This is a genomic window from Clostridium niameyense (assembly GCF_001243045.1).
In the GTDB taxonomy this organism is placed as follows: domain Bacteria; phylum Bacillota; class Clostridia; order Clostridiales; family Clostridiaceae; genus Clostridium_F; species Clostridium_F niameyense.
On record NZ_LN849007.1, the window covers coordinates 1,603,431 to 1,661,101 of the forward strand.

Sequence of the window (57,671 nt, forward strand, 5' to 3'; positions counted from 1 at the left end):
TTGAAATTAAAGGGTTACGTAGGTAACCCTTTTTAATTCCTTCTAATTACCAAAACGTTAAACTTCTTACCACTACCATATAAATTATCAAAACAACAAAACTTTTTAACTTCACTATATTATAAAGCAATTATTGTGCCAATGATTAAATATTATATATTGGTTGAAAAAATAATAAAATTCTCAAAATGCTATAGATTCACGGTATCATTTTGAGAATTTATACTTTTAGTATCATTTTGATAAGGATCTATAGGTTTTTTAAATATTTGCTATATTTTTTATCATTTAATCTTCTATTTTATTTGTTTTTTAAGTTTTCAAATTTATATATAATTTTATTAAAATATTATTTATTTTTATATCTCAATTTTAAATTAATACTCTCTTCTTTTTTATAATTGCATTTAAATTATAACATAAAATACCATAATGTGTCTAATTACAATTTCCTATATATTTCAATATAATCTATTAATTATAAAAATAGACATATTAAGTCTAGCATTATTATTTGTTAAATAAGTATAATTTAACTATTGTGATGAGATAATAGATAATATCAATATAAAAAAGTGGAGGTATTATATATGACTGTTATAAGTAAATTAAATGAAACTATGGAGATGCTAAAGAGTACGGAATCAAACTGTAGAACATTTTCTTTAGATACAGATGATCCTAATGCTAAACAACTTTTCAGTCAAATAGCTGAAAGCGTAAAAGTATGTGAAAATATGCTTCAAAGCAGAATTAATTTTGTTATGAGCGAAGAACCTCAATATCAACCACAACAACAACAACAACAAATTCAACAACAAATTCAAATGCAACAACAACAGCAGCAACAACAATAATATAATATTAAGGGATTATGGGGGCATTCATATGAATGACTACATAATCCCTTAATTATTTTATATTTGGAATGTTATATGCTTTCCTACTATACTGTCTATCTTCTGTTTGTTTTCATAATCACTATAAATAGTTAACATATAATATCCAGGTTTTATTTTTGCTATTGGTTTAAATAACATGATAATACCTGTAAAAGTTCCAAATATCACTCCTAACATTATTGACAGCAACAAGGTAGATACAACTAATCCTCCAGAAGATACTGAATTCAAAAATGGTAAGGATATATATCCCATACCATGAATTATCCCTAAAATAAATCCTATCGCTGTAGCATATATTGCTGATTTTAATACACTTTTACCCTCCTTTTTAAAAAATATACACATTTCATATATTTCTTCTATATAATTATCTGTAAGTTTTCTACTACTTAAATTAGGTATACCATTATTATTTAAATCATCAATAACCTTTTGTAAATCACTTTCATGTTCAAAAAATTTAGTTACTCTATAAGTAAAACGAGGCAAATTCTCTAATCTTTGCTTCATTTGATTTTGTATTTGTTCTTGCATATCTGTATTATTAGATGCCATTATTATTCACCTCTTTATATTCTAAAATTCTATCTATCTCTACTTGCGTTGAATCACTAATTGAATTACTGTCTCCAACTATAAATCCGTGATTATTCAAATGCTCTTGAGGGCAATTATAAGTTGGTCTTATATTTTTAAGGTAACTCTCCACTGCATAAGGTATATTATTTTTATTTACAAATAATATAGATGAGTATTTCCCCTTATGACATAATGCTGTGGAAGCTACTGCTACTTGCCAATCCTTAGGATTTACAAATATAAAACTATTTCCTGGCTTTGTAATACCAAAACCAAATTCCCTTTGTTGTTTTGAAAACCACCATGAAAAATTCTTACCTAAATCTTTATATCTATTAAATCCCACAACCTGATTATATATATCTTCTCCTTGCGGTATTTTCTCTACATGACCATACTTTGAAAGTTCACCTTGAACCTTTGAAGATACATGCAAATCATTTCCCAATATATAAATATAAGCCCCACCCTGTCTTGCCTTTAAAGCTTTTTTTACAGCTTCAGGAATTTTATCTTTTTCTATAAAAAAGAATCCATCACCTTTATATGAACTCCAAGAAAGCTGCTGCAATGCATATTCTGGCTTTTCTATTGGTGCTATTATGACATTATCTTTGTGATTTCCATTCAAAGCAGATAGATAGTTATCAATATTAAAGCTTAATTCATATATATCTTCTCCTTGTATATTAGTATATCTTAATCCTTTATCATTTAATATTCTCTCTACACCTTCTCCAATATCCCCCAATAAAATCACCTTTGTGTTTTTATCTTCACTTATTCCCCTAGGTTTTAATCTTTCTATTTCTTTTAATGTAGATTCTGGAATGTTTTCTTTTTTAGTAAATAATATAGGGGCATCTATAGGATCATTGCACATCCTTGCAGCTAGTATACCCTCTGTTATTTTATCATCTCTAACTAATATAACTGCATTAGGTCTATTATAATCTAAAGTAGAAGGATATGATGTTTCACTTATAGCTCTACAGGTGTCATATAGATTTTTTCCTTCTATCCTTAAAGTATTAGATGTAATTTTAGAATCTATAGTATTTTTAGATATATAACTTTTTATATTATAATTATAGTTATTGTGTTTATAAAATAAAATTAAATATAAAAATAATATTAAAAATATGCTGGAACAAACTATAACTATTTTGTATCTTTTATTTAACATATCACCTTTAATCATTTTTTACCTCCTGCTACATAATACCCATTTTTTTCCCTTTTTTAACAAGAATCCAATTTGGAATATAAGCTGTCAAAAATCCAATAAAAGTAGAAAGTGCCATAAATCCAAACCATAATATGTTGGTTTCTTTAACCCTTACAGGAGAATATACCATGTTTAAATACCATATACTCAATAACATTCCAATTGAAGTAAAAGTTATAGAAATAAAAGCTACAGGTAATGCCTCCTTTACAGCATCCTTATATTCTATTCTCTTTAACTGTATTAACATAGTAGGCATAAACAAATATGCATTTAAGAAAAAAGCTACAAAATAAGATACTATAAATTTTATTATCATAGGATTTCCTAACAGAAATATACCATACCTTCCATAGAAGGGAATTAAAGGAGATCCTATAAAACTCCATAAATAATTTAATACTATTATAGTGGATGCCCCAAAAGATAATGTAGATATAGTAGCTACTGAAGTTTGTTTCCATAAAGACCTTAGCCAAACCACATTATTATTAATTTTTATCCAAGGAGAATTTATATAACACATTATATATAACCATAATCCTATAGGTCCTAGAACAAGCACTGTAAGTATCCACATAATTCTTATAAATAAAGTTAGATTAGGCATTCTATAAAAAGCATGAAGTCCAGTCCATAATGCCCCCAATAAAGATATCAAACTAAATATTATAGATAAAGCCTCTATGCCACTGACACCTCTTACTCCCATTGTAGTATACGGTGCGATTTCTTGAGTATAATCTGCTGTAGCTTGAATTGAGAAAGGTATTATATTCTCATTTCCAATTATCCATATATTATTAAATGGTCCTTCCTTTGGACTTTCAAAATAATTAGGTTTTATCCTCCATAGATAATTTTCTGTTAAAGGAGATAAATTTTTATTGTCAGTCCAAAGCATAGGGCCCACTTTTCCCTTTAAAGCTAATTCACATCCAATTAAAGCCAACATGGGTTCACTCTTTGAACAAAGTATAAAGTTGTGATTACTATTTGTTCTAGATCTATTATTATGCCATCCAATCCCTTCTTCTTTGTCATAAAATTTAGCAAAGTTAATAGCAAAATTCTCATCATTATATCCTGAAATAATCTTAAATGGTACCTTTAAGGACTTTACAAAATCTTCTTTTGCATTATCTTTTTTACCTAGTATATATACTTTATCTAATTTGTCTAAAACAGATTTTGAAGAATTATATAGTTTCTTTTCATTATTTATATATAGAGGTATACCACCATTTTTAATTATCCAGGTAGCAAGTGGAATAGATCTTAAAGGTTCCGCATCTGATATTACAAAACCATAATTTTTATCTTTATTAAAATTACTAATTTTATAAACCTCACCTAAAAGACCATCCGTATTTTTATATGTTAAATCTCTTACTTTAAATCCATTAAATTCAAGCTTATCTTTAAACGTTTTAGTATTTGTTCCACAAAGAATAATTTTACAATTATCCAACTTAGAAATACCATTAGGATTTATCTTTTTTATGTAATTTAAAATTTCTCTTTCATTATTATTTTTTAAAAGAATAATAGGACTTTTATATTCTTTTACTAAAGGCATTAGACTTAACACCTGCTGCCATTTATCAGATTTAATTACTATCAATCCATCTGGTTTACTTTTATAATTTACTGATGGATATAAAATATCTGCAATTTTTGTTGACATATTATCTTCTGTATTTGCCATAACTCTAATTGTATTTCCTGTATTTAAATGAATTTTTTCATTTTCATTATTAGACATTTTAGGATAAATAGTATTTATTAGAATTCTAACTTGCCCTAAAACCAATACTACGCACAGAAATACAGCTATCACTATAGATGACTTTTTCATAAAATCCCTCCTACATAGTTAAAGATAAAAATAACTATATATATTAATATTTCCTTTTTTTTTAAAAAAATGTACCAAACTTTTAATAAGTTTTAAAAGTTTGGTACATTTTACAATATTAATTTTTAACAATTACTTTCTTGAACTACGTTCACTTTTGAATTTTTTAATTCCAATATTTTATCACATATAGCTGTAGTTCATTTCCTATGAGATATTAGTATTATACTCTTGTCTTTACAATTTTGTTTTATGGATTTTAAAATCCTAACTTCATTACTTTCCAACTTTGCTGGTGTTAATTTTCTTAAAGCAATGAACACCTTATGTCTTAAAATAGCTAATATTTTAAAAACTATAAAATGTCCTGATAATTGTTTTATATCTAAATAATTCTCTAAATACTGCCGCTGCTATTATTATTTTTAACGCTTTATAAAAAGGTACTATCATTTTTAATCCTAGTACATCCCCATATAGCTACAGAACTAAAAACTTCAATAGAAATTGCTAACAAAAGGCCTAATACTCCATAGATATAGTAATTAACATAACTGGTATTAATGGCTTGACTTCTAAAATAAGCCTTTTTATTACACCAAATCCTGATTTTATTTCCAGTTTATACACCTCCTAACGCTTCTAATTCTTCTTGTTTTGTAAACATATCATAATAATGTTCTTTTCTTGTATATAATTCATTATGCGTTCCTTCTTCTACTATGGTTCCTTTATTTATATCATAAGTCTTTAAAATAAGAGAGGCTATAGTACTTTCCCCCCTACCACTTTCATCACCTATATCAACAAAATCCTTTTAACCTATAGATAAATTTGAATCTTTTAATATATTTCTTTCCCCATTATAAGTAAAATCTACATTTCCTAATTTTGTATCCATATCCCTGCCTCTAAATTCTGATTTGTTTAGTTTAAATGTTTTTCATAAATATTAGTTTTTTCAAACCATTCATTTATTTTTTTGAACTTTTTATGAAACAACAAGATGACATAAAAAAAGGTATTGTTAATTTTTTTACAAAAAACCTTTAAATATTATTAACAATTACTATATTTTTGGTGATATAATTTTATTAAGCTTATATTTATACTTAAAAACTTTGGAGGTATCATCATGGAAAAACTTAAAAATAACAAAACAAAGGGTTTTATTCTAGTTATAATAGCCGCATTATTTTGGGGGTATATGGGAGTACCTACTAAAAATCTAGGAGATTTGAATTTTGATGCATTCTCTGTATCATTTTTTAGAACTTTTATGGCTGGCATTTTTTATTTTTTATATTGTTTAAAAAAAGATTTAAACTTACTTAAAGTAGATAAAAAAGGTCTATTATTTTTCATAATTTATGGCATAATAGCTTTTGGTGGAACCTTTATATGCTATAACCTATCTGTAAATTATATTTCCATAGCCTTAGCTACTATGTTTATGTTTACAAGTCAAGTCTGGGTGGTAATACTTTCTTATTTTATATTTAAAGAAAAATTTACTCCCAAAAAAATAATAGCCATAGTGTTAACACTAATAGGCTGCTTTATGATGTGTAAAATATATGATACCCAAAATATTTCTTTAAACCCAAAAGGAGTTATATTTGGACTTATATCTGGTTTTACCTTTGCACTACAGATTATTTTAGCAAAAATAAACTCTAGTAAGTACAATCAAAATACATTACTTGCTTATTCATTTATATTTGCATCATTATCTTTAATTCCTTTTATGAATTTTAAAAATACTATACATATATTTCAAACTTCTAACAATATAAGCTTTATAATAAAAAATATTATAATTATTGGCTTTTTTAATACTGTTATAGCTAACGGTGCCTATATAAACTCAGTAAAATACATAGAAGTTGGTATTGCAAGTATTATAGCTTCTTCAGAAATAGTTTTGGCTTCTATAATAGCTTACCTAGTATTTTATCAAACTTTAGACTGTATTCAAATTATAGGAATGACTTTAATTATTTTATCCATAATTTTATTACAAACTAAAGATAAAAAACAAACTATAAATTAAACATAAAACGGAGGAAAAATGGAAAAAATTATTAAAACAAAAGATGATAAAACGATTGGTTTTTTACTTGTTTTTTTAGCTTCAATATGCTGGGGCTGTACTGGAATTCCTACTAAGAATTTGGCAAACTTGGGATTTGATAATTACACTATTTCTTTTTTTAGAAGTGCACCTGCTGCAATCTTTTATTTATTATATTGTTTAATCAAAAATCCTAATTGGCTTAAGGTAGATTTTAAAGGAATATTATTCTTTATATTTTATGGAGTATTTGTTTTATCCGGTTGCCTTTTATCCTTTAACATAGCTATAAATTCCCTATCTATAGCTTTAGGTACTATGTTTTTATATACTGCTCAAATTTGGGTGGTTATACTTTCTTATTTTATGTTCAAAGAAAAATTTACTTTTAATAAAGTATTTGCCATGATATTAATTTTTATTGGCTCTTCCATGATGTGTGGAATATTTAGTGGTACTAATTTTTCTTTAAACACTAAAGGCGTTATTTGGGGAATTATATCGGGTTTTACCTTTGCCCTTCAGATTATTTTAGCTAAAGTTTCTAACGATAAATATCATCCTAATACTTTACTTACTTATTCTTTTATATTTGGTACATTAGTTTTAATTCCTTTTATGAATATGCAAAATAATATAGTTATACTTTCTAAGACTTATAATATATCTTTCATATTAAAAAATATAGCTTTTGGATTTGTAACTACAATTATAGCCAATAGTTCTTATGTTAAATCAGTGCAATACATAGAAGCTAGCATTGCAAGCATGGTATCTTCATCTGAACTTATTATAGCTTCTGTAGTTGGATTTATAATTTTTGGTGAAACTTTAAGTAAAACACAAATTTTTGGTATGATTTTTATACTTTTTTCTATAGTATTATTACAATTAAAAAAATACAACAAAAAACTAGAGTAAGGATTTTAGTCTTTACTCTAGTTTTAATTTTGTTCATTTATTTCTGGCATATTTTTTCACTTTTGCAAGATATATCTTCTAATTTTTCTTTTATTGCATTGATATGTTCATCTAAATCTGATAAATCATATTTTGAAACATTGTAATGAAGATATATATTTTCAAAAGATTTAACTATATCATCGAATTCCTTACTTGTATCTATAAATCTAGTAAACTTGTTACTATTTTTAGCATTTTTAAATTTAGCTATATCGACTTTTATAACCTTTATTACATCTTCTTCATTATCAAATTTATCAATAGCCACATTATATGGTGAAATTCTTTCTAAGAAATACTTATTATTTTTATCTATATGATACATATACTTTACCACAGTAGAATCTATATCAAAATCTACATAACATATAATATCTGATACTCTGTGAATTTTAGCTCCCAATTGTTCCAAACGAAAAATAAGCATAGAATTTTGAACCTTCATAAAATTATCCATACTATATCCCTCCTTACATAGTACTTATTGTTAATTATTCATAAATTTATTATATCATTAATTGTTTATATATTTAACACATATTTAATATATTATAAAAGAGCCCTAAGGCTCTTTTATAATAATGAATTTCTATATAATTTTAATATAAGTAAAACTCATAAAAATTAAGTTTCTTTACTATTCTATTATTTCTTCATCTTCTTCCATTTCATTTATATATTCTATATCTTCATCCACCATATCCTCTATAGGTTCTACCCCTCTCATCATTGAGTACATATCTTCCATTTCCATTCTAGAATTCATTGGATGCATACCATACATTGGATTCATACCACACATTCCCATCATAGAATGCATAGGATGCATACCTTCTATTCCCATCATGCAACCCATTGAATTCATTTCCATTCCCATCATAGGATGCATATGATGCATTGGATGCATTGGATACATTCCATCCATACCCATCATACAGCCCATTGGATTCATCCCCATCATAGGGCACATCATTGGACAATAAGGCATTCTACCTTGCATTGCCATCATAGGATTCATACCACACATATCATCCATATCATACATTTTATTCATCATATCCATATCCATTGAAGATTTAGATTGGCACATAGGAGATATTTTTTTATTCATATAAGATTTATCCATAATCACACCTCATTAATAATTTTTTAATTTATATTTATGGTAACTACCACATTATACTTCTCATTTCATTACAATCTAGTCTATCGCACATATCCTTCTTCTTGTCCTTTTTAGATAAGTTTAAATTGAGAATATAATTATATTTTATAGCATGTTTTATTTCATCAGTTAAAATTTCAAAAACTACATCCCTATAACATCTACTTGGAAGACCTTGTCTTATAATTCTATATTTTTCCATAGCCTTTAATTCATTAAATAAAGCTCTCTTTATTCCATCAATATAAGACTTAGGTTTTTGAAATTTTTCTTCTGAAACTTCTCCTACGTCCATTCCTGTAAAGGCTTTATATATTTGCCTAAATAATTTTCTATGCTTTATCTCATCATTTCTTATACTGGTTATTATATCTTTCTGTTCCTTAGTAGGGGCTTTACTTATTAAATAGTCATAAAAAAGCTCATCCTCTCTTTCTCCTGCTATAGCTTCTTTTACAAGTTTTAAAGACCTTTCTAGTGCAGACTTTGTAAAATCCATTCCATAACTACTACAGCAACATGGATTTTGATACATCATATAAGGCATATTATACATTAAAAATTCTCCTTTTAAATATTCCCATTTACATTATATTCCTATTAAGTTTTTATGTACCTTGTCCACACCATTAAATCTTATTTTAAGAAATTACCCCCCTAAAGTAATATCTTGAGTATCATACCATTTTAAAGCTTCATATATATGTTCAGGTTTGAAATCTGGCCAATAATCTTTAACTATATAAAAATCCGCATAAACAGATTGTACAGGCAAAAATCCACTAAGCCTTCTTCTTCCTCCCCATCTTATAATTAAATCTATTCTAGATATATCTGTAGAATTGATATTTTCATTTATTTTTTTTCTACTACTTAAATTATTATTTTCTAATGAAGATAAATCCCACTCCCAACCATAATTCACTAAAAAATTAACTTTAATAATTCCATTACCAAAAATTCTTCTCTTTTTTGTATAAGGTATTAATTCCTTGGGAAACATTGGAGATTTAGTATTTCCAACTACAAGCAAAGCCGCATCTTCTTTCGATAATATTTCAACCGCTTTTATACAAGCCTTTGTAAAAGCTTCTCTTTGTACTTTAGGTCGTTTAGTATTATCTGTAGTAAAACCATAATATGTAATTTCTTTCACGCCTAATTTTTTACAAAATCTAAATAAATTAAGACCTGGATTTAACCCATAATCATAACCCATTTCCTTTTCCAATCCGTTATTTTTTGCCCATCTTCTATTACCATCTGGAATTATTCCAATATGTTTTGGTATTCTCATAGTATATTCCTCCTCGGGTAATAATTGTATTTTTAACATTATTATTTACATATATATTTTTTTTAATCACAGTTATAACGTTTAATACTTAACCAATAATTTAAATATTTGTATATAACTTTCATATGTTTTTGTATTCTATAAGTTTTATTAATAAATTTTTAAAAATATATTGAAATAAAAAAAAATGTATGATATATTTTAAACATTAATAAAGCATTATAAATTTTACGTGTTACTGACTAGATTAGGCATGAGTAAATTTTATAAGATCATTAGGGATTTTATACCCTAAATTATCTTATTTATAAAATTTACTCATGCCTTTTTGTATTTTAGTAAACACTATAGATTATATAAACCATTTTGAAAGGAGAACTCATATGTTTAAAAATTCATTCGGAGGATTGCAAAAAATAGGTAAAGCCTTAATGCTTCCAGTAGCATTACTACCAGCAGCTGGAATCTTATTGGCTTTCGGTAATTTATTTCAAAATAAAGCGTTTTTAAAAATTGCCCCTGCACTGAATGTGCATTGGTTCCAAGGTTTTGCAAGAATTATAGAGCAATCTGGTAACGTAGTTTTTACTAATCTAGCATTATTATTTGCTGTAGGTGTAGCTGTAGGACTATCTGATGGAGATGGCGTTGCAGGACTTGCTGCTATAGTAGGTTTCTTTATTATGAATACTACTATGGGAGTTGTAACTGGTATTACTCCAGGTATGATAGGAAAATCTCATCCTGAGTTTGCAAGTATTTTAGGAATTCCAACACTTCAAACTGGTGTATTTGGTGGTATTATAATTGGTGTTATAGCAGCTAGACTATATAAGAAGTACTATAATATAGAATTACCTCAATACTTAGGTTTTTTTGCAGGTAAAAGATTCGTTCCAATAATAACTGCAACAGTTTCTATTTTAGTTGGTTTAATACTAGTATTTATTTGGCCTCCAATACAGACTGGATTAAATACTTTCTCTCACAATATGATAGATACTAATAGAACATTAGCAGCTTTCGTATTTGGCGTTATTGAGAGAGCTTTAATTCCATTTGGTTTACATCATATATTCTATAACCCATTTTGGTACCAATTTGGTGAATATGTAAACAAAGCAGGTCAAATAGTTAATGGTGACCAAAGTATATTCTTCGCTCAATTAAAAGATGCGGTTCCTTTTACAGCAGGTACATTTATGACTGGTAAATTTCCATTCATGATGTTTGGACTTCCAGCAGCAGCTTTAGCTATTTATCAAGAAGCTAAACCAGAAAAGAAAAAACTTGTAGCAGGTATAATGGGATCAGCTGCATTAACAGCATTCTTAACAGGTATTACAGAACCTATAGAATTCTCATTCTTATTTGTGGCACCAGTATTATTTGCAATACACTGTGTATTTGCAGGATTATCTTTTATGATAATGAATATATTAAATATTAAAATAGGTATGACTTTCTCAGGTGGCGTTATTGACTTCCTATTATTTGGTGTTGTTCCTAACAGAACTAAATGGTGGCTTGTAATTCCAGTAGGATTATGTTTTTCTTTAATTTACTACTTTGGGTTTAGATTTGCTATAAGAAAATGGAACTTAAAAACTCCAGGTCGTGAAGATGATATAGGTTCAGAAGAAGTTAATTATGCCTCTTCTGGTTCTTTAGCTGCTAATGTGCTTGAAGCTTTAGGTGGTAGGGAAAACTTAGCTAACTTAGATGCCTGTATCACTCGTCTTCGTGTAAGTGTTAATGACATAAAAAAAGTAGATAAAGATAGACTAAAAAAATTAGGCGCTTCTGGTGTTATGGAAGTTGGAAACAACATTCAAGCTATATTTGGACCAAAATCTGACCAATTAAAAGAGCAAATAAAAGATGTTATATCTGGAAAGCTTGTAACTGAAGATGTTAATTTAGAAGAACCAAGAAAAGAGCCTATTAAAGTTAAGTCTTCAAGTAATGATAAATTTGTAGCTCCTATAGATGGAGAATTACTTCCTATAACTGATGTACCAGATGAAGTATTCTCACAAAAAATGATGGGTGATGGATTTGCAATAAATCCATCAAATGGTGAAGTTGTATCTCCTGTAGATGGCGTTATAACAACTGTATTCCCAACTAAACATGCTATAGGAATCACAGCAGATAATGGACTTGAATTATTAATACACTTTGGAATTGATACAGTAAATCTTAAAGGTGAAGGCTTAGAAGCTTTAGTAGAACAAGGAGCTAAAGTTAAAGCTAATGACCCTATATTAAAAGTTGATATAGAAAAAATTAAAGATAAAGTTCCTTCAATTATAACTCCAGTAATATTTACTAACTTAACTGAAAATCAAAGCTTAGAAGTACTTAAAATTGGTTCAGAGGTTAAACGTGGAGAAGAAGGCATTATTAAAATAAACTAGTCAATAAAGAGTTTCAAATCTAAATTTGAAACTCTTTATTTAATTTAACTTTTTATTATCATATTTTTACTATATTTCACCGTTATTAAATAAAATATTCCATAAGCTATATAATACACAATTAATGTAATTACTACTGGTATCGTTATTGACTCTCTAAGAGATCTTTTTAATATCTCCATAGCAAATAAATTATGAAAAGTTCCTAATACTACAGGCAGTAAAAATATTATACTTGTTTGTTTTAATAAAATTTTTTCTATATGCTTATTGTTAGCACCTATTTTCTTTAAGGCAATATATCTTGCCTTATTATCATAAATATTGGATATTTGTTTAAATAATATTAAGCTACCTGTTGCAATGATAAATAGTATAGATAGTATAATACCTATGAAAAATAGCAATCCAAAAACCTTATAAGCTTGTTTATAATTATATGCATAAGATGAAAAATCTGCTTTATTAGATTTGGCTATTTTATTTATGTCATTACTCAACTCAAAAGAATTTCTCTTATCCTTAACATCTATACATCTTATCTTTTTAATTCTATCAACTTTATTTAATGAAGCATAAACACTATCTTTAACTACAATAATACTTTCATTAATTTTTTCATTAGTTATCATTTCTTTGTAAGAAGCTTTTATATTAAATTTTTGATCCCTATCTTTAAAAATAAATGGCTCTTTTAAATCTGTGTTAAACACATCAATCATAGTAGAATCTTCAATTAAATATACATCTTTATTTGAGTTTAACCTTGTATACTTTCTTTTTTCATAATTCATAAGTTTTTTATAACTACTCTCGGATAAAACCTCCACCGAAATTTCACTACGATATTTTTTATTTATACTTAAAAATTCACTAACATAAGAACCCTGTACTACTTTAAATTCAATTACATCGTTAAATAAAATTTTATCATCATATTTCTTTAACACATTATCTACTTGCTTTTTTAGACCATCGGAATTTTCTTCTATTGCACAAGCAAACTTTATCCTATTATTTATATTCTTTTGAAGATCATAATAAAAAGTTGTTGTTGTTCCTAATGCTGTAACACAAACTGCTATTAATATAGTTACAGTAGATAATATATTAGCATTACTTTTAATCTTATAAGAAGTTTCGGCTATAGATACCATATTTGTTCCTCTAAAATAAAAATTTTGAAATTTTTTTAACCTTTTAAGCAATATACTAAGTCCTGCTTTATAAAATAATTGAGTTCCTATTATAACTATTATTAATATAAAAGTTAGACGCCCTAGACTTCCTACAGTGGTTTTGTGGCTTAATGCTAAAGCATATCCCATAGCTATTAGAACCATACCTAATATGCCTTTAATCTTAGAAGTTTTCCCCATATCTTCTACTTGTTTTTCTTCTCTAAATAAGTTTACTAAGGGTATTTTTTTAATAACATGAAAATTTTCTACTGCAAGAATCAAAATTATTAAAGTAAACACTAACAAAGTTTCACTAATAGCTATTAAACTAAAATTCATATGAATTATTACATCTAATTCCATTAGTCTAACTAGAAGCATCATGATAATTTTAGAAAACATAAATCCTAAAAGTACCCCAACTAATACTCCAAATATCCCTAAAATAAAGCCCTCATATATAAACATTAAGCCTATCTTTTTCTTAGTTATTCCTAATAAATTATATAATCCTATTTCTTTTTTTCTTTTTTCTCTAAAAAACACATTAGCATTATATATAAATATAAAAGAGAAAAATAATACTACTATAGAAGATAAATTTAATCCCAAAGCTACACTACCTATAGATTTTAAAACATCTCTATTATACTTAATAGAATTGAATGAGAAAAAAATAAAAGAGCTAAAAACTATAGATATAAAATATAATAAATAATTCTTAGGATTTTTCTTTATATTATTGTAAGAAATTTTATAGATACTCATATTTTATACACCTCCAATTACTGATAAGGTGTCTAATATTTTTTTATGAAATTCTTCTCTTGTACCACCTTTTCTTAATTCTGAAAATATAACTCCATCCTTAATAAATATAATTCTATTACAATAACTTGCACTAAAAGAATCATGAGTTACCATCATTAAAGTAACTTTTAAATCTTCATTAATCTTCTTAAAATTTTCTAAAAGCACTCTGGCAGACTTTGAATCTAATGCCCCAGTAGGCTCATCTGCAAGAATTAAAGAAGGATTAGTTATCATAGCCCTACACACTGCTGCTCTTTGTTTTTGTCCTCCTGAAGTTTCATAAGGATATTTATCTAAGGTTTCATAGATTCCTAAAAGTTGTCCTAATTCCTCTGCACCCTTATTCATATCCTTAGCTTTTGAATTTCCTAAAGATAGTGGCAATACTATATTTTCTCTTATAGTCAAAGTATCTAAAAGATTACTATCTTGAAATACAAAACCTAAATTTTCCCTTCTAAAATCACACATTTTTTCATCACTTAATTTATTAACTTCTCTTCCATCTATAAGAACTTTTCCAGAAGTTTGACTATCAATAGTAGCTATTATATTTAAAAGGGTGGTTTTTCCGGATCCAGAAGCCCCCATAATTCCTACAAACTCTCCCTTATCTATATTAAAGCTTATACCTTTTAAAGCTTCTACCCTACTATTACCTTTTCCATATACCTTTTTAAGGTTTTTAACCATTAATGTATTACTCATGTTTCTACCTCCTACGCATCTTATACTCCAATTATAGCTTGTATGTTTAAGTTTCACCTTTCACTAATGTAACAATTCCTTAAAGAAATATAACAAAATTGTTAGGTTTCTTTTAAATATGTAAATCATGTTATAATAACTTTAGTATAAAATAAAACGTAATATAAATAAAACAATAAATACATTATAGAAAATACTTTAAAAAGGCGGGCTATTTATTATGAATATCGAAAAACTTGTTGAAGAACTAGCCAAATCACTAGCAAAAACTGCTTTAAATAAAAAAGATGATAGTAGTAAAACTATAGCCATTGATAAAATGGACTCAGGTGATGTATTCAAAATAGTTTTTAATAAATTATTTTATGCCGGTAACTATAACGAAGCGGAAAACTTACTTTTTCACGAATTAGAAAAGAATTATTCTGAAGAAACATATGAAATTGGAGTTAAATTCTATAATTACTTGCTGGAAAAAAGTGATGATGAACTACATACACATAATTTTTCAAAAAAAGAGGTTTTTCAAGGATTAGATGATATAAAAAGATTTAAAACTGATTTTTAGCTTTAAAGGGGTGACTTTATGTTTAAAATTATGGTAATTGAAGATGATGAAAATTTAAAAGAACAAATATGTTCAAGAATTAATCAATGGGGATATGAAGCTATTTCTAATAAAACTTTTGATAATATAATAGATGAATTTAACTTTTACTGTCCTCACTTATTATTACTGGATATTAATCTACCAAACAAAAGTGGATTTACTCTATGTGAGGAAATTAGAAAGATATCCGAAATTCCTATTATATTTATTTCCTCTAGAAACTCCAATATGGATATAATTACAGGCATAAATCTAGGAGCGGATGATTATATTCAAAAACCCTTTTCCCTAGATGTTCTAATTGCTAAAATAGAAGGACTATTAAGAAGGGCATATAAATTTACAGACTCTTCTTCTACTTTAATAACTCATAAAGGTGCCATGTTAGATTTATCAAAATGCTGTATCACATATAAAAACAATACTGTATCTCTTACAAGTAACGAATTAAAAATCATACATGAGCTTATAAAAAATAAGGGCCATGTAATTTCAAGAGATAGACTTATGGAAAAGTTATGGAATGTATCTTGGTTTGTAGATGACAGTACTCTTACAGTTAATATTAATAGAATAAGGAAAAAACTTAACAAAATAGGACTAGTAGATTTTATAGAAACAAAACGTGGACAAGGATATTTAATTGGTGATTAATATGAGTTTTTTTAATTTATTAAAAGATAAAGTTTCTTTTTTTATATATAATTTAGTTGTTTTCTTATTCATGTCATCTGTAATATACCTAAGTCCTTATAAAGCAATATCCTTAGATTGTATAATTTATATAGGAATTTTTCAGCTTATTAGCATGTGCTTTTATATAAGTATTAGTGTACTTCATAAAAAGAACTTTATAGATAAAATAGAAAATGGAATAAGTAACCTAGATTTTACTGAAGTAACCTTTTTTAATAAAAATAAAGAACAAAAATATTATTATAAAATAATAAAAAAGTATTATGAAAAGCTTAATAAGTTTATGGAAGAAAAAGAAGAAGAGTATACTGAAAACATTGATTTAATAACAATATGGGGACATGATATAAAAACCCCTATTTCTGTTATAAAACTCCTATGTGAAAACTATGAATCAAACCAGAATCCTGAACTTATAGAATCTATTCCTAAGGAACTTTTAAAGATAGAGGATGGCGTTAATAAAATGCTTAATCTTACTAGAATAAATAATTTTGAAAAAGACCTTTTTATAGAGAAAATTGATGTAGAAAATATAGTTTTTGATATTATAAAAAAACACTCTAAATATTTTATCTCTAAGAAAATAAAACTAGAAGTTAATATAGAAAAAGTAAACTTGCTTTCTGATATAAAATGGCTTTCTTTTATATTAGAACAGATTATAAATAATGCACTTAAATATACCTCTAATAAGGGTACAATATCTATAAAAGGTTTTAGTGAAAGCTCTTATTATGTATTGAAAATTAAAGATAATGGTACTGGAATAAAACCTGAAGATATACCAAGAGTTTTTGATAAAGGATTTACTGGAACTAATGGGCGTGAAAATTTAAACTCTACAGGTATTGGACTATATTTAAGTAACCAAGTAATAAAGAAGCTTGGACACAATATTTATATTAACTCTGAATATGGAAAGTATACTGAATTAATATTAAAATTTAATAAAGAAGATTTAATTTAAAAAATTAATAACACAAAGTTCATAATAAATCCTAAAAGGTTGTATTATAAACTTTGATAAATTTGGAGGGCAAAATGAAAAACAAATCCAATTTATTACCATATACCATAATAATTTTACTAATGTTTAGTTTTATATTTTGTAGTTGCAATAATAAAAAAGTACTAAATAAAGCTATAAAAAACTCTTCTGAAATTAAAGTAGATGAATTACTTAAATATAAAAATTCTTATGTAGGTGATAATAGTAAAGTACTAAATATAATCTCTCTATTACCTGGAAATAATTATAGAAACGAGGTTAATTTACAAACAAATAATAAACCTTATGTTATAAATATTACCTATATGAAAAACAAAAACCTAGAAGAAGATTATAAAAACTTTTGGGAAAATAAAAATATAGATAAATTCTTACAAAGAAATGCTGTAGTATTGTTGTCCCTTATACCCAATGCTGACATTGTAGAATTCAATGTAGAAGGTATTAATAATAATCCTTATAAATACACTAGGCATAATTTAGAATCAAAGTATGGTGGAAACTTAAAAAATCTAACTAGGGACAAAACTTCATTTGAAAACTTTCTAAATAAATATTAAATATTTATCCTTAAACCTTTAAATTTTTAATATAATGTTAATTACATATATTAATTACCTTCTTTATGTAATTAATATAATTGGAGGATTAAAAATAATGAAAATAGATTTAAATTATAATATAAATTTTCAACAACTAAAAAAAGTTCAAAATAAAACATTTAAAATTGATGATAAAACTGTATTATTCATTATTGATATGAATAATGGATTTGCCAAAAAAGGTGCTTTATATAGTGATAGAGTTCAACATATAATTCCTTTTGTTGTAGATACAGTAAAAGACTTTATTAAACTTAAAGCACCAATAATTGCCTTTACTGATTGCCACACAAAAAATTCCATAGAATTTAAATATTATCCTGAACATTGTTTATCTGACACATGGGAATCAGAATTAGTAGATGAATTAAAAGAATTTAAAGATAATATAAAAGTTATTAAGAAAAGCTCAACTAATGGATTTTTAGAAGATGAAACCCAAAAAAACATTAAAAAATTAATAGATAAAGGTTATAAAAACTGGGTAATTTCAGGATGTTGCACAGATATCTGCGTTAAGCAGTTTGCTGAAAGCCTTAAAGCTTATTTTAATAAAGAAAATCTAGATTTAGAAGTTATTATTCCACTAAATGCAGTTGAAACCTATGATGCGCTATGGCATAATGGAAATGCTATGAATTTATTTTCATTAATGGAAATGGAGATGAGCGGAATAAAACTAGTGAGTACAGTAACTTATTAAATGATTAATATATTTATGTTTATTTCAACTATAAGGGGGATTAATTTTGCAAAAAAGAGTGTCTAAATTTTATTTAATTCTAAGTGTTTGTTGTTTATTAGTATCTACTATTTATTTTATTAAAAGAAAGTATACAGCAGGAATTATTTATCTTTGTTCAGCTTCAAGTCTTTTTCTCTTAAACTCACCAATATATAAAAATAATAAGAATAAATAACTATTGTTATACATAATAAAATATATTTTTCAAAAAAATCAAGGGAAATCTAAATTAAAGACTTCCCTTGATTTCTTTATCCATTCTATTCTGTATATATTCTTAAACAAATTAAGATGCACATAAACTATTTAAATATGTACATCTTATGTAATGTTCAACGAGTAGCGAAACAACAGCATTAAGTAATCTATCTTAGTTTAAATACAACTCATGTTAATGTTCAACCACTGAAAACAAGCCATTTCTTAATTTATAGTTTACTCTTAAAGCTAGATTTGTCAAGGGTTTTGAAGATTTTTTACCAAGCAATTATTTATTTTTTGTTAAACATTTAAAATTCTATCCTAAGTTAATGAAATCAACATATGGAGACTTTCTTTATAAAAATTCACTTGGTAAAATTTTAATACAACTAAATCTAAATACATACTTCTTAAAGTGTAAAATATTCAACTAATTTAATGGTGATGGAATACATCTGTCATTTTTATATTTAATATGTTAATTTTTAACCGAATATTAATTTAATTAGATAATTTATTTTTATGTATTAATATTGAAGAAAATTTTTAACTATTCGATTATAAAATTAGGGTTTTGTAAATTTATTCTTTTATATACTATATTTACATATTAAACCTTAATTTATTAACTAGGAGGGATACTATGATACAAAATATTAGTAGTTCTAAATTATACTCAAGTACTAATAAGCTAATAGACAAAAGTATTACCAAACAAAATAATAAACCTAAATTTAAAAAATATCTTTCTGATTATGTACCTGAATATACTGGTAATGAAGGCTTTGCAAGGAAATATAACTATAAAGAAATGACAATCTTTGAAAAACGTTTATTTGATACCTATATGCAAACAAACTTTTATGGAGTTTCCTATGACGATTTTAAAAAGCATCTCATTGGGTTTCCACCTGTGGATGCTCCAACTGATAAAGTGGATATGGAAACTATATTAAATAATGCTATAGAACATTGCACATTAGTTGAAATCTTAATAGGTCAAAGTCAAGAGCCTAGAAAAAACTTATATAAAACTTTTTTACATGAATTAGAAAAAGTTAGAAGTATAGATACATAGACCTATGCCCTCTAATAAAAACTCTAGGTATCAATAATACACTTAGAGCTTTTATTGTTTATTTTCATTTATTATTATGTTATCAATCTTTCCTATATCCTTTAAATCATTATATATTTCTTACAAAAATTAAGGAAAGCCTTAAATTAAAGACTTCCCTTAACCTTATCTATTTTATTCTATCTATTTGTTCTTTCAATTAATAATTTCTCTATTAAATCTTTATCTGATGTATTTAGTATTTTTTCTTTGAATTCATCATCCATTAAACTAACTGCTAATATTTGAAGGATTTTAAGATGTTCATCTCCACCTTTTTCTGGTACTGCTATTAAGAATACCAAATTTACAGGTTCATCATCTAAGCTTTCCCATTCTATTCCTTTAGAGCTTTTTCCTACAACTACTGTTGGTTCTTTAACCCAAGCTGATTTTGCATGTGGTATTGCCACGCCATCTCCTATACCTGTAGTAGATAAACCTTCTCTTTTCTTAACATCTTCTATGTATTTATCTACATCTATTAATCTTTCATCAATTAAATTCGCTAAATGTGATACTACTTCAAATTTTTCAGTTCCTTGTAAATCTAAATCCATAAATTTTGCATTAAATAATTTATTCATTTTTATATCCCCTTTATCATTTATTAAGCTACTTTATTCTTCTTTATGTTCATTTTTTTTAAAAGATTAACCATTAAAGCTGTTACTATTGATCCTACAATTATTGCTATAAAGAACATTACTACACCTTTTATTCCGCCCATTAATGCAACTATTGGTCCTCCATGTGGAACTATATCTTCTACCTTACCAAGTATTGCAATATTAGCTCCAACTATTGAACCTACCATTAAAGAAGGTATAACTCTTAGAGGATCTATAGATGCGAAAGGAATAGCTCCCTCTGTTATTCCGCAAAGTCCCATAGCAAAGGCTGCTTTACCTGCATCAATTTCATCTTCACTATAATATTGTTTTCCTATAAATGTTGCAATACCCATTCCTATTGGAGGAATTGCTACTGATGCAGCTATAGGTCCCATTATATGAGGGTTTCCTGCCGTAATCATTGAAACACCAAATAAAAATGCTGTTTTATTAACAGGGCCTCCCATATCAAAAGCAATCATTGCTCCTAATATAGTTGCTAATACTATTGAACTTGTACCTGATAGTCCTGCCAAAAATCCTGTTAATCCTTCAAATATTGCAGTTATTGGTCCACCTAAAACTAGTATAAATATTAATCCTGTTGCTAATGTTGACACTATAGGAATTATAATTATTGGCATTATAGGCTTAATAATTTTAGGAACTTTAATGTTTCTTAATGTTTTAGCTATGTATCCTGCCAAAAATCCTGTTATTATACCACCTAAAAATCCTGCATTTGCTTTTGATCCATAAAATGACCCATTTGCTGCTATATAACCACCAATTAATCCTGGTGTTAGTCCTGGTCTATCAGCTATTGAGTAAGCAATAAATCCTGAAAGTACTGGTACCATAAATGCAAATCCAGCTCCACCAATCATTTCTACCTTTTTCCAAAAGGAGCCTTCTGGTACTACAAGTCCTTTAGCTGTTGGTTGTCCACCAAAGGCTAAAGCCAAGGCTATTAATAAACCTGCAACAACAATTACTGGAATCATATAAGAAACTCCACCCATTAAGTGCTTATAAAAAGCCGGTTGCTTAGTTTTTAATTCTTTCTTGCCTTCATCTACACTATTCATAGTTTTATTTTCTTTAACTTGTTTACTTTCTTTCTTTTTAACTTTTCCATCTAAAAACATTTGAATCAAAACATCTGGTTCTTTTATAGCCCTAATTATTGGACATTCTATCATTGCCATGCCTTGAAATCTTTCTAAACTTACAGCTTTATCTGCCGCTATAATTATTCCATCTGCTTGTTTAATATCTTCTTCTGTTATTACATTTTCCGCTCCTGTTGAACCTTGGGTTTCAACTTTAATTTCCACTCCCATTTTTTTTGCCATTTTATTTAGCTTTTCTGCAGCTATATAAGTATGAGCAATACCTACAGGGCATGATGTTACTGCTAATAGTTTCATTACCTCATCTCCTTAAAAATATAAATTATGAATAATTGCGTTTAATTTATATTCTTATTATACGTTTACTGAAAACATATTCAAAGTCAAGCTTTTTCCTATTATAGTGGAAATGAAGTATCCTTTAAAACCTATCAATAACTCTTTTTAATTCTCGAAAATTTTTCGATTTTATTAATTCTAATACTACTTGTTCATCTATAATATTTTTATATAATTGCTCTAAGTATATCTTCCAGTTATATTTGTCCTCATCTGCTATTACTATAAGAAACACTAACTGAACCTTGTCCTTATCCCAATCTATAGGCTTTTTTAATATAGCCACAGAAATACAAGATTCTTTTATTTCTTTATGCATAGAATGGGGAATAGCAACTAAATTACCTATTTGTGTTCCAGACAACTTTTCTCTTTTAAATATATCTTCCTTCACATTTTGCGTAATATAATTAAGATTAATTAACCTATTAGTAATATAATCTAATATTTCTTCCCTACTATCCACTTTTACATCACAAAAGAATATATTTTCTTTAAATTTAGTTGCTAATTTATCTAAATTGGAGTAATTATTATACAATTTATTTTCTATCAAATTAATTTCTTCTTCATCAATCAATCTCTTAATATGAATAATTTTATCACATTGGATTCCCAAGTTTACAGTAGCTATTACTAAATCTACCTTATCTATTATATCTTTATTAAATTCATAGCAAGATATAGTATCTATTATTTTTAGCCTACTTTTAAAATGAGCTTCTAACTTTACCTTAAGCAATAAAGAAGTACCTACTCCTGTGGTGCAAACTATTATTGCTTTTTTTATATTAGAAGTATTTTTGTGTTTCTTTCTTTCAATAGCTGCTGCAAAATGTAATGCTATAAACCCAATATCATCCTCCGTTAGGTTGACACCTTCTTCTCTTTTAATAATGCTATTTGTTAATACTGCAAGCTCTAAAGCAAAAGGATAATTATTTTTTATTAACCCTAGCATGGAATTCTCTATTTTTATATCATATTTAGCTCTACTAATAGACGCTTTAAGATGTGTTCCCAAAAAGTTTATAAGAATATCATCTTTAGTAAAATCTATATCAAATATGTTATTAATAGCCTGTAAAATATTTACTAACAATTTATTTTCATCTTGAAATTTATATTTATTATTTAGTTTATTAAATTGAATTAAATTACTTCCCATCATATACTTGGTTAAATAAATAACTTCGTTTTCTAATATTTCAAATCCCATTTTTTCTTTAATATCTATACAAATACTATTAGCAACTTTAAATTTGGGTTCCTGTTTAAAATTTTTTATAACATTATTACTATAATTTACAGTCTTATCTTTGTAATTTCTTATTAAAATTATTTTTATATAAGCTAATATGTGTCTATATGCTAAATCAGACAATCTACACTTAAATTTAAATATATTTTCCTTCAATATATCATCTACTAAAAATTCTCCTGATTCACCTAAAAAATTTTTAAATAAAGAATCTAAAGCTTCTTTTAATAAATTATTATTGGAAAACATATATGTATTTATGCAGCGTCTTATATTCTCCTCACTACCACTAATTTTTATTCCCTTATTACTTACTTTTTTAATTTTTAGTTTAAAGTCTAATAACATATCTTTAGCTAACTTTATATCATTTTTTATTGAGGATAAACTTACATATAATTCATCAGCTAATTCTATTTGAGTAATACCCTCTATACCTTTTATATCATTAATTAATAATTTTACTATTATATATTCTGCTCTTCCATCTGAAATCAAATTACTATCACTTTCAGTTTTCTCAATTGCTTTTAGAAAAGTTTGAAACTTATTTTCTTCAAAAATCTCTATTTTATAGCCTCTTGATTTCTCTGAATGAATTATTGCTCCATTATTTTGTAATATAGAATTTAATTCTTTTATATCACTCCTAATAGTTCTAGAAGATACCCCTAACATATTACAAAGTTGCTTTCCTGTAGTTACTTTATCAGCATCCTTTAGTATTTCTATAATTTTTTCTAATCTTACATTGCCTATCATTTTTTAATCACCTTTGTATTGTTTTATATCGTTATATCTAATAACTACCTAATAAAAATATTACTTAAAATAAAGTTACTTTGCATAAGTTTTAATGATTTCAACTTGTCCAGTTATAGAGTATTCCCCTAAAGTAGCAGGAATTAAATAACTATCTCCTTTTTTTATATTATCCATCCTATTATTACACTTAATCTTGCCTTCACCATCTACACAAGTTATAACATAAAACATTTTTTCATTACTAATATCGATAAAATTTTTATATATATTATACTTTTCCATTCTAAAATATTTATTATCGCATAACAAAATTTTAGAATATCCATCTAACTCCTCTATAGAATTTGTAGAACAATTTATTGCTTTTAAATCGAAATCAATTACATCTAATGCCTTGTTAACGTGGAGTTCCCTTCCTCTATTATAGTCATATACTCTGTATGTAACATCTGAATTTTGTTGTATTTCCGCAATAATTAACCCTTCACCTATTGCATGAACTAGTCCACTATTTATAAGATAACAATCTCCCTTTTTAACTTTAATATTATTTAAATATTTTTCTGTAGTTCCTTCTTCAATAGCTTTTTCAAATTCCTTTTTGGTACAATTCTTTGTTCCTACAATTAATTCCGCTCCTGGCTTTGCATCTATTACATACCACGCTTCTGTTTTTCCATATTCTCCTTCATATTTATTAGCATATTCATCATTAGGATGTACTTGAACAGATAAATTTGAATTTGAATTTATCAATTTAATTAACAAAGGAAACTTTTCTTTATTGATTTCTGTTCCTAATAATTTTTCACCATATTCCTCTATAATTTCTTTAAAACTTTTTCCTTTTAACTCTCCATTATCTACAATACTCATTCCATTTTTATGACACGCAACATCCCAGCTCTCACCAATGTTTTCTTTTGGTACATTACATCTAAATTTTTTAAAATCCTTTCCCCCCCAAATCTTATCATAATATAAATTTTCAAATCTTATTGCATACATATCTTTCACCTCATAAACATTAATATTTTTGTTTATACTCCATTATTACTAACTTTGATTTCATCATATCTTTACTGTAAACATAATCAAAGGTACATTTTTTCCTCTATAATAGGAAAAAATGTACCTCTATTTATTTATGCTTAATAAGTTTTCTAAAATTTTAGAAGGTTGTTATTAAAAATTGAAAAAGTACTGTAAATTCTTTTGCCTAGAACTTCAGTACTTTCTTATTTTAAAAAATATTAATTATTTTTATAGTTAAGGTTATCTTTCTTTTTTGAAATTAATATAGGAATAATCTTAATATAAATACAGATTAATATGGTGCCTAATATTAGTCCTGGATAGTTCATTTTTCCTAATTTTGTAGTTAAGAATTTTTTAAATAACTCTACAGAAAATCCTAATATTATTAATATTATAGTTAAAGTCACTTTAAAATACTTATTTTTTTCTATTTTACCTTTTATCTTCTTAGGTATTTCCATAATATCAATTACCATATCTAAAGCTATGTAAACAACCATAACAATTATAAAACTTATCAAATATTTCATAATATCCCCCTTAAATAAATCCTTCAATTGTTTCTGCTCTTTTGTATGCTTTTTCTGTAACTTCTTTTGGATAGCCTATATATTCCAAGAGCCTTATAGCATTTCTAGTTTGGGTAACTCCCGGTTTTAATTTATAATCAAAGCTTAAACCTTTTTTGTCATCTACATTTTCACTAAAATAATAAAATTCATAACTATCTTTTAAAATATTTACTAACTCCCTATCATGAGTTGCTACTATAGAAATAGCTTTTTTATTATTTAGATAAGATAGTATTTCTGCAGACATAGCTATTCTTTCTATAGGGTTTGTCCCTCTAAATATTTCATCTATTGGGCAAAACACAGGTAATTCTTTATCTAATGCTTTAACTATCCTAAGTATTCCCTCTGCCTCAGCCATATAATAACTCTTTCCTTTTGATAAATCATCATTAGGACTAATGGAAGATACTATATTAAAAAATGATGCTTTATATTCTTTAGCTAAAGTAAAATTAAAGGTTTGTGATAACAATATATTTATACCTAGCATTCTTAAAAATGTTGATTTTCCTGACATATTTGTACCTGTAAGTACTATACCTTTCTCCTTAATATAAATAGAATTGGCTACAGGATTATCTAAAAGAGGATGAACTCCATCTGTAATATTTAAAGAAACCTCTTTAGTAAAAATAGGCTTTACATAAGGATGTTTTAAGTTTTGCTCATAACCTGCTATAGATATTATAGATTCTAACTCTCCTAATGTATAAAATATGTTCATTATGTATTCTTTTTTTTCTTTTAAAATTCCAGATATTTTATAATAAGCACATTCCTCCACAAGAAATATTATAGAAATAAACTCAAATAATCCTTGCCACATGTTAATTATACCTATTAGTAAAGTGGTTCTATCAATATCTTTAACTTGTTTATAGTTTTCATTTATTTTATCTTTATATTCTTTTATATCTTGATTCTTTATATTACATACTTTTTTAGCTGCTATTAAAATATCTCTTAAATATATTATTCCACGAGACTTAACTGTGTTTCTTTCTTTGTAGTTTATAATCATATTTAAAGATGCAGATGCTATCATAAATATTGCATATTTTTCACCTAAAAATATAGTTAATATAAAAGCTATTATAGGAAATATTTTTCCAATTAATGTGTATAAATAATATTTAGTTTTATTCACTACAAGTTCATCTTCCATCATATCTAAAAAGGTATTCTTTGTATCCCTTCCTAGTTGTAGAAATATACATAAAAGTTTTTCTCTTAAATCTACATTTTCTTTAAACAAATCAATTAAACTTCCTCTATGTTTTAATTTTTCTTCATCTTTTAAAGGGTTTCTTAACATATAATATAATACTGATTCTCCTAATGTACTATAGTTTCTATCTAGTTTACTATATACCCTATCCATATCCATATCGTTCCAAGTATCATCATCAATGGTATATTCATCCTTTTTACTAATATCAAGGAATCTTCTTATATGTTTAAACTTTCTATCTTTATCTATGTTTTGTTTGTATTCTTTTCTTACGATGCTTAAAGCTACATTTTTATTCAATTTCAGTCTCCTTTCATGTAAATAAATATTTTATCTATAATATTTTACCATAGAAGTCTAAAAATCTCTTCACGTATTTAAGTTTTAATTTTCCATCTGCAAAAAATATACAAAGATTTGTTATAAATCTTTGCACTAATACTTCCACCCATTTTTTCTATAAGATCTTTGGCAATAGCTAATCCTAACCCCGTACTATTGCCATTACAATTTCTAGATTTATCTTTTTTATAGAATCTATTGAAAATATAATTAACATCATTATTCGTAAGATCCTTAGCAGTATTAATAGTAGTTAGTAATGCTTCATTTTTATCTATTTCTAAGTTTATACAAACATCACCTTTAGAATGTTTTATTATGTTACCAACTAGATTTTCAATTACTCGCTGAATTGCTTTATCATTACCTAATACAATAATATTTTCTTTAGGTAATCTAATATCTGGAGTTATATTCTTTTCTGTAAAATCGTAATACATAGAAGTAATAACTTCACATAAAATCCTATTCAAATTTATATAACTAATTTCTAGTTCATATTCTAGTGACTCTATAACAGATAGTTGAAAAAAATCACTTAATAAATTTTGTAGAGATTTTGCTCTAGCTTCAGCAATATCTAAATACTCCTTTTGTTTTTCCTCTGATATTTTTTTTGATTTTATCATTTGTATATATCCGATTATGGAAGTAAGAGGTGTACGTAAATCGTGGGATATATTTGCTATTAAACTTTTTAATTCTTCCTCTTTATGTCTTTGTTCTATTTCACCTTTTATATCCATTTCTATTTTATTATTAATATGATAAGCTAAATTCTCTATATCCTTATTTAATAGACATACATCTATTTTTTTATAAGATTTTAAATCATTATAATCCTTAAGTTGTATTGTAATATTTCTAATTTCTCTTTTAATAGAATAATTATTTATAAGTAAAACTATAATTATCATCAATAATATACAAATAATCCAAATCAAACTTCCACCCCATTACCTTATAAATCTAATATTATTTTATATCTTGTCTTTCAAATACAGCTATACCTATTATGGAAGTAATTAAAATTATAACGATTGAATTACTAGCTAATAACTTTATAGCTGATGAATTTGAATATATATTGAGGATATCTAGTAGCATATATGTAGGAATATATTTATAATAGTTATTTAATAAATTGCATATAAATTTTATATAAATTAAACATAAAAACATGCTTAGTATACCTAAGGATATAACCACAGATTTATTTCTTATAATTACAGAAAACAATATATAAATGCTACTCATAGCTGTAAAAACCAACCATATAGTTATTAACATTTTAATCATTTTTATAATCTCATAACTATTAACACTACATTTTGTAAAAATTATACCAATAGCTACTTGTCCAAATGTTAGTATAAATAATATAATAAATATACTTAAAGATGAAACTATTAATTTAGACATATAAATATATATTCTTTTATGACCATATGATACTATATTCTTTATAGTGCCATTATAATATTCATTTATTACAAAAACTACTACTAAAGATATTATTACTATCTGAACAACAGGAATAAATCCTATTGCAGTATTAAAAAACTCCATAACCTTAGGATTATTTCTATTAATAAAATTATTTATAGTAAACCCTACTTCTTTATTACCCAGGAAATCATGAAATATATATATTTTATTGGACTTAGTAAAATATAATTTCATATTCCAAGCAATTATAAAAATTATAATTATAAGGGAATTTTTAAAAGCTCTACTGTGCCTTAACTTATAAAAATCAGACTTTATTAAATTATACATTTTTATCTACTCCCCCTATTAAATTAATGAAGTATTCTTCTAGGCTATCTCCTTTACATATAAGTTCTTCAATTATTACATTTGACTTAGTAAGAGTAGACGAAACTAATTTAGCATTTTCAATATAATCATATAGTCTTATTGTTTCATCTGATAAAACCTTATAATTTTTTGTATTTAACTTTTCTTCTAAAATCACTACAGCTTTTGCTACATTATCTACTTTAATATTTAAACTCTGTTTACACTTTTCATCTAATTCAGCAGCTGTAATTTCTTGTAAAAGCTTTCCCTTATGTATGATACCATAGCAAGTAGCTAAGTTATTTAGCTCTTCTAATATATGACTTGAAATAAGTATAGTAGTATCTCTATCTTTATTTAATTTTTTTAAGATATCTCTTACTTCTATAATCCCTATAGGATCCAATCCATTTATAGGTTCATCTAATATTAAAAATTCCGGATCTCCTAAAAGAGCTGTTGCTAATCCTAATTTTTGTTTCATTCCAAGAGAAAAATTCTTTACTTTTTTATCCTTGTTATTATATAAATTTAAAGCCTTTAGAATTTTTTCTGTACACTCTATACCTGGAATACCTTTTTGTATTCTACAAGCTTCTAAATTTTGAAAAGCTGTCATATCTGGATAAAAAGCAGGTGTTTCTATTAATGCTCCTATTCTCTTTCTTACACTAAGATTTTTCTCGGCGTTAACCCCAAAAATTTCTATTTCTCCATCATTAGGCTTTATTAATCCTGTTACCATACGAATAAATGTAGTTTTTCCTGCGCCATTTTCACCTATAAAACCATAGATTTCTCCCTTTTTTATATTTAAGTTTACATTATCTACAGCACATTCTTTTTTAAACTTTTTACTTAAATTTATACTTTGTAATGCATAATCTATCACATATATCAACCCTTTCTTTATGTTTCATATTAATTATAAATTCTTATTAATAAATAAGCATAAAGAAATTCTAAAAAAAGTCTTAAGATTAATCAACTAACTTATAACCTATTCCCCAAACTGTTTGTATATATTCACCATTTATACCTGCTTTAATTAACTTAGTTCTTAAATTACTCATATGAACATTAATGGTATTATCATCACCTAAATACCCATTTTGCCACACACTTTCAAATAAATTAGCTTTTGTAAAAACTTTTTTAGGATAAGTCATAAAGAGCTTTAAAATATCAAATTTTCTATGAGTCAAGTCTACTAAATTTTCTTTTACAAATACTTCTCTAGTATCTTTATTAAGATAAATTTCCCTATGAGTTAATATATTATGTTGTGATATTGGAGAAAATTGTTTATATCTTCTAAGATGAGAATCTATTCTGGCTGATACTTCCTCTATATCGAAAGGTTTACTTATAAAATCATCTGCTCCAACTCTTAAGGTTTCTACTTTTATATCTGTTCCCTCTCTAGCTGAAATTATTATAACTGGCATAGATTTAGTTTTTCTTATTTCTTCTAATACCCTCTCACCACTCATACCTGGTAACATTAAATCAAGTAAAACCATATCCCATACTTCTTTTTCTAAATAAATAAGACCTTCTGTGCCAGAATATGCTGATTTAGTATCATATCCACTACAATTTAACATATCACATAATAATTTATTTATATAACTATCATCTTCTATAACTAATATTTTAGTATAGTTTTCATACATTTTACCATGCCCCCCATACTTAGTATTATAATCCTATTTATTGGTTTTACAAATACTTGTAAAATGCAATCTTTTATAAAAAAATCACCTTAAAGAGTCCCTTTAAGGTGTTAATTTAAATATATAAATAAAGTATTTAGAATGTAGGATTACCAAAAGTAACTTCATCAATCGCAAGTTCAAGGTTATAATTTTTATTATTAGATTCTTCTTTATCTTTTCTATCTTCTTTGTAGTTTTTTATTTCTTTAATTTTATTCTCTTCCATTTTATCAGCTCCTTTACGTTACAAATATACTGTTATTATTAGATATTAAATAACAATTTATCCTAAAACACAAAAGTTGTAACTTATAAGAGTTAATAATAAATGTAACTATTATATAGTTATAAAATTAAATATTTAATACAAATTTTTTATCTTATTAGCTTAAAAGTGTTTTGATATATCATGATAAATTCTTTTTATATCTTTTTCTCTTAAGTTAGTTTCTCTTCTAACCTTTTCAAAACTATCTCCATCTATAAGCATTTTTCTTACCCTTTCTTTAGCTTCTACCTTATTGATATCCAAAATAATCCACTCCCTAATCTAAATCTTCTATTTTAGGTCTACCGAAAACTGCCCTAGCACTTTCGGCTTGAGGATCATGTTTTATAGTCTTTTTTCTAAACTTTCCATCATGCTTCCTATTATTTTTAGTTTCTCTCATTCTATTGTTATTCAAAATATCAGCTCCTTTTTAATTAAAGCTATATTATTATTATTTCATAATATAAATCTATATATGCCAAGAAATAAAAACTATAATCTACTTTAAATTCCCGTATTATATTTTCATTAAATGGTTTTAATTTCAAACCTTTATAAAAATAACAAATTCTAAATAACAACTCTAACTATTGCCCCTATATCTTTCCCATTATCCAATATTAGTTTGCCGTTGTGTAATTTTATTATAGTATCTGAAATATAAAGTCCTAATCCATAATGGCCATTTCGTTGCCTTGCATCATCACCACGATAAAATTGGCTTTTACAATATTTGACATCTTTATTTGAAAAGCCTTTTCCTGTATCTTTTACTATAAAATTAAATTTATTATTTTCACAAAAAACATCTATTCTTATCTCCCCATATTCAGGTGTATATTCTACTGCATTTTTTATTATATTAAGTATTGCTCTTTCCATTAAATTCTCATCTAAAAATAATTTTTCCAAAATATTCGTATCTTTATTAAAGCAAAATTTTATGTTTTTAAAATCACATAGATCTTTTCCTTGATTTTCTATTTTATTTAAAAACTTTTCTGAATTTACATATGTACACTTTGCTTTTAGCTTACTTTCAGCTCTACAACACTGCAACATAGCTTCTATAAGATTTTCTATTTGATAATTAGCTTTTAAAATGGAATTTATATGTTTTTTTTCACTGTCTGAAATTTTCTCATGTTCTAAAAGTAAATCAGCATGGCCAGATATAAGCATAAGAGGAGTCTTTATATCATGAGTAATAGCAGAAATCTGAGTTTTTCTTTCTTCCTCTAATATCCATTGTTTTTTTAAAGAATTTTCTAAGGCCTTTGTCATATCCTCAAAAGCATTATTTAATAAATCAATTTCCTTAATTGAGCTTTTAGTAATATCAAAAGATAAATCCTGTGCTTTTATTCTATTAGAAGCTTTAATTAAATTTTCTACACTAAACTTTAATCTATTAGATATTCTCTGAGCTACTATATAAAAAATTATAGCTATATTAATAAAAGGAAGACTTATTATTATAACCTCCATATTAGGTAAAAACCTGTTTAAAAAGGGATATTTGTAACTGCTTGTTAAAGTATATCCTAAAGCTATTTTTTTGTCTTTATAATCCATTATTCTAATTTGTAGAATTCCTTTATGTAAACTAGTACTGTATTGATTTTTATTTATGGCTTCATGTATTTTAATTTTTTCCTTTTCATTTATACTTCCCTCTATAAAGCTTCCTTTTTTATCATATATAGCATAAACATAGCCTGGTGAAATTACATTTTTATTAAATCCCTTTTCTTGTATTTCCTTTGTAACTTCAGGCAACTTTTTTTCAAAATAATTAGATGGTCTTATTAATCCTATATTCATAAGCTTATTAAAAGTAATTACTCCAAATATAGTTAAACACCCACATAGTAATAGACCTATAACAAAGCCTTTTATCACCATATTTTTTATAGAAGTAGATTTTTCTACCATTTATATCCAATCCCCCATACTGTTTCTATAGACTTTTCTGCTCCTGCACTTTTAAACTTTTTCCTTAAATTTCTTATATGTTCCGTTACCGTATTTGTAAAACCCTCTCCTTCATAACCCCAAATTTTTTCATAAATTTGTTCTTTTGAAAAAACTTGTTTGGGGTTAGTAATTAAAAGCTCTGCTATTTTATATTCACTAGGTGTTAAACTTAGTTCTTTTTCATCTACATAAACAATACGGCCACTAAGATCTAACGATATATTCCCTGAAACTATTTTATGGGTTTTTTCTCTATTTTCTCTTCTTAAATGAGCATATACTCTAGCTCTAAGCTCTGCTATACGAAAAGGCTTCACAATATAATCATCCCCACCTAATCCTAACCCTTTAACTAAATCTTCTGTATCTGATTTGGCTGTAATAAATAAGATAGGACAATCAACCCTACTTCTAATTTCCCTACATACCTGAAATCCATTAATTTCTGGCATCATTACATCTAAAAGAATTAAATCTGGCTGCTTTAAACTTATTTGTTTGGCCTCCATTCCATCTTTTGCCGTGTATATAACATGTCCTTCTTTTTCTAAACTCTCTTCTAATAAACTTAATAATTCTAAATCATCATCAGCTATAAGTATTTTTGCCATAAAACTCACCTACTTTTTAATCCACAAAGTCTAATCTATCCCATACTTTTTTTAAAAATATTACTAATATTGCGGTAATAAATAGCATAATAGCTATTATTAAATATGATGTCTTCCCTCCTAATATATCATAAATATAAGTTACAGGACATACTATGAAATTCGCTAAAAATTTAGATAAATAACAACCCGATATAAGAAGTGCTATGTTTAACATAATAGCCACTACTGTATTTTTCACAAAGGTGGCTACAATAGAAAAAATAACAGACATCATAGTCATTTGTATAAAAAATATACAGTAAAACTTAATATTAAATAAAAAACTTCCCATAGGATCAATCTTTGAACTTTGCAATAAAATATTAGTATAATTTATTGCGGGTAGCATTCTTTTACCACAAATAAAACTAGTTATAAATATTAATGTTATAGTAATAAAATTAAATAATATTATAGCTATTAATTTACTTAAAAATACTTCTCCCTTAAAATAACTTCTAGTTAAAACCATACGAATACTTCCATTACTTCTCTCTTCGTTTATCATACTACATATTAGTATAGGTAATACAATAAAAATTAAGAGTAAACTAATATTGCTTAAAACTGCATGAGGGTTGTTTAAAGCATTAGAATTTCTTAAAATAGGTCCCTTCGTTGATTGATAATTAATAGCAGAAATCACGCAATTTGTAAGAGCTTCATCCCCATATTTTGCACCTGGAATAAACATTAAAGTATATGCAATACTTATTAAAATACTTAAAAATAATATAATCCAGCTGCTTTTCCTATTAATTAATCTATAAAGTTCACTTTTTACAAGATTTATCATACTATCTCTCCTTATTTTAATCCAAATAATCTTTAATTTTTCCGTATACTAAACTTAAAACTGTAAAAATTATTATATATAAAAATATAACTAACAATAATATATTCTTAATATGGGTACTTCCTTCTAATATAATAGCAGCACCTCTAAACTGTAATTCAGTTATAACAAAGAATGGTATTAAGCTTTTACTACTTATAAATCCATTCAACATTAAAAAGTCTATAATCTTCATTGTTAACATGCCTGTTATAATAATAACAAGTCCTATTCCTACCATTATTCCTCTAGATTTAGAAATAACCCCTATAAATATCATTAAGGATGCCATCGCTAAAGTTATTAAATAAGATAATATATAAAATTTCACCCCATACATAATAGTGCTAACTGTACTCATTTTTTCCTTTCTGAAAAACGTATAAGCACAGTTTGCTTTAGGCATAAATATATTTCCAACTATTGTAGATAAGACAAAGCATCCTAAAAATAATAATGAAAACACTATCGTTATTAGAATAATTTTGCTCAAAATTACTTGTGTCAAAGTATAGCCCTTAGTCAATGTGATTCTAATAGCACCATTTTTAAATTCTTCCGTTATAATAGTAGCTACATAGAATATAGTAAGAATAGAAAAAATCAATATCAATTGTTCCTGTACTACTAAGTAAGGAAAAGTTATATTAGTTGAAAAATTTGATGCCTTCATTCCTATAGAACTCTTTAAAAGATCAATATTTTCCTGGTTTAAATATATATAAGAAAGCCCTATTAAAAAAGGTACAGATAAAAAAGACAATAACATTATTTTTCTATGGGAAAATTTATACCATTCTGCTTTGATCAAATTTTTCAATCTATTTTCCTCCTGTCATTATATTTATAAAAGTTTCTTCTAAATTATCTTTTAAGCCATAATTTAGAAATTCTTCTTTTGTCCCTTGTTTTATTATCTTTCCGTTATTAATTACAATAAAATCTGTACAAATCTTTTGAAGTTCATCTAATAAATGGCTAGATATAAATACAGTTATACCCTTTTCCTTATTTAATTTTAAAATAAGATCTCTAAGTTCTTTTATACCTATAGGATCTAATCCATTAGTAGGCTCATCTAAAATTAATAACTTAGGATTATTTAAAAGAGCTTGTGCAATTCCTAAACGTTGTTTCATACCTAAAGAATAGTTTTTTACTTTATCCTTTTCTCTACCTTTAAGCCCTACTATGTTTATAACCTCTTCAATTCTTTTATTTATACTTTCCTTTTCTATGTTATCTAAAATAGCTAAAGCCTTTAAATTTTTCTCTCCACTCATATAATTAAAAAATATTGGATTTTCTACTATAGCACCTATGTTTTCCACCGCATGCCTTTTTTCTTTAATAGAAATATTATTTATCCTAACTTCACCACTACAAGATATAAGTCCTGTAAACACCCTAATAGTTGTAGTTTTACCTGCACCATTAGGCCCTAAAAATCCCATAATACTTCCTTTAGGCACATAAAAACTTATATCATCTAAAACTTTCCTTTTAGATAAAACTTTAGTCACGTGACTCAATTCCATAACTTTTTCCATATAAAATCCTCCATTCATTTCTCTTTTCTTTCATACTACAAAATAATTATCAAGATTTTATCAAGAACTATATATTAATTTCATCATCAAATTTTTTCTTGACAGCAAATTAAGTCTAGTGTATTATTGTAGTAGTACATTGAAGTATAATAATTTTACAAATTTAATGGTTTTAAAGGAGATTATCCCTATGAATTATAAGATTTTATATGGTAATTCAAGTCCTATGCTTGAAGTTAATTTAGAGGAAAACGAAACAATAAAAGCCGAATCTGATGCTATGGTTGGAATGAGTACCAATATATCTTTAGACGGAACCCTAGGGGGCGGCGTTATGAAAGGTCTTGGCAGATTATTTTCTGGTGAAAAACTTTTCTTTGAAACTCTAACAGCTAAGGGTGGACCTGGACATGCACTTCTTGCCCCTAAAACTATAGGATCTATACAGCCTATAGAGTTAGATGGTAATCATGGTTTTAGAATTCAAAAAGATGGTTATTTTGCATCCTTTGGAGATATCAACATAAATACTAAGGCTCAAGGACTTGGAAAAGCACTTTTATCTGGTGAAGGACTTTTTATAATGTCTGCTACTGGATGTGGAACTTTGTTTGTAAGTTCTTATGGTGCTATTCACGAGATAAATGTTCCTTACGGAGAAGAATATATTGTAGATACTGGTCACTTAGTAGCTTGGCCAGATAACATGAAATATACTATTGAAGAAGCATCTTCAACATTTAAAAGTATAACTTCTGGGGAAATTTTTGTTTGTAAGATGAAAGGTCCTGGCAAAATCTATATACAAACAAGATTAAAATCTAATTTCATCCCAGCTAGTAAATAATTTAAAAACAGGATTGAATGTTTAATGGTTTATACTCAAACTTCAATCCTGTTTTATTAATATAAGTTAATCATAAATTATTAAATCTTAAACTTATTTACGTAGTGTTCCATTTCATCTGTCATTTTATTTAAAGTTTCAGCAGATGCAGCTACTTCTTCAGTAGATGCACTCATTTCTTCTGAGGATGCTGATATTTCCTCTGAAGATGCTAATATTTCTTGTGATACAGAAGATGCACTTTTTATTTTATCCATTATCTTTTCTTTACTCTTGTTTAATTCAGCCATACCATCATTTGTAGACTCTATTCTTGGTAATATATCATGAATTCCTTCTACTATTGACTTAAATTGTTTTATTGAATCTTTTATTTTTTCTTCCTGTTTTTCTACTTCTATATTTACACACTCAGTATCTTTAACTATTGTATTTGTTTTATCATATATAGCTTGTATTATTGATGTTATACTTTCAGAAGAACTTTTAGTTTGTTCTGATAGCTTTCTTATTTCATCTGCTACTACTGCAAATCCTCTTCCAGCTTCTCCTGCTCTTGCAGCCTCTATAGCAGCATTTAATGCAAGTAAATTTGTTTCATCTGCTATACTATTTATTAAATTTATTATCTCATTTACTTCATTTATACCTGTTCCTAATTTACCTATTTCTTCTGAAAAACTATTAAAAGACTTTTTAACTTCTTCAGTAGATTTTATAATCTCCTCCATCTCCTTGTTTCCTTCAGTAGCTGCCATATCTATATTCTCTGATTCATCTGTAACTTTAAGCATTTCTTTAACTATATTTTCTATTTTATTAGATACATTATTGGCTATGTTTTCTGTATCAATTAAATCCTCTGATTGTTCTTGAATAACTTTAGTTACATCTTGAATTGTTACAGATACGTTCTCTGCTGAAGATGCTATCTCCTCTGAAATAGAACTTAAACTTTCAGATTCAGAGCTTATATTAGAAGAATGATCTTTAAAAACCATCATCATATCTCTCATATTATAAATAGTTTGTTCTATAGAACATGCTATTTCTCCAAGTTCATTATTCATAACTTTTAACTTGTTTGGAATTTTTACCGTTAAATCACCTTGTCCAAATTTTATTATAGTATTTTTCAAATTATTCATAGCTCTTGATAATCTAACTCCAATATAATATGCTAAAGCTATAGATATAATAGAAACTACTAATGTACCTACAATTGAAAATACTTTTATAATAAATAATTCACTTGCTATTTCTTCATCATCCAGTGTAACTATAAACTTCCACCCTGTTTTATTATTAGTATAATATCCAGCAGATTTTAATGTATTTTCATATTTATATTCTATTTTTCCTTTTTTGTTTACTGAAACCGCATCTTTCCACCAACTTTGTTTGGACAATTCTTTAGTTCCTATAACATTAGAACTTTTATGTGCTAAAGCTATACCTTCTTTGTCCATTACAATTACATAGCCTTTTTTTCCTAATCTAATTTTAGAAATTTCTTTACTAAAATCCCCTAACGTTATATCTATACAAACAACGCCTATAACTTTATCTTGTTTTTTTACAACTTTTGATACAGATATAATCATTTTGCCATCTATATCCTTATAATATTTTGACCAATATACTTTTCCAGGATTATTTATAGGCTCCTTAAACCAATTCCTACTTCTAGGATCATATTTGTCTGAAGGTGTAATAATATCCCCCTCAGATTGAACCATAATACCATTTAAATTAGTAAAATACACATTTAATATATCTGCATTGCTATTTTTAAGCGTTCTTAAAAAATTCTCTAAGCTTTCTAAGTTTTGTTTATTATTAATATCCTCTCCTAAAGTAGGATTATTGCTAGCAACATCTAATGTGCCTTCTATACCATCTAAAAAATAATTTATTCCATAATCCACTTGTGTAGCAAATTGTAGTGAATCATCTAAAAGTTTATATTTTAAGATTTTATAAGACTTATTGTATAACATAAAACTCAATATCATTAAACTTAAAATGCTCATTAAAGATATTGTAACTATAAGTTTTGTTTTGACACTTCCCTTTTTCATAAAATTGTTCTTATTTTTTTCCTTATTTTTGTTCATCCAATTCCTCCTTTTTATTTTTTTATTAAAATAACTAAAAAACATACCAATGCATATTTATATTTCGACCATTTTTTTAAATAATCAACACGAATGTATAAAAACATCATAATATTTACTGAAATTAATATTATGATAAAAGGACTGTTTCAAATTATATTTTTGAAACAGTCCTTTTTAAAATAATTTTAAATTTTAAATTTGTCTATATGATTTTGCATCTCGTAGGTCATAGAATTTAAAGCTTGGGCGGAAGATGCTACTTCCTGAGTAGATGCACTCATTTGCTCCGAGGATGCAGATATTTCTTCTGAAGATGCTGAAACTTCTTGTGATACAGAAGATACATTATCTATTCTCTTTATTATATCTTCTTTATTTTTATTTAAGGTTTCCACCGTATTATTTGTAGAATCTATCCTTGGTAATATTTCATGGATTCCATTTACTATTAGTACAAATTCATCTATTGAATTTGTAATAGCATTAAATTGATCTCCCAATTCTTCATCTACAACTTTAGTATCTCCAACTATCTTACTTGTTTTTTCATGAACTGATTTTATTATAGACGTTATACTTTCAGAAGAACTTTTTGTTTGCTCTGACAACTTTCTTATTTCATCTGCTACCACTGCAAATCCTTTTCCTGCCTCTCCAGCTCTTGCAGCCTCTATTGCTGCATTTAATGCAAGTAAATTTGTTTGCTCTGCTATACTATTTATAAGATTTATTATTTCATTTACTTCTTTTATACTAGAGCCTAAATTTTCTATCTCAGAAGAAAATTTATTAAAAGATGTTTTTACATCCTGTGTAGATTTAGATACTTTTTTCATTTCCTTATTTCCTGTTGTAGCTACACTATCTATTTTGTTAGCGCTTTCCATTACTTTAATCATTTCTTTGGCTATACTATCCATTTTATCAGAAAAATTTTTTACTATTTCCAATATGTTAATTAAATCTTCTGATTCTCCTTGGGTTCCTTTTGCTACATCTTGAATTGTAAGTGAAATATTTTCAGCTGAAGATGCCATTTCTTCTGATATAGCACTTAAAGCAGATGATTGCTGACTTATATTAGAAGATTGTTCTTTACATATTATCATCATATTTCTCGTGTTATTGATAGCTTCCGTAATAGATTGTGCCATTTCTCCTAACTCATTATCCATATTTATTATTTCTTTTGGTACCTTTATTGTAAGATCTGATTGTCCAAATTTTATTATAGACTCTTTAAGTTTATTTAATGACACACATACTCTGTTTCCTATAAGATAAGCTAAAATTATAGACATTATAGAAAATATTAATGTAACTATCAAGGAAAATATTTTTATAGAATATAAATCTTTTTCTATTTCCCCTTCATCCAATAAACACATTAATTTCCATCCTGTTTTATCATTAGTGTAAAATCCTGTAAATTTTGGCTTGTTTTTATATTTATATTCTACAACTCCTTTTTTATTTGTAGATACTTCTTTCCAAAAGCTTTGTTTTAACACATATTTAGTACCTATAATTTTAGGATTTTTATGAGTTAACGTTATTCCCTCTTTATTTGCTATAGCTAAGTAACCTCTTTCACCTAATTTAATCTTTGACATTTCTTTCATAAAATCTTCTAATTTTATATCTGTAGCTACTACTCCTATAACCTTACCATCATGTTTTACTGCTCTTGATGCTGATATTACCATTTTACCACTTATATCTTGATAACATTTTGATAAACAAATCTTATCTGGATTACTTATAGCATCTTTATACCAAAGTCTATTCCTTCCATCTAACTTTTCTGAAGCTTTAATAATAGAGTCTTTGAACTGCAGGATATTACCATTAATATCAGAAAAATATACATTTGATATATCATCATTACTATCATTAACAGTTTTTAAAATATATTGTAGTTTATCTACACTCTCTTTTTTATCAATATCAAAATCTTTTACATCTGGATTTTTACTAACAACATCAACGCTTTCTTCAATACCTTCTAGATAATTATTTAAACCATAATTAACTTGAGCTATAAATTGAAGTGAGTTTTGCATAATTTTTTTCTTTAAAATTTTATAAGATTTATTATATAAAATACTACCTAATATACTAAGGCTTATAATAGAAACTATTGATATTGAAAAAATAAGTCTTGTTTGAATACTTTTCTTTTTGTTTTTTTTGTTTTTACTGTAATGAGTGCTACGATTTATACTTTTTCTTATGTTCTTCATGTACATACCCCCTGGTTTAATTGAATTTTGAAATAATTTTAACAATTCCCTAATATATTTCTCGACTAATTTATTAAATAATTAAGCTAACGGCTTAGCTACAAGATTATCTAATATGCGAATATAATAAAAATTCACCAGCAAAATACAATATTTATTAAAAATACCTACATTTTACTGGCGAATTTTTATTTTTTAACCATATTAACTATTAAATACTAAATTCTAAAATTATGTTAAATTTTAAACTTTTGAACTATTTCATTAAGATTCTGAGCAAATTCTGCTTGACTTTGAGCAGTATTGGCAACTTGCTCCATAGCTTCACTTGACTCATTTACACTTTCTTGTATACCATTTAAATTTTCTGATGAATTTTGAGCCATTTGAGCCATATTTTGAACTGCTTCGCTAACTTGATTTATTGTAGCTGTTATTTCCTCAGACATAGATGCCAATTCTTCAGACATATTATTTATAAACACACCATCTTTTCCATATCTACTTCCTATACTAACAAAAGCATGGAATTGTGGAGTTACGTTATTATTCATAAACTTTAATAATTCATTACTATTTTCAGATAAATTTTTAAAAGCATCTTGTACCTTTTCTATAGTAGATTTAACACTCTCTACCGCTACTGAAGATTGTTCTGCAAGTTGTCTTACTTCTTCTGCAACTACTGCAAATCCCTTACCTGCTTCCCCTGCTCTTGCCGCTTCTATAGCAGCATTTAATGCAAGTAAATTTGTTTGTTCTGCTATGCTAGCAATAGTATCTGCCATAAGCTTAATATCATTAACTACTTTTCCATTTTCTATATCTTTTAATATTTCTTTTTCCATTTCAAAGTATAAATCCTCTGCATTTTTAGCTGATTCCTTACTTTCTTTTTCTACCATAGCTGCTCTTTCTTTTATTTTAGTTGCATTGTTGCTTCCATCAAGTGCTTTATCTGAAAGTACAGAAATACTAGAGTCTACTTCTTGTATAGATGCAGATAATTCTTCTGCTGTAGCACTAGTTTCTTCAATTCCACCATTAACTTCCTTTGTAGAAGAATTTATACTCTCTAATTTTGAAGTCATTTCTTCAACAGTTGCTGATAATTCCTCACTAGCTGTACTCATATTTTCACTACTGTTTATAAGATTCTTTATTAAATCTCCTACATTGGCTTGGGCCTTATTTAATGCATTTCCAACTTGTCCAAATTCGTTTTTAGCCGATATTGTTACAGGTTCTGAAAAATCATATTGACTTAATCTATTAGCTAATTTACCTATTTTATTTAAAGGATCTGTTATAGCTTTTGTTATTAAAGTAGCACACATTACTAAAGCTATAATAGAAAGGGCAATTATAACTGTAATTAATTTTAATGAACTTTTAAAAGTAGCTTTACTACCTTGTATTGCCTGTTTTGCCCAACTATCATTTAATTCAACTAATTTTTTTATCACATTATTCATACCATGTCGTAGTTTTGTAACCTCAGAAAATTTAGCTTCTGCTTCACTTAATTTTCCATCTAAAACTAGCTGCATATACTCCTTGTTAGCAATTTTACATGCTTTTAGTTTTTCTTCCATTTCATTCATAAGTCTTCTATCTTCATCTTTAGTAATAGCTGCCTTATAATTTTGAATTTCCTTATCATCTTTTTCTGATAAAGTCTTATTTATATTAGATAATTCGTGTATTCTATTTGTATCCTTTATGTACATCATTAATTCAGTATTAGAATAAATGATTTCTAAATTTTTATCTAAACGATTTATAGCGCATATACCTGCCACATTATCATTATATAAATTATCAGAGGATTTACTTATCTTTCTCATATTTTTAACACCAATTCCTCCAATACTTATCATAAGTGCAGCCATAATTATAAAGCTAATAACTAATTTCTTAGATATCTCCATATCTTTAAAACTCTTCATTAAAATCACTCCAATTTTGCTATAAAATTTTATGACTTACATACTCTTCATCTTAATACTTTAATATTCTTTGTTTTAATTCCCTTCTTTCTATTAACTTGATTTATAAAGATTACTAAGTATACTGTTTTTATTTATACAATTATATCACAAAAATCCTAATTTTATAGTTTTATTATAAAATTTATCATATTACCCAATATATTTATACAATTAAAGTTATTTTTTTATAAAAAGTGTCAAATATATATACTTATTTAAATAATTTTATATAAAAATAAAGTATCAATTAACTAAATACTAAAATTGCGTTAATTGATACTTATTTTTTATATAAGTTTTTAAATTTTAAATTTTTGAACCATTTCATTAAGTTTTTGTGCAAATTCTGCTTGACTTTGTGCTGTATTTGCTACTTGTTCCATGGCTTCATTAGATTCATTAATACTTTCTTGTATTCCATTTAAATTTTGTGAAGAATCTTGAGCCATTTGAGCCATATTTTGTACAGCATCACTGACTTGATTTATAGTTGCTGTTATTTCTTCGGTCATAGATGCAAGTTCCTCTGACATATTATTTACAAATATTCCATCCTTTTTATATTGTCCCCCAATACTAACAAAGGCCTGAAATTGAGGTGTTACTTTATCATTCATAAATTTCAATAAACCATTACTATTATTAGATAAATTATCAAAAGCAACTTGCACTTTTTCTATAGTACACTTAACATTTTCTACTGCTATTGAGGATTGTTCTGCAAGTTTTCTAACTTCATCCGCAACTACCGCAAATCCCTTGCCATGCTCTCCTGCTCTTGCAGCTTCTATAGCAGCATTTAATGCAAGTAAATTTGTTTGTTCTGCTATGCTAGCAATAGTTTCAGCCATAACTTTAATATCGTTAACTACTTTTCCATTTTCTATATCTTTTAAAATTTCTTTTTCCATTTCTGTATATACAATTTCTGTATCTTCTACAGCTAATTTACTATCCTTTTCAACCGTATTAGCTCTTTCCTTTATCTCAATAGCATTATTGCTACCATCTAGTGCCTTATCAGACAATACAGATACGCTAGAATTAACTTCTTGTATAGATGCAGATAGTTCTTCTGCCGTAGCACTAGTTTCTTGAACTCCTCCATTGATTTCTCTTGTAGAAGCATTTATAGTTTCAAACTTTGATGTAATTTCCTCAACAGTTGCAGATAATTCTTCACTAGCTGCACTCATCTCTTGACTACTATTTATAAGATTTTTTATTAATTCCCCAACATTATGTTGAGCTTTATTTAACTCTGAAGCTACTTGTCCAAATTCATCTTTTGAATCTATTAATAAGTCCTTTGAAAAATCATATGTACTTAATCTACTAGCCAATTTCTTTATATTATTTAAAGGTTTAGTTATAGATTTTATTATAAAACTTGCCCATAAAAGTAACGCTATTGCTGATAGAATAATTAATCCTACAATCATTTTAAGAGAACTCTTAAAAGTTTGTTTATTATTTTGTACTTGTTGCTTTGCCCAAGTATCATTTAATTCAACCATTTTACTTAGTATATTAAATACCTTTTCTTTCATTTTTGTACACTCTAAAAACTTACTTTCAGCCTCTTCAACTTTACCACTAATTATCAATGAGGTATATTCAAGATTACAAGCTCTATATCCACCTATTGCATCCTTGAAATCAGATATAAGTTTTTTATCTTGATTTTTAGTTATACCACCTTCATACTTCTTAATTATATTATTATTTTCATTAGCTAGTTTTGTATTTTTATCAGCTAATTGTTTTATTTTATTTGTATCCTTAACATAATACATTAATTCTAAGTTTGAATAAATTTCAAAAGCATTTTTATTTAATTTACTAATTGTAGATATTCCTACTATATTATCACTGTATAGATTATTTGATGAATTATTTATTTGCTTTATATCAATAACACCAATACTTCCAATTAACATCATTAAAATACCTGCAAATAAAAAACTTGTTAAAAGTTTAGTAGATATTTTAGCATTTTTAAAAAAATTCACTGAACCCACTCCTTAATTGTTTTTATTATCTTTTGATTTGATTAATTATAAGGTTATTACATCCCTCCCATTATATCCTTTATTTATCTATATTAATATATTTCGATATTTTTTTCTTTTAATGTATATCAAAATACATATTTTCTTATTTTACTCAAATTGTATTTTATTTCTAAAAGTTATTAATATAAGTGGTAAATTAAATATTAATTGGGTATCAAGGTACATTAATGCCATAAAAGCGTTATACATTTAATTAATTCTTATAATGTAATTAATTTAGCATGGACATACTTTTTATCTTTTTGTTAAAATAACACTAAATCTTGTCGAAACTCTTAAAAGAGTGCGGGGGATATTTTTGGGGTGAATCTTAATTATAAGTAGGGTACCTCTAACCCGAACCCGTCAACTAACCTCGTAGACATTATGGAGGGATTTAAACAAATGAAAAAAATTAAAACATTATTATTAACTTCAGCTTTATGCTTTACTTTATCATCTCCAGCTTTTGCTGCAGATTATAAAGTATTATCTGGTGACTCATTATATAAGGTAGGAAAACTTTTTAACACATCATCAGATACTTTAATAAAAGATAATAATCTTAAAGGAACTACCATATATCCTGGACAAGTTTTAAAAGTTCCTAGTAGTACTTATACTGTAAAAAGTGGAGATAGTTTATTTTTAATCTCTAAAGCAAATGGCATAAAGTTAGATGATTTACGAAAAGCTAATAATAAGTGGGATAATCTTATTTATCCTGGACAAGTTCTTAATTTACCAGGAAAAACTCCTAATAGTGGAAATTCTAATATTGAAAATACCAATACTGAAAAACCAATCATAAACTATAGCAATGAAGATTTAGATCTTTTGGCAAGACTTATAACTTCTGAAGCTCAAGATCAACCTTATGATGCACAAGTTGCTGTAGCTTCTGTGGTACTTAACAGAATCAAAAGTTCTGAATTTCCAAACACCATATCATCTGTAATTTATCAAAAAAGTGATGGATATTATCAATTTACACCTGTAGAAAATGGTTGGATAAAGAAACCTGCTACAGAGACTTCAAAAAAAGCTGCTAAAGATGCCTTATATGGTGCTGATCCAAGTAATGGAGCTTTATATTACTTTGATGATACTGCTACTAATAAGTGGTTATGGTCCAAGCCTATAAAAGCTAGAATCGGCAATATGGTTTATGTTAAATAATGGATATATCTAACTAATTTAATATAGAATTATAAAAAACCTGTGTTTAAAAATTTTTCAACCACAGGTTTTTACCATATTTTAATAAAGCTTTATGAATGCTAAAACAAATCTGGAATATCTACAACTTCCATTTTTATTTTAGTTTCTTTATTATCAATTATAAGCTTTAAGTCATCTTGTAGAACTTGTTCACCTTCCATATCAAAGATTACAAAATAATACTTTTCCTCCTTTACTCCAGTTTTATTAAAAGGCATATTTGTTGAATATAAATTATCAATTTTGTAAATTTTATGTGTGTTATCTTTAACTTCTCCATCTGCATCATATAGGTCATAATTATGAATCTTTACTTTATCATTGTCAAAGTTAATTTTAAAATTAGAATCTTTATTATTTACTTTTATTAAAAAACCTACTCTTGTCTTTATATCCTTAGGTATTTTTAAACTGCCATCTTCACTTATATTTAAGTGTTCTTTCATTGCTTGTATTTTTTCTTTACTTGGATTTATAATAGTTTTATTTGTATATACCCCATAGGCTATTAAAGAGGAATCTATACTATCTATCTGTATATTATTTTCATTAAAATATTGATCTATATTTTCCCCAGTTACATCTTTATAAGATATTTTAGATGATTTATCTTTTCCTAATATATACTCACCTGATTTAGTTCCTTTTGCTTTAATCTTAAATTCTAAAGGCTTGGCTTTATACTCTCCAGATTTTTCATCTAATATATAGTGTATATCTCCTATATTACCTATAAGCTTTCCATTTTCCACTTTAAAACCTGGAGGTAACTCTGTAATTTCTATCCCCTCTGGTATATCTTCTTCTATAGTCATATTCTTGGCATATAAATCTCTTTTTATAGAATTAGATATCTCCTTATATACATTATCTATATTTTCTTTTGTTTGAGCCTCTTTATAGAAACATCTTTCACCATCATTGGCTGCATCACTTATAGCCTTTAAATTTTCTGAATGTATATCACTTGTAAAAGCTATCATATAGGATTTTATATTAGAATCTTTATCTGAGGCTATTAACTTAGAAAGCTTTTCAGCATAATCCAAACCATTTTTAGAATAATTATCACTTTGTATATCATTTGTATTAGCTTTTCCTTTATCATATACATACTCACCATTTTTACCTGTATAATAACAAGGATCTCCATCAGTTAATAATACTATATATCTTTCTCTGTTCTTATTTGGAGAGTCTTTAAGCATCCAATAGGCATTTCTTAACCCATCACCTATATTAGTTCCTCCCTCAGGTATTATATGATTTATATCTGTTTTTAAATTTTCAAAATCTTTTTTATCCTTCAATGGAATTTCCATATTAGCAAAAGCTTCATAACTAACTGCTCCTATACTTACGTTCCCATCATAGTTTTTAAAACTATCTATAAATCTATTTGCAGCATCTTGTACCGCTTCCAATCTAGTATTACTAGAAAATTTTCTAGTAGAATCCATAAAAAATCCATTAAAGTCACCTAGTATTTTATATGTGTCACCGTATTTTTCCAAAGGACAGTATATTCTTCTTCCATTTGTATATACTACAATTTCATAGGGCTCAGTTTCACCTTTATGATAATTTAATATCCCATAGTACATCTCTTGACCTCTATATATCATACGATATCTTCCATTAGAATCTTCTTTGTAATTATTATCCTCATCTTTTTTATTTAAAGACATTTTCATACTCTCTGATTTATCAATTACTAAAACTATATCTAAATCCTTCTTTTGGGGGGTTGCTTTTATAACTTCAGGATTAATAGTATAAGTCATAGTAAATTCATCTTTTTTTACTTTTATTTTTTCCTTATCTAATGACTTTTTTATACTCATAGTTGTCATAGCTTTATCTTGTATACTTAATTTAATAGCTTTAAATACTTTTTTTTGAGAATTCATATATAAATTATTAAAAAGCATATTATAATTTACAAAAGAATCCTCTTTTTCTCCTAAAATATAATTCCCTTTTTTATTGCCTTTTAGCGTAATATAAAACTCTACAGCATTAGCTTTATATTTTTTTTCTTTTTTATCGTAATGATAGGTTATATTGGATAAATTTCCTTTAACTTTATTATTATTAATATTCATTTCCTTTGGTACTAACTCTACATTTAAACCTTTGGGAAAAGTTTCTTGAAAAATAATATTAGATACTATTAAATCACTTTTTATTTTTTTCTTACCCCAGGTCTCTTTATAACACCCTTTTTTATTACTTAAATCTTTAGTAATATCATTATAATCTATATCCTTAAGAGTTATTTTATACTTTATTTTTATATCCTCTCCTATTTTATAATCACTTTTACTAATAGTTTTATCTACACAAACTTTATCTAATAATTTTTCATTCATATTGTTAGCTTTTATTTTAGTAATACTAATAAAAAATATAACAACGGTAAGTATTGTTATAAATAATATACTTTTTTTCATCAATACTCCCCCTATTTCTCGCTACTTATCTACTATTTCTAAAAAATACATCTGTATCTATGACATAATTTGTTTCTGACTCTTTCATATTAAATTTTATTTTTACTCCCCTAGAATCTTTAAAATTTTTATTATCTAAAGGTTCAAATTCTAGACTATTAATATTACTTGCTACCAAAAACCTATTATATTTATTATCACTAAATAGCAACTTATTATTTTCTATACTAAATATATACTTTAACTTTTCATCTGTAATAAATACTACCTTTTTTATCTTTTGTTTTCCATTAGATTCTTCTATATGTGAATATTTTTCGTTATATATTTCCAATATACCCTTAGCTTCCATAGCTTTATCACTTAAAAATTTAGCTCCAAACTGGGCATCATTTTGCAAAGCATCTTTTGATTCTATTTTATTTAAATTACCTACGTTATACTTAAACATAGGAAAAATCATAGAAAGCACTAAAAATAATATTCCTATAGTTACCACAACTTCTATTATAGTAAAAGCCCTTTTAGTAGAAGTTATTTTTTTCAATATATTCACCTCTTATTTAAGTATTTTCCATTTTTCTACTGTAATCAATTTTTGTCTTATATCATCTGTACCTAAATCATTTTCTGGTGAAGCTTTTACATAGGTTAGAACATTTTCTTTATTAGTCTGTGGTCCTATAAATACATTTTTAAAACAATCATAATTTTTAGCTACAATTTTTTTAATATAATCCTTATCATATATTATATTTTTTTCTCCATCATCTAATATGATTATATCTCCAAGAGAAATTACAGTACCCCTAAAATTTATTTTCCCCGATAAATATACATTTCCTTTAGTTACTATAATACCTTTATTCTCTTTATTACTTACATCTATAAAATCTGAATTCCCTTGTCTATCTCCGCCTTCTCCTATTAACGTAAGTTGTTTGCTCTCATCTCCATTCAAATAAATTACAGAATTTTTATTAACATTTTTGTATTTAATTTTGCTAAAGTCTACCTCTGTAGAAACTGTTCTCAATAGTTTTCCATTTTCATATATATGCCAGCTAGAATTTTGAAAGTTTTCTTTATCTATAGTACTACTTCTTATAGATAAACCCGTAGCATCCCCCATAGCATAGGCCATAATTGCATAATTACCTGCCCTTTTTCTAATATCTTCTTCTAAATCTACGCTATAATTTCCAGTATAAAACTTTCCATCAGATACTCCCGATCCTATAGTAGTTTTATTTTTAGGTAAACTTATACCATTTTTCTTTAATTTCTCTGAGCTTTTTGTAGCACTTAATGCGAAATAGTCACTTTTATCTTGCCATGTTAATTCTTCTCCATTTTTAAATTTTGTAACTAATATTAATGGATCTCTATATTCAAATATTACATTATCTTCATTTAAAGGTCTTTTTCTTAAAATAGGCTCTCCATTATTATCTCTTCTTATATTTCCTTCTTCATCTAACTCATATTTCCCCTGTTGTACTGGATAACAATAAACTTTATAATTTCCTTTTACAGCTACAGATTCTCCTGTTTGATAAGCTGGTTTAGTTTTTATATAAGCTGTCCCCATCAATAAAAGTTCATTGCCTATATTTATTTCAGATCCATTTTTTTCTCCTAAATCTTCTGTATTAACTAAAATAGAACTAGAAACTTTAGATTTTTCTTCTTCTTTAATATCACTACTTTTATTTATATCATTTAACCCATAAAATCCATTTTCTATATTAACATGAGACTTTAAGGCATTAAAAACTAAATCATTATTAGTATATACAGCTTTTTTTACTTGTAGTTTTGAGTTTGAAGCCTCCTTATCTAAAAGAACATTAGCTGCATATATATTTCCACCATTATTCTTATCTTCATTTACATTTACAATATTATTAGGACTTTTAAATTTGAAAACTCCTGGGGTTACTATATCACCTTTAAAATTACAGTTAGCCCCTTCTATATTTATACCTCCATCTTTATCCCTACCTTTTATATAAATATCTCCATCTATATTTAATTTACCCTTGGCTTTTAAATTTCCATCTGCACAAATCGCTTTAGTCCAAACAGGCTTTATAGGTACCTCCACCTTCTTACTTTCTACACTATAAATTTCTCCATAATTAGGCACTAAAACATTATAGGTAACCTTTAATATTTTTTCAGACTTGTCCTTATAAGTTGACTTTAAATTTAATGAAAGAGCTTCCCTTTCTTTATTCTTTACTTTAATTTTTTGAAACCCCTCATGCTTACACTGTTTTTCATTTTCCAACTTTACTTTAGGAGTATTTCCATGTTTATTTTTTATATAAGGATTTTTTCTAATACCATCTATCTTTATTCCTAATTCAATATTATCTTTTATATTATTTTTTATATATCCTTTATATTCTCTTTTAAAAATATTATTCTGCATAGATTTTAATTTTACTTCATCTACCGTACCATCTTCTTTTTTAGGATATTTTTCATCATCTAATTTCTCCATGTAACTTAATGCACTTTTATTTCCATGCTCTATAGCATTTTCTATAGTTTTACCTATTATGCCATAAGCTATATCCAACCCTGCCTCTGAAAAATATTGATTTCTTTTTTCTAAACTTTCACTAAATCTTTTATTATAGGAAGAAACAGTTAAAGAAAGTAATGATACTCCTAAAATAATTAATATACTTATAGAAACTAAGACTATCATTAAAGAGTACCCTTTTTTCACTGTACTTTTCATTTTGTTCCCTCCTATTCCTCTACATTTATATAAGATATAATATCTTCCAAAACTTTATTTTGGTCTATATCAAAAACCTTAACCCGTACCTTATATAATCTAGTATTATTTTTGTATTTCTTATTATTTACCATTATATTATTATAAGTTTTTATCTTTCCTAATTTATTTTCTACAGTATAATTAGATGAAAAATCAGGTTTTTGAAGAAAATATAATCTTAATTCTTCTTCTTCTTTATTTTCAGCTTTTACCTTTAAATTACATTTTGTATCATTTTCAAAATATATAATTAGATTTGAAGCTTTTTCCTTAGAATTATCTGAGTTTTTTTCTATAATAATAGGTGTTTTTAAAGACTTGAATTTATTATCCGTTAAATTAACTTTAATTTTATGCTTTTCATTTACTATTTCTACAATATTGTTGTTTTTAATATTTACACTATCTAAACTTACAGTAGAATAAGAATTATAAAATTCCATTTTATTTTCATTTTGTACTCTTTTTATTTTTAACTTTCCATCATACATTATATCTTTAATTTTCTTTTTATTATTACTACTTTTGAATTTATATTCTTCTTCCTCTTTTATAGTTTTCTCCACCTTAAAATTTTTAGGTATCTCTTTGTCTTGTTTATTTGTAAATTCCGTTTTATACATTCCCGTTTTATTATCTATAAATATTTCTCTATCCATCTTAGCTTTTTCTGTATACTTTTGTGCTACATAAATAGCTTTTTGTTTATCTTCTGAATTTTTGTTAGCTTTACTACTTTGAAAAAACATAGTAAGTACAGGCACTATAAGTAATGATATTATAGAAATACTTATGACCACTTCTAACAATGTAAGTGCCTTCTTTTTTTCATATTTCAAATTCTTGTGTATTTTATTAATTTCTTTTAACATTTACACTAGTCCCTTCAGAAGATATATTTACTCTAGGCTTTGTAATATCATCATCTTGTATATTTACATTTACTTGTTTATCCGTTTTGTTATATATATTAATGTCTGCCCTAGACAAATCATTTTTATCTATTCTTTTATTAGAATAAATCTTTAAGTTTATATTAGATGACTTAGGTATGAATTCTTCCCCTTTTCCATTAAAATCCGTGGGATAAGCATCGTTTTCAGTTTTATATTTAAAATAGTATTTATCTTTCTCCTTTAAAAAGTAAATTTCTACATTTTCTTTTACTGGATTATCTGCATATACATAACTAGATTTCACCTTGTCATTAGCTTTCCCAAGCATAACTGTAGGTAAATCAGATTGTTCACTCCTCATTGCCATAACAAAATCAAGAGTGTCCTCTTTATTTAATTTATGAATATCCTCAATAGTGGTTCCAACTTCATTGGAAATTCCTATTAATCCATCAAAAGGATTTTGCTTTCCATATTCCCCTTCAATTTTCCATTTTAAAAATTCCTTATCATCTTCATTTATTTTAGGTACAGCATAAAATTCTAAAGTAGCTACTCCAGTAACCAAACTATCAGAACCTTTATTTATTTTTATATTAGACATAACTATTCTTTTTTCAAATTCCTCTACTTTACTTATAAACTCTACTACATCCAAATAATTTCCTTTGAAATTTATAGTAGCAGTTATAGATTCTACTGGATTTTTATATTTCTCATTACTATCATTCTTAGGATTATTTAAATTCTTATTATTTTTGTTCTTTTTATTATTTTTTTCTGTTCCCTTATATTCTCTCGCTAAATCCTCCAGATGATTTTTGTTTTCTTTTTTTTTCTCAAATTGAAAAGCTTTTACCTCATTAAATTCCCTTTCAGAAAATTTTATAGAAAAAGCTGTTAATTCAGACTTTTTAATCAACTCATCTAATTCTACTATTATTTTTTCTTGTTCTATACTTGGGAAAAATAAAGTAGTATTATCTTGTATTTTATAATTTAGTATTTTTAAATTTCTTTGGGTTTTTTTTATAATTTTATCCATACCAACTATTTTATATTTTTTATCTTCATACTCTTTCTTTATAGCTTTTAGAGTATTAATCTTTTGCCTTTGAGGTATGTATATAAAATTATAGTAAACAACTATAGTAGATAATATAGCTAATATTATAAGCAAATATTTTTCTCTTTTAGTTACCTTCATCATCATCAACATCCTTTAACATGCATTTTAAAGAAAAAGAATAATTTTTAGAAGTATTCTCATCTAAGTTTTCATTTATGTTGGATACTTGTACATCTTCTATAAAATTTAAAGCCTTTAAATTATGTTGAATTTCTGCTATACTTTGTCTATTTTCTGAAACTCCTTGAATTTGTATACCATCAGATGATATAGATGTTAATTTAAAAGATACATTTCCTGGTACAACCTTAGAAATTTGTTCTAATAATTTAGAATTTACTATGTCCCTTTTTTCCACATTAGTATTTATTTTTTTAACTGAAGCATAATATTCGTCTAAGATTTTCTCTTTTTTTTCTAAAGTCTCCATTGTACTAATTTTAAGCTTTGATGCTGGTGAATTAACGAATTTTTCTAAATTCCCTATTTCATTTTCTAAGTTCTTTATATGGATAAAATTCAAAAAATAACTCCCTATAAAAATTAAAATTAAAATAGATATACTGGATATAATAACATTAGTATTTCTCTTTTCCTGCTTTTCTTTTCCTATATAATTTTTAAAAAAGTTAAAGTCTTGAGATCTATTATTTTTATTTAAAATAAATTTTAAATCACTCATATATGCACCTACCTATAATCTTATTAAAGCTCCTATAGCATTTAAACAATAATCTATGTCATTGTCATACACATCCTTTGAAAAAACTATATTACTCATAGAATTTATTTTTTCTACAGCTATATTTAAATCTTTTGATATATACTTATCTATTCCTTTTAGTCTAGAACTTCCCCCATATAAATATAGTTTGTCTAAAACATTGCCAGTTTTTTTACTTTTATAATAATTAATTATTCTAAGTATTTCTTCAATCCATATAGTTATCTCTTTTTTTATAATATAGTTTAACTCTTCCATATATTCCACCTTATTTTCTATCATTAAATCACAATGATTCTTTTTTCTCTTTTCTGCATCCTTTAATTTTATATGGAAATTAGTTGATATTGCCTTATCAATGTTCTTTCCACCCCTATCAATAATTCTACTAAATTCTAACTGACCTTTAGAAAATATACTAATAGTTAGCTGCTCTGATCCCATATCTATAATGCCAATAGTATTGTCTTTCTTATAATCTTCTTCATTTATTTTTATGTCATCTTTAAACAACTTATTTATTGAATTAGGATTTATGTCTAAAGCTTTAGGCTCTAAATCTAAAGAATCTAACAACTTTACATAATCCTCTATTAAAATTTTAGGATATACCACCACAAAAATTCTTAGCTTTTCTATATTTTCTTCTTTAATATTTTCAATAATTTTATGCTGGAGTATATACTCTTCCATATTTATAGGCAAATATTGTTGTATTTCAAACTGAATTATAGATTCTAATTCTTTCCCCTCAGCCTTAGGTACTATAATTTCTCTATTAATTATTAAAGTACTATTACTAGTTATAATAGCTTCTATTTCCTTAAAGTCATACATACCCAGGCTTTCATCTAATAGTTGAAAAAGACTCTCATAACTATTTATTTTTCCATCACTAATTAAATCTTTACTATTTTCTATTACTGCTAAATTATTTATATATATTTTATTTTTCTTTATCTTTCCTGATACTATTTTAGTGTTGTTATTTCCTAAATCCAAAGAGAGAAATTTTTTTAAAAACAAGGAAACTACCTCCTTTAAAAATTAATATAAAATAGTTTTAAAGTGTAAAACTATTTAGTCTTACACTTTAGCAACTTTATAAATTAATTATTTACTTAACATATATACCTGTTGGTTTACTATTAGTACCATATAATACATTCTTAGAATTATTTTTTTCCTCTATTTTAGTTACCTTTCCAGCTTCATTAATTGTTATTGTTAACGGGAAGGATGCTCCTTTAGTTTTTAATTTTAAAGTACCTTCTTTTAAATACTCTTCTATTTTCTTAGCATCTCCTGTATTGGTAGTATTTGTAAGTTCAAGCTTTCCATCCTTGCCATATTTTGAGCCTGTCGAGTCCTTTTCTATAGTTCCTTCTGTTATTAATATTTCTGTAGCATGAGCTATATTTCTACCTAAATTAATATCTGAATCAATGTTGGCATTATTTCTTACCTTTATAAAATTAGGTATTGCAAAGGCTGCAATAATTGCTATTATAGCTATAACTACTATAAGTTCTATTAGGGTAAAACCTTTTTTATTTTTAATATTTTTTAATAAATTTCTTCTAAACATAAAAAATCCTCCTTATTTTTATTGTATATGATTATAAATATCAAATACCGGTAGTACTATCGCTATAATCATAAAACCTATGATTACACCCATAATTAATATCATTATAGGCTCTAACATAGAGGTGAATTGTTGTATATAAGCTTCTAATTCATCATCATAAAAATCCGCTGTCTTATTTAGGATATAATCTAATGAGCCAGATTCCTCACCTATTTTTACCATAGAACTTAACATAGGTGGGAAGTAGCCTGTCTTATATAATGGTTGTGCTAATCCAGCTCCTTTAACAACTTCCTCTTTTACTTGTATAATCTTATTTTCTATAATTTTATTTCCTATAATTTTTGATACTACCTCTAAGCCTTCTACTAAAGTTATTCCGCTAGCTAAAACTGTAGATAGTGTTCTCGTAAATCTAGAAACTATTATTTTTTCATTTATTTTTTTTAATATAGGGAAATTTAATTTTATTCTATTTAAAATGATTTCTCCTCTTTTAGTTTTAAAATAATATTTCAGTAAAAACACTATTAAAAGTATAATTGACAGTACTATATACCACTTAGTTTTTAAAATATTACTAATACTCATCATAATCTTAGTAGCTATAGGAAGTTCCACATTATTATCATCAAACATTCCTATAAATATAGGCATTACAAAAGTTAATATTAAGGTAATCAAACCTAAAGATAAAATTGCTAACATTATAGGATAAACCATAGCAGCTTTTACTTTATTGTTTATTTTATTTTCCTTTTCATAATGCTCTGCCATTCTTCTCATTACCACCTCTAAGTTTCCACTAACTTCCCCTGCCTGTACCATACTTATAAGTAAATCTGGAAAAACTTCTTCTTCTTTTCTCATAGCCTCAGATAGATTTAATCCTTTTCTTATGTTTTCCTCTATAGAAAACATACTTCCCTTTAACCTTTTATTTGTAAGTTGTTCCCCTAATACATTCAAAGAGTTAGTAATGTTAGAACCTGCATTTATCATAGTATAAAATTGCCTACAAAATATTGCTATATCTTTAATTTTTACTTTCGTCATCCATTTAATTTTTAAATTTTTTTCTTTTGATAGCGGCTGCACCCTAAGGGGATAGTAATTATTGCTTTTTATCATGCTTAATACTTCATCTTTATCCTTAGCCTTATATATCCCCTCTAACCTCTCTCCATTTTTGTTCATTATTTTATACTTAAAATTGGCCATTTAAAAGCTCACCTCTTTTAACTTTAGTCATCTATTTTTTAAAAATCTCTAAGATAAGCTATTTTTAAAAATTCTTCTAGAGTAGTTTGTCCTTTTAATACCAATTCC

Annotated in this window: 54 protein-coding genes, 1 pseudogene and 1 riboswitch (1 of these 56 only partly in view); of the genes and pseudogenes, 13 read left to right on the plus strand and 42 right to left on the minus strand. The window is 26.1% G+C overall.

Annotated elements, in window-relative coordinates; translation table 11 throughout:
- Positions 1-590: 590 nt before the first annotated feature.
- Entirely contained in the window at positions 591-857 is a 267-nt protein-coding gene (locus BN1711_RS08560; RefSeq protein WP_050607738.1) for a DUF1657 domain-containing protein, read from the plus strand.
- Positions 858-917: 60 nt separating this feature from the next.
- On the opposite strand, the gene BN1711_RS08565 is transcribed toward BN1711_RS08560, so the two are convergent.
- The 4 genes and pseudogenes from BN1711_RS08565 to BN1711_RS12935 all read right to left on the minus strand — a co-directional run.
- A complete protein-coding gene (locus tag BN1711_RS08565; protein WP_050607739.1) occupies positions 918-1,460 on the minus strand; it encodes a hypothetical protein in 543 nt (180 codons plus the stop codon).
- Complete coding sequence (locus BN1711_RS08570) at positions 1,450-2,685, minus strand: cell wall-binding repeat-containing protein (RefSeq protein ID WP_050607740.1); 1,236 nt, start codon at positions 2,683-2,685, stop codon at positions 1,450-1,452. Before BN1711_RS08570 ends, BN1711_RS08565 begins: the two co-directional genes overlap by 11 nt.
- A 13-nt stretch (positions 2,686-2,698) precedes the next feature.
- Positions 2,699-4,570, minus strand: a complete 1,872-nt coding sequence (locus tag BN1711_RS08575) for a DUF4396 domain-containing protein (RefSeq protein WP_050607741.1) — start codon at positions 4,568-4,570, stop codon at positions 2,699-2,701.
- Positions 4,571-4,842: 272 nt separating this feature from the next.
- Positions 4,843-5,191 (minus strand): annotated as a pseudogene (locus BN1711_RS12935) (ABC transporter ATP-binding protein); the annotation flags it as partial.
- A gap of 514 nt (positions 5,192-5,705) precedes the next feature.
- On the opposite strand from BN1711_RS12935, the gene BN1711_RS08580 reads away from it, so the two are divergent.
- Together BN1711_RS08580 and BN1711_RS08585 are read left to right on the plus strand one after the other, a co-directional pair.
- Positions 5,706-6,623, plus strand: a complete 918-nt coding sequence (locus tag BN1711_RS08580) for a DMT family transporter (protein WP_050607742.1) — start codon at positions 5,706-5,708, stop codon at positions 6,621-6,623.
- A gap of 27 nt (positions 6,624-6,650) precedes the next feature.
- Complete coding sequence (locus BN1711_RS08585) at positions 6,651-7,565, plus strand: DMT family transporter (RefSeq protein WP_082174139.1); 915 nt, start codon at positions 6,651-6,653, stop codon at positions 7,563-7,565.
- A gap of 37 nt (positions 7,566-7,602) precedes the next feature.
- Here BN1711_RS08585 and BN1711_RS08590 read toward each other — a convergent pair whose 3' ends face one another.
- The 4 genes from BN1711_RS08590 to uppS form a co-directional block, all read right to left on the minus strand.
- Entirely contained in the window at positions 7,603-8,064 is a 462-nt protein-coding gene (locus BN1711_RS08590) for a hypothetical protein (protein WP_050607744.1), read from the minus strand.
- 180 nt (positions 8,065-8,244) lie between these two features.
- On the minus strand, positions 8,245-8,733 hold the full coding sequence (locus BN1711_RS08595; protein ID WP_050607745.1) for a hypothetical protein: 489 nt from the start codon (positions 8,731-8,733) through the stop codon (positions 8,245-8,247).
- A 43-nt stretch (positions 8,734-8,776) separates the two neighbouring features.
- Positions 8,777-9,328, minus strand: coding sequence for a ferritin-like domain-containing protein (locus BN1711_RS08600; protein WP_050607746.1), 552 nt, complete (start codon positions 9,326-9,328; stop codon positions 8,777-8,779).
- Positions 9,329-9,421: 93 nt separating this feature from the next.
- The gene (gene uppS / locus BN1711_RS08605; RefSeq protein WP_050607747.1) at positions 9,422-10,069 is read right to left on the minus strand and encodes a polyprenyl diphosphate synthase; all 648 of its coding nucleotides are present in this window, start codon (positions 10,067-10,069) and stop codon (positions 9,422-9,424) included.
- A gap of 383 nt (positions 10,070-10,452) precedes the next feature.
- Here uppS and ptsG point away from each other — a divergent pair, with 383 nt between their 5' ends.
- Positions 10,453-12,489: a glucose-specific PTS transporter subunit IIBC gene (gene ptsG, locus BN1711_RS08610; protein WP_050607748.1), complete on the plus strand. Its 2,037-nt coding sequence runs from the start codon at positions 10,453-10,455 to the stop codon at positions 12,487-12,489.
- Between the two features lie 44 nt (positions 12,490-12,533).
- Here the strand turns inward: ptsG and BN1711_RS08615 are convergent, their stop codons facing one another.
- On the minus strand, positions 12,534-14,438 hold the full coding sequence (locus BN1711_RS08615; RefSeq protein WP_050607749.1) for an FtsX-like permease family protein: 1,905 nt from the start codon (positions 14,436-14,438) through the stop codon (positions 12,534-12,536).
- 3 nt (positions 14,439-14,441) lie between these two features.
- A complete protein-coding gene (locus BN1711_RS08620; RefSeq protein WP_050607750.1) occupies positions 14,442-15,191 on the minus strand; it encodes an ABC transporter ATP-binding protein in 750 nt (249 codons plus the stop codon).
- 220 nt (positions 15,192-15,411) lie between these two features.
- Here BN1711_RS08620 and BN1711_RS08625 point away from each other — a divergent pair, with 220 nt between their 5' ends.
- From BN1711_RS08625 to BN1711_RS08650, 7 genes are all read left to right on the plus strand, one after another.
- On the plus strand, positions 15,412-15,759 hold the full coding sequence (locus tag BN1711_RS08625) for a DUF6483 family protein (RefSeq protein ID WP_050607751.1): 348 nt from the start codon (positions 15,412-15,414) through the stop codon (positions 15,757-15,759).
- Positions 15,760-15,777: 18 nt separating this feature from the next.
- Positions 15,778-16,455 carry a response regulator transcription factor gene (locus tag BN1711_RS08630; RefSeq protein ID WP_050607752.1) on the plus strand — a complete coding sequence of 226 codons (678 nt, stop codon included), beginning with the start codon at positions 15,778-15,780 and terminating at the stop codon, positions 16,453-16,455.
- Positions 16,456-16,609: 154 nt separating this feature from the next.
- Positions 16,610-17,467 (plus strand): sensor histidine kinase, encoded by an 858-nt coding sequence (locus BN1711_RS08635; RefSeq protein WP_164995939.1) that lies wholly within the window; start codon positions 16,610-16,612, stop codon positions 17,465-17,467.
- Positions 17,468-17,541: 74 nt separating this feature from the next.
- Positions 17,542-18,069 (plus strand): DUF4825 domain-containing protein, encoded by a 528-nt coding sequence (locus BN1711_RS08640; protein ID WP_050607754.1) that lies wholly within the window; start codon positions 17,542-17,544, stop codon positions 18,067-18,069.
- Between the two features lie 97 nt (positions 18,070-18,166).
- Complete coding sequence (locus BN1711_RS08645; RefSeq protein ID WP_050607755.1) at positions 18,167-18,814, plus strand: cysteine hydrolase family protein; 648 nt, start codon at positions 18,167-18,169, stop codon at positions 18,812-18,814.
- A 46-nt stretch (positions 18,815-18,860) separates the two neighbouring features.
- The gene (locus BN1711_RS12580; RefSeq protein ID WP_164995940.1) at positions 18,861-19,031 is read left to right on the plus strand and encodes a hypothetical protein; all 171 of its coding nucleotides are present in this window, start codon (positions 18,861-18,863) and stop codon (positions 19,029-19,031) included.
- A 669-nt stretch (positions 19,032-19,700) separates the two neighbouring features.
- Complete coding sequence (locus BN1711_RS08650) at positions 19,701-20,135, plus strand: hypothetical protein (protein WP_050607756.1); 435 nt, start codon at positions 19,701-19,703, stop codon at positions 20,133-20,135.
- Between the two features lie 179 nt (positions 20,136-20,314).
- Here the strand turns inward: BN1711_RS08650 and BN1711_RS12745 are convergent, their stop codons facing one another.
- The 18 genes from BN1711_RS12745 to BN1711_RS08720 all read right to left on the minus strand — a co-directional run bounded on the left by BN1711_RS12745 (position 20,315) and on the right by BN1711_RS08720 (position 36,279).
- Positions 20,315-20,761, minus strand: a complete 447-nt coding sequence (locus tag BN1711_RS12745; protein ID WP_243128242.1) for a PTS sugar transporter subunit IIA — start codon at positions 20,759-20,761, stop codon at positions 20,315-20,317.
- 23 nt (positions 20,762-20,784) lie between these two features.
- On the minus strand, positions 20,785-22,218 hold the full coding sequence (locus BN1711_RS08655; protein ID WP_243128243.1) for a PTS fructose transporter subunit IIC: 1,434 nt from the start codon (positions 22,216-22,218) through the stop codon (positions 20,785-20,787).
- A 124-nt stretch (positions 22,219-22,342) separates the two neighbouring features.
- Positions 22,343-24,283 (minus strand): BglG family transcription antiterminator, encoded by a 1,941-nt coding sequence (locus tag BN1711_RS08660; protein WP_050607757.1) that lies wholly within the window; start codon positions 24,281-24,283, stop codon positions 22,343-22,345.
- Positions 24,284-24,358: 75 nt separating this feature from the next.
- Positions 24,359-25,294 (minus strand): type I phosphomannose isomerase catalytic subunit, encoded by a 936-nt coding sequence (locus BN1711_RS08665; protein ID WP_050607758.1) that lies wholly within the window; start codon positions 25,292-25,294, stop codon positions 24,359-24,361.
- Positions 25,295-25,539: 245 nt separating this feature from the next.
- Entirely contained in the window at positions 25,540-25,854 is a 315-nt protein-coding gene (locus BN1711_RS08670) for a hypothetical protein (RefSeq protein ID WP_129582152.1), read from the minus strand.
- A gap of 10 nt (positions 25,855-25,864) precedes the next feature.
- Positions 25,865-27,430 carry a MutS-related protein gene (locus BN1711_RS08675; RefSeq protein ID WP_050607760.1) on the minus strand — a complete coding sequence of 522 codons (1,566 nt, stop codon included), beginning with the start codon at positions 27,428-27,430 and terminating at the stop codon, positions 25,865-25,867.
- 77 nt (positions 27,431-27,507) lie between these two features.
- The gene (locus BN1711_RS08680; RefSeq protein WP_243128304.1) at positions 27,508-28,389 is read right to left on the minus strand and encodes a sensor histidine kinase; all 882 of its coding nucleotides are present in this window, start codon (positions 28,387-28,389) and stop codon (positions 27,508-27,510) included.
- A 58-nt stretch (positions 28,390-28,447) separates the two neighbouring features.
- Positions 28,448-29,251, minus strand: coding sequence for an ABC transporter permease (locus BN1711_RS08685; protein ID WP_050607762.1), 804 nt, complete (start codon positions 29,249-29,251; stop codon positions 28,448-28,450).
- The gene (locus tag BN1711_RS08690) at positions 29,244-30,167 is read right to left on the minus strand and encodes an ABC transporter ATP-binding protein (RefSeq protein ID WP_050607763.1); all 924 of its coding nucleotides are present in this window, start codon (positions 30,165-30,167) and stop codon (positions 29,244-29,246) included. Before BN1711_RS08690 ends, BN1711_RS08685 begins: the two co-directional genes overlap by 8 nt.
- 88 nt (positions 30,168-30,255) lie before the next feature.
- Positions 30,256-30,951, minus strand: a complete 696-nt coding sequence (locus tag BN1711_RS08695; RefSeq protein WP_050607764.1) for a response regulator transcription factor — start codon at positions 30,949-30,951, stop codon at positions 30,256-30,258.
- A 136-nt stretch (positions 30,952-31,087) separates the two neighbouring features.
- A complete protein-coding gene (locus tag BN1711_RS12855) occupies positions 31,088-31,219 on the minus strand; it encodes a hypothetical protein (protein ID WP_279233073.1) in 132 nt (43 codons plus the stop codon).
- Between the two features lie 162 nt (positions 31,220-31,381).
- Positions 31,382-31,525: a hypothetical protein gene (locus BN1711_RS12585; protein ID WP_164995924.1), complete on the minus strand. Its 144-nt coding sequence runs from the start codon at positions 31,523-31,525 to the stop codon at positions 31,382-31,384.
- 13 nt (positions 31,526-31,538) lie between these two features.
- Complete coding sequence (locus BN1711_RS12590) at positions 31,539-31,664, minus strand: CPC_1213 family protein (protein ID WP_279233087.1); 126 nt, start codon at positions 31,662-31,664, stop codon at positions 31,539-31,541.
- 170 nt (positions 31,665-31,834) lie between these two features.
- On the minus strand, positions 31,835-33,199 hold the full coding sequence (locus BN1711_RS08700) for a HAMP domain-containing sensor histidine kinase (protein ID WP_050607765.1): 1,365 nt from the start codon (positions 33,197-33,199) through the stop codon (positions 31,835-31,837).
- Positions 33,193-33,852, minus strand: a complete 660-nt coding sequence (locus BN1711_RS08705) for a response regulator transcription factor (RefSeq protein ID WP_050607766.1) — start codon at positions 33,850-33,852, stop codon at positions 33,193-33,195. Before BN1711_RS08705 ends, BN1711_RS08700 begins: the two co-directional genes overlap by 7 nt.
- Positions 33,853-33,868: 16 nt before the next feature.
- Positions 33,869-34,690 carry an ABC transporter permease subunit gene (locus tag BN1711_RS08710; RefSeq protein WP_050607767.1) on the minus strand — a complete coding sequence of 274 codons (822 nt, stop codon included), beginning with the start codon at positions 34,688-34,690 and terminating at the stop codon, positions 33,869-33,871.
- Between the two features lie 16 nt (positions 34,691-34,706).
- The gene (locus BN1711_RS08715; protein ID WP_050607768.1) at positions 34,707-35,549 is read right to left on the minus strand and encodes an ABC transporter permease; all 843 of its coding nucleotides are present in this window, start codon (positions 35,547-35,549) and stop codon (positions 34,707-34,709) included.
- A 1-nt stretch (position 35,550) separates the two neighbouring features.
- Positions 35,551-36,279 (minus strand): ABC transporter ATP-binding protein, encoded by a 729-nt coding sequence (locus BN1711_RS08720; protein ID WP_050607769.1) that lies wholly within the window; start codon positions 36,277-36,279, stop codon positions 35,551-35,553.
- Positions 36,280-36,469: 190 nt separating this feature from the next.
- Here BN1711_RS08720 and BN1711_RS08725 point away from each other — a divergent pair, with 190 nt between their 5' ends.
- On the plus strand, positions 36,470-37,126 hold the full coding sequence (locus BN1711_RS08725) for a TIGR00266 family protein (protein ID WP_050607770.1): 657 nt from the start codon (positions 36,470-36,472) through the stop codon (positions 37,124-37,126).
- Between the two features lie 80 nt (positions 37,127-37,206).
- Here BN1711_RS08725 and BN1711_RS08730 read toward each other — a convergent pair whose 3' ends face one another.
- From BN1711_RS08730 to BN1711_RS08745, 4 genes are all read right to left on the minus strand, one after another.
- Positions 37,207-39,243 carry a methyl-accepting chemotaxis protein gene (locus BN1711_RS08730; RefSeq protein WP_050607771.1) on the minus strand — a complete coding sequence of 679 codons (2,037 nt, stop codon included), beginning with the start codon at positions 39,241-39,243 and terminating at the stop codon, positions 37,207-37,209.
- 188 nt (positions 39,244-39,431) lie between these two features.
- A complete protein-coding gene (locus tag BN1711_RS08735; RefSeq protein WP_050607772.1) occupies positions 39,432-41,489 on the minus strand; it encodes a methyl-accepting chemotaxis protein in 2,058 nt (685 codons plus the stop codon).
- A 236-nt stretch (positions 41,490-41,725) separates the two neighbouring features.
- Positions 41,726-43,438, minus strand: coding sequence for a methyl-accepting chemotaxis protein (locus tag BN1711_RS08740; protein WP_050607773.1), 1,713 nt, complete (start codon positions 43,436-43,438; stop codon positions 41,726-41,728).
- A gap of 341 nt (positions 43,439-43,779) precedes the next feature.
- Positions 43,780-45,492 carry a methyl-accepting chemotaxis protein gene (locus tag BN1711_RS08745; RefSeq protein WP_050607774.1) on the minus strand — a complete coding sequence of 571 codons (1,713 nt, stop codon included), beginning with the start codon at positions 45,490-45,492 and terminating at the stop codon, positions 43,780-43,782.
- Between the two features lie 317 nt (positions 45,493-45,809).
- A riboswitch (cyclic di-AMP (ydaO/yuaA leader) is annotated at positions 45,810-45,934 on the plus strand.
- A gap of 5 nt (positions 45,935-45,939) precedes the next feature.
- Between BN1711_RS08745 and BN1711_RS08750 the strand changes: the two genes are divergently transcribed.
- A complete protein-coding gene (locus tag BN1711_RS08750) occupies positions 45,940-46,713 on the plus strand; it encodes a cell wall hydrolase (RefSeq protein WP_050607775.1) in 774 nt (257 codons plus the stop codon).
- Between the two features lie 101 nt (positions 46,714-46,814).
- Here BN1711_RS08750 and BN1711_RS08755 read toward each other — a convergent pair whose 3' ends face one another.
- From BN1711_RS08755 to BN1711_RS08800, 10 genes are all read right to left on the minus strand, one after another.
- Positions 46,815-49,208 carry a vWA domain-containing protein gene (locus BN1711_RS08755; RefSeq protein WP_050607776.1) on the minus strand — a complete coding sequence of 798 codons (2,394 nt, stop codon included), beginning with the start codon at positions 49,206-49,208 and terminating at the stop codon, positions 46,815-46,817.
- Between the two features lie 25 nt (positions 49,209-49,233).
- Positions 49,234-49,755 (minus strand): type II secretion system protein, encoded by a 522-nt coding sequence (locus BN1711_RS08760; protein ID WP_050607777.1) that lies wholly within the window; start codon positions 49,753-49,755, stop codon positions 49,234-49,236.
- Positions 49,756-49,767: 12 nt separating this feature from the next.
- Positions 49,768-51,960 (minus strand): hypothetical protein, encoded by a 2,193-nt coding sequence (locus BN1711_RS08765; protein WP_050607778.1) that lies wholly within the window; start codon positions 51,958-51,960, stop codon positions 49,768-49,770.
- A gap of 11 nt (positions 51,961-51,971) precedes the next feature.
- The gene (locus BN1711_RS08770; RefSeq protein ID WP_050607779.1) at positions 51,972-52,874 is read right to left on the minus strand and encodes a hypothetical protein; all 903 of its coding nucleotides are present in this window, start codon (positions 52,872-52,874) and stop codon (positions 51,972-51,974) included.
- Positions 52,858-54,108, minus strand: coding sequence for a hypothetical protein (locus BN1711_RS08775; protein WP_050607780.1), 1,251 nt, complete (start codon positions 54,106-54,108; stop codon positions 52,858-52,860). The genes BN1711_RS08770 and BN1711_RS08775 overlap by 17 nt, the downstream gene beginning before the upstream one ends.
- Positions 54,092-54,709 (minus strand): PilN domain-containing protein, encoded by a 618-nt coding sequence (locus tag BN1711_RS08780; protein WP_050607781.1) that lies wholly within the window; start codon positions 54,707-54,709, stop codon positions 54,092-54,094. The genes BN1711_RS08775 and BN1711_RS08780 overlap by 17 nt, the downstream gene beginning before the upstream one ends.
- 12 nt (positions 54,710-54,721) lie before the next feature.
- Positions 54,722-55,777, minus strand: coding sequence for a pilus assembly protein PilM (gene pilM / locus BN1711_RS08785; RefSeq protein ID WP_050607782.1), 1,056 nt, complete (start codon positions 55,775-55,777; stop codon positions 54,722-54,724).
- Positions 55,778-55,868: 91 nt separating this feature from the next.
- Positions 55,869-56,339, minus strand: a complete 471-nt coding sequence (locus BN1711_RS12860) for a prepilin-type N-terminal cleavage/methylation domain-containing protein (protein ID WP_050607783.1) — start codon at positions 56,337-56,339, stop codon at positions 55,869-55,871.
- Between the two features lie 18 nt (positions 56,340-56,357).
- The gene (locus BN1711_RS08795; RefSeq protein ID WP_050607784.1) at positions 56,358-57,563 is read right to left on the minus strand and encodes a type II secretion system F family protein; all 1,206 of its coding nucleotides are present in this window, start codon (positions 57,561-57,563) and stop codon (positions 56,358-56,360) included.
- A gap of 38 nt (positions 57,564-57,601) precedes the next feature.
- Positions 57,602-57,671, minus strand: the final stretch of a protein-coding gene (locus BN1711_RS08800) for a GspE/PulE family protein (protein ID WP_050607785.1). 1,622 nt of this gene lie beyond the right edge of the window; 70 of the gene's 1,692 nt are visible here — the last part of the coding sequence; its start codon lies beyond the right edge, outside the window; it ends in the stop codon at positions 57,602-57,604.

Coding starts and splice junctions, on each gene's coding strand:
- BN1711_RS08680 (WP_243128304.1), bottom strand. CDS start 28,389: ATGATAATTATAGTTTTACTTATAAATAATTATTCTATTAAAAGAGAA.
- BN1711_RS08620 (WP_050607750.1), bottom strand. CDS start 15,191: ATGAGTAATACATTAATGGTTAAAAACCTTAAAAAGGTATATGGAAAA.
- BN1711_RS08660 (WP_050607757.1), bottom strand. CDS start 24,283: ATGATAGGCAATGTAAGATTAGAAAAAATTATAGAAATACTAAAGGAT.
- BN1711_RS08575 (WP_050607741.1), bottom strand. CDS start 4,570: ATGAAAAAGTCATCTATAGTGATAGCTGTATTTCTGTGCGTAGTATTG.
- BN1711_RS08565 (WP_050607739.1), bottom strand. CDS start 1,460: ATGGCATCTAATAATACAGATATGCAAGAACAAATACAAAATCAAATG.
- BN1711_RS08600 (WP_050607746.1), bottom strand. CDS start 9,328: ATGTATAATATGCCTTATATGATGTATCAAAATCCATGTTGCTGTAGT.
- BN1711_RS08710 (WP_050607767.1), bottom strand. CDS start 34,690: ATGATAAATCTTGTAAAAAGTGAACTTTATAGATTAATTAATAGGAAA.
- BN1711_RS08775 (WP_050607780.1), bottom strand. CDS start 54,108: ATGATGAAGGTAACTAAAAGAGAAAAATATTTGCTTATAATATTAGCT.
- BN1711_RS08770 (WP_050607779.1), bottom strand. CDS start 52,874: ATGTTAAAAGAAATTAATAAAATACACAAGAATTTGAAATATGAAAAA.
- uppS (WP_050607747.1), bottom strand. CDS start 10,069: ATGAGAATACCAAAACATATTGGAATAATTCCAGATGGTAATAGAAGA.
- BN1711_RS12745 (WP_243128242.1), bottom strand. CDS start 20,761: ATGAATAAATTATTTAATGCAAAATTTATGGATTTAGATTTACAAGGA.
- BN1711_RS08755 (WP_050607776.1), bottom strand. CDS start 49,208: ATGAAAAAAAGTATATTATTTATAACAATACTTACCGTTGTTATATTT.
- BN1711_RS08740 (WP_050607773.1), bottom strand. CDS start 43,438: ATGAAGAGTTTTAAAGATATGGAGATATCTAAGAAATTAGTTATTAGC.
- BN1711_RS08570 (WP_050607740.1), bottom strand. CDS start 2,685: ATGATTAAAGGTGATATGTTAAATAAAAGATACAAAATAGTTATAGTT.
- BN1711_RS08640 (WP_050607754.1), top strand. CDS start 17,542: ATGAAAAACAAATCCAATTTATTACCATATACCATAATAATTTTACTA.
- BN1711_RS08650 (WP_050607756.1), top strand. CDS start 19,701: ATGATACAAAATATTAGTAGTTCTAAATTATACTCAAGTACTAATAAG.
- BN1711_RS12860 (WP_050607783.1), bottom strand. CDS start 56,339: ATGTTTAGAAGAAATTTATTAAAAAATATTAAAAATAAAAAAGGTTTT.
- BN1711_RS08765 (WP_050607778.1), bottom strand. CDS start 51,960: ATGAAAAGTACAGTGAAAAAAGGGTACTCTTTAATGATAGTCTTAGTT.
- BN1711_RS08645 (WP_050607755.1), top strand. CDS start 18,167: ATGAAAATAGATTTAAATTATAATATAAATTTTCAACAACTAAAAAAA.
- BN1711_RS08615 (WP_050607749.1), bottom strand. CDS start 14,438: ATGAGTATCTATAAAATTTCTTACAATAATATAAAGAAAAATCCTAAG.
- BN1711_RS08595 (WP_050607745.1), bottom strand. CDS start 8,733: ATGGATAAATCTTATATGAATAAAAAAATATCTCCTATGTGCCAATCT.
- BN1711_RS08700 (WP_050607765.1), bottom strand. CDS start 33,199: ATGGTAGAAAAATCTACTTCTATAAAAAATATGGTGATAAAAGGCTTT.
- BN1711_RS08695 (WP_050607764.1), bottom strand. CDS start 30,951: ATGTATGAAAACTATACTAAAATATTAGTTATAGAAGATGATAGTTAT.
- BN1711_RS08735 (WP_050607772.1), bottom strand. CDS start 41,489: ATGAAGAACATAAGAAAAAGTATAAATCGTAGCACTCATTACAGTAAA.
- BN1711_RS08720 (WP_050607769.1), bottom strand. CDS start 36,279: ATGGAAAAAGTTATGGAATTGAGTCACGTGACTAAAGTTTTATCTAAA.
- BN1711_RS08560 (WP_050607738.1), top strand. CDS start 591: ATGACTGTTATAAGTAAATTAAATGAAACTATGGAGATGCTAAAGAGT.
- BN1711_RS08655 (WP_243128243.1), bottom strand. CDS start 22,218: ATGAAACTATTAGCAGTAACATCATGCCCTGTAGGTATTGCTCATACT.
- BN1711_RS08665 (WP_050607758.1), bottom strand. CDS start 25,294: ATGTATGCAATAAGATTTGAAAATTTATATTATGATAAGATTTGGGGG.
- BN1711_RS08705 (WP_050607766.1), bottom strand. CDS start 33,852: ATGGCAAAAATACTTATAGCTGATGATGATTTAGAATTATTAAGTTTA.
- BN1711_RS08590 (WP_050607744.1), bottom strand. CDS start 8,064: ATGGATAATTTTATGAAGGTTCAAAATTCTATGCTTATTTTTCGTTTG.
- BN1711_RS08725 (WP_050607770.1), top strand. CDS start 36,470: ATGAATTATAAGATTTTATATGGTAATTCAAGTCCTATGCTTGAAGTT.
- BN1711_RS08625 (WP_050607751.1), top strand. CDS start 15,412: ATGAATATCGAAAAACTTGTTGAAGAACTAGCCAAATCACTAGCAAAA.
- BN1711_RS12590 (WP_279233087.1), bottom strand. CDS start 31,664: ATGAGAGAAACTAAAAATAATAGGAAGCATGATGGAAAGTTTAGAAAA.
- BN1711_RS08750 (WP_050607775.1), top strand. CDS start 45,940: ATGAAAAAAATTAAAACATTATTATTAACTTCAGCTTTATGCTTTACT.
- BN1711_RS08685 (WP_050607762.1), bottom strand. CDS start 29,251: ATGTATAATTTAATAAAGTCTGATTTTTATAAGTTAAGGCACAGTAGA.
- BN1711_RS08630 (WP_050607752.1), top strand. CDS start 15,778: ATGTTTAAAATTATGGTAATTGAAGATGATGAAAATTTAAAAGAACAA.
- BN1711_RS08795 (WP_050607784.1), bottom strand. CDS start 57,563: ATGGCCAATTTTAAGTATAAAATAATGAACAAAAATGGAGAGAGGTTA.
- BN1711_RS08780 (WP_050607781.1), bottom strand. CDS start 54,709: ATGAGTGATTTAAAATTTATTTTAAATAAAAATAATAGATCTCAAGAC.
- BN1711_RS08580 (WP_050607742.1), top strand. CDS start 5,706: ATGGAAAAACTTAAAAATAACAAAACAAAGGGTTTTATTCTAGTTATA.
- BN1711_RS08730 (WP_050607771.1), bottom strand. CDS start 39,243: ATGAACAAAAATAAGGAAAAAAATAAGAACAATTTTATGAAAAAGGGA.
- BN1711_RS12855 (WP_279233073.1), bottom strand. CDS start 31,219: ATGGAAGAGAATAAAATTAAAGAAATAAAAAACTACAAAGAAGATAGA.
- BN1711_RS08670 (WP_129582152.1), bottom strand. CDS start 25,854: ATGAAATATTTGATAAGTTTTATAATTGTTATGGTTGTTTACATAGCT.
- ptsG (WP_050607748.1), top strand. CDS start 10,453: ATGTTTAAAAATTCATTCGGAGGATTGCAAAAAATAGGTAAAGCCTTA.
- BN1711_RS08635 (WP_164995939.1), top strand. CDS start 16,610: ATGTGCTTTTATATAAGTATTAGTGTACTTCATAAAAAGAACTTTATA.